Source organism: Sphingomonas sp. SORGH_AS_0438, from assembly GCF_031453475.1.
In the GTDB taxonomy this organism is placed as follows: Bacteria; Pseudomonadota; Alphaproteobacteria; order Sphingomonadales; family Sphingomonadaceae; genus Sphingomonas.
Genome location: NZ_JAVIZS010000001.1, coordinates 3,012,571 through 3,067,221 on the forward strand (window position 1 = coordinate 3,012,571; position 54,651 = coordinate 3,067,221).

Consider the following 54,651-nt stretch of genomic DNA (forward strand, 5'->3'; position numbering starts at 1 on the left):
CGGTGACGGAGGGCAGCTTCACCAACCTCTTCGTACCGCGGGACGGCGGGCTGCTGACGCCGCCGGCCGGCGGCCTGTTGCCGGGCGTGCTGCGCGAGGAACTGCTGGCGCGGGGCGAGGCGCGCGAAGCGGTGCTGACCCGCGCCGACCTGCCGCCCCAGATCCTGCTCGGCAATGCGCTTCGGGGTTTGATGCCGGCACGGTTCGTTGCGGTTGCGAAATCCCCCGCCCTGCCGCTATAGCGCCGCCGCCCTCTCATTAAGGCATCGGCTCCATGAACACCTCCGCCGCCCTCGATCGCATCAGCCCGTCTCCCACGCTCGGCGTCACCGCCCGCGTCAACGCGTTGAAGCGGGCCGGCGTGGACGTGATCGGCCTGGGCGCGGGCGAGCCGGATTTCGACACGCCTGATTTCGTCAAGGAGGCGGCGATCGAGGCGATCCGTCGCGGCCAGACCAAATACACCAATGTCGACGGCACCGCCGAGCTGAAGGAGGCGATCGTCGCCAAGTTCGCGCGCGACAACCACCTGACCTACACCCCCGATCAAATCAGCGTGAACGTCGGCGGCAAGCACACGCTGTTCAACGCGCTGGTCGCCACCGTGCAGGCGGGCGACGAGGTGGTGATCCCGGCCCCCTATTGGGTCAGCTATCCCGACATTGTCCAGTTCGCGGGCGGCACGCCGGTGATCGCGCCGGCCGGGCCCGAGCAGAACTACAAGCTGTCGCCGGAGGCGCTGGAGGCGGCGATCACCTCGCGCACCAAGTGGGTAATCCTCAACTCGCCCTCCAACCCGACCGGCGCCGCCTATTCGGCCGACGAGCTGAAGGCGCTGGGCGCGGTGCTGCTGCGCCACCCGCAGGTCTGGGTGCTGGCCGACGATATGTACGAGCATATCGTCTATGACGGCTTCCGCTTCGCGACGATCGCCGAGGTGGTGCCCGAGCTCTATGAGCGCACGCTGACCGTCAATGGCTGTTCCAAGGCCTATTCGATGACCGGCTGGCGGATCGGCTATGCCGGCGGCGCGCCCTGGCTGATCAAGGCGATGGCCAAGCTCCAGTCGCAGTCGACCAGCAACCCCTGCTCGGTCGCGCAGGCGGCGGCGGTGGCGGCGCTGACCGGCGACCAGTCGTTCCTGGCCGCGCGCAATGAGGCGTTCCGCGTCCGTCGCGACCTGGTGGTGTCGGCGCTGAACGCGATCCCCGGCATGTCCTGCCCGACGCCGGAGGGGGCCTTCTACGTCTATCCGTCCTTCGCGCCGCTGATCGGCAAGACCACGCCCAAGGGCGTCGTGATCGCCGATGACGAGGCGTTCGTCACCTATCTGCTCGACGAGGCGCGGGTCGCGGCGGTGCAAGGCGCGGCGTTCGGCCTGTCGCCGGCGATGCGGATCAGCTACGCCACCTCCGACGCGCTGCTGACCGAGGCGTGCGCGCGGATCGCGGAGGCCTGCGCCGCGCTGCGCTGACCCCGTACGGGCGGCCCGGACCGCCCGTTCCCTACGTCCAAGGCTAATGCAGGATGAACGGGCCACCCACGGCGCGTTCATCCTGCAACGCTATGTTTCCAGTCATCGTCTTGTTGTGTCAGGGCTGCGGCCCGATATCGCGGTCGATCCCTTCGCCACCAGGGTCCGGTGGCTCGTGCAGGGCATGATCCTATGTTGAAGTCGTTCAAATCCAGCTTCGTGTGGCAGTTCGCCGGTGGCTTCGTGCTCGGTGCGATCGGCCTGTTCGCGCTGCATCCGAGCGACACGCCCTCCGCCTTCCCGGCCCCCGCCCATGTCGCGGAGACGCGCTGAGGTGATTCGCGCCACCGCCGCCGCCGCCGGCCTGATCGGGATCGCCGCCCTGGTGACCACCGGCCGGGCGGATGCGGAACGCGCGGTGCCGCTGCCGACCGCCAGGGTCGATGTGCCTGCCGCCGCCGCGCCGCAGACCGCCGTGCTGGCGGGCGGCTGTTTCTGGGGCATGGAAGCGGTGTTCCAGCGCGTGAAGGGCGTCCGCTCCGTCACCGCCGGCTATGCGGGCGGCACGGCCGCCACCGCCAACTATCCCGCCGTCTCCAGCGAGCGCACCGGCCATGCCGAAGCGATCCGCATCAGCTACGACCCCAGCCGGGTCAGCTATGCGACGCTGCTGCGCGTCTATTTCTCGATCGCGCATGACCCGACGCAGGTCGATCGCCAGGGCCCGGACAGCGGCCCCAGCTATCGCTCGGCGATCTTCCCGCAGACGCCGCAGCAAGCGGCCGTGGCGCGCGCCTATGTCGCGCAGCTGACCGCGGCGCACAGCTTCCCGCGCCCGATCGTCACGAAATTGGAGCAAGGCCGCTTCTACCCGGCCGAGGCCTATCACCAGGATTTCTTCGACCGGAATCCTGGCCATCCCTATATCGTCACCTGGGACAAGCCCAAGGTCGCGGCCTTCCGCGCCGGCTTTCCGACGCTCGCCCGGTAGGTTCGCGAACCACGCCTCCCCCGTCGGGGCGGCGTGATCGGGCTCAGGCCGCGATCGGGAAGCGCAGCAACCGGTCGGCGACCGGCACCAGCGCCTCCGCCCGACCACCCACCGCCCGGCGGATTTCCGGATGATCGACATCCAGCCCGCCGGTCAGCGAGCCGAAGGCCGGCAGCACCAGCTTGGCGGCGCTGGCGACGAAGCAGCGGCGCGCCACCTGCTTGCCGCGCACCCGCACGCGCAGCTTGGGGTGGAAATGACCCGACAGTTCGGGCCGCGACTCGGCCGGATCGGCTTCGTGGCGCAGCACCAGGCCATCGACCAGCGCCTCTTCCACCACTTCGCCGCCGCAGCGATCGAGGATCGCGGGATCGTGATTGCCGGTGATCCAGGTCCAGCGCGTCGTACCGATCAGCGCCCGCAACCGGTCCTGTGCTGCCTGGGGCAGGCGGTCGCAGCCGCCGACATCGTGGAAACTGTCGCCCAGGCACCAGATCTCGGTCGCGCCGCACCGCTCGACCAGCGTCGTCAGCGCCTCCAGCGTCGCCAGCGAATCATAGGGCGGCAGCATCTGCCCGCGTCCGGCGAACCAGCTCGCCTTCTCCAGATGCAGGTCGGCGACGAGCAGCGCGCGCCGGGACGGCCAGAAGACCGCGCCTTCCGCCAGCGCCGCCAGCGCCTGTCCACCGAACGAAAAGGGAACCATTTCCGTGCCATGCCGTCTGGCAGCCGCCAGCGCAAGCGCCGGGTGGCAGGGAATCGCGGCCGGACCTGCCTCTTGGCCCGTTCCGGTGGAGCGCCTATGCCGGCCCCCTCACGAAAAGGACGTCTCTCCATGTCGCTCAAGCCGATCGCCGCCCTGCTGGCCTCCCTCGCCCTGGCACCGGCCGCACTGGCGCAGGCCCCGCTCAGCCCGGAGGCGGGCGATGCGCGCTGCGTCGTGGTCTTGGGCTTCATCGCCTCGCAGCCCAACCAGCCGGCGGACAAGCTGTCCGCGCTGCGCGCCGGCAGCATGTATTATGTCGGCAAGCTCAAGGGCCGCAACGCCGGCCTCGACATCCCCGCCACGCTCACCCGCGCGGCGCAGCAGGCACAGGCCGCCAAGATCAATGTCGGCACCGAGGCGGCACGCTGCGGTCGCGAGCTGACGGCGATCAGCCAGATCACCACCGCTCGCGCCAGGCCCGCCGCGCCGAAGAAGTAAGCCGGTCAGGCCGCCGCCGGCACCCCGCCCGCGAATCGCGCTTGGATCCACGGCAGCGCCTCGCGCCAGTCGTCGATCCGGGCATGGGCGAAGGGGGCCGGCGGCATCGCCACCGCCAGTTCGGCATCGGCGATCAGGTGCAGCCGGTGGACGCCCGGCGCATCGCGCGCGACCGATTCGTGATGGCCGGCGATGTCGTCGACGAACACCGCCACCGGCGGCCCGTCCGCGTCGCCATGTTCGGCCAGCAGCGCCGCGACGGCCGGGCCCTTGCCGCCCTGGTTGCAGACCACCCGATGCGCGATGCCGAAGGCGGCGAGCTGCTCGACGCGCGGCTGGCGGCAATCGTCGAGCAGATTGGTGAGGATGACGATATCGGCCTGGGTCGCGATCGCCTGCAGAGCCTCGGCCGCGTGCGGCACCAGCGTCTGCCGGCCCATCTCGGCCGGGAAGAAGCCGCCGAGCAGCGACCACATCTCCGCCTGGGGGATCACGCCGCCGCCGTCGCGGCGCGTCATGCTGGTGGCGAAATCGCCCGCGCCGATCGCGAAGTCGATATCGTGATGCTCGTCCAGCCAGGTGCGGAAATGCCGCACCATGTGCAGCAGCACCTCGTCGCAATCGGTGATGAGCAGCGGCTTCATGCGCCCTCTCCGTCCAGCCGGCGACGGGCGGCGACCAGTGCCTCGGGCCGCTCGTCCAGGTCGGTCGCACAGGCGATCAAGTCGGGCTCGTATCCTTCCAGGAAACCAAGTACGGCGGCCTGCGTTGCCCGTTCACTTGCCCCTGATTTCAAATCATTAGGGGTCAGGCCGGTCACATCGAGCAGCCGATGCGCCCGGTCGGGCGCCGCCAGGGTCCAGGCCAGGGCGCGCAAGGCGAGGATTTGCGCCGATGCTATTGCATCTGCGTCGTGATTTGTACTGGACCGCTGCATTGCCTATCGTCGCCTTCAGCTGAGAACAGGAACCCGCGTGACGAAAAAGGTCTTGGTTGTCGAGGATAACGAGCTGAACCTGAAGCTGTTCTGCGACCTGTTGCGGGCGCATGAATGGGCGGCGGAGCCGGTACGCGACGGCCGTGAGGCGGTGGCGCGCGCGCGCGAGGTGGAGCCGGACCTGATCGTGATGGACATCCAGATGCCGCACGTCACGGGGTACGAGCTGATCCTGGCGCTCAAGGCCGACCAGACGCTTCGCACCATCCCGATCATGGCGGTGACCGCCTATGCCGGGCGCGACGACGAGGATCGGATTCGCGGCGCCGGCGCCGATGCCTATGTCTCCAAGCCGATCAGCCTGGCGCGCTTCATGGAGGCGGTGAACGGGCTGGCATGAGGGTCCGCCCGGTCGCCCGGCTGCTCCCGCATTCCAGGCACGACGAAAAGGCCCTGGGCGTCACCACCCACGGCCTTGTCGCACATCCGATAACCGGACGGGGCGGCGACGCCGCCCGCGTGCCGCTTACTTGATCTTGGCTTCCTTGAACTCGACATGCTTGCGCACGACGGGATCATACTTCTTGAAGGTGAACTTCTCGGTCTTGGTGCGCGGGTTCTTCTTCGCGGTGTAGAAGAAACCGGTGTCCGCAGTGCTGACGAGCTTGATCTTGATGGTGGTCGGCTTGGCCATGAGCCCTATCCTGAAAAAGACAAGAGCGGCCGACCCATATGGTCACCGCTCGATCAGCCGTGGCGGATGCCGGAGGATCGCCGGAAAGTCAACCACTCGAGTCAGGGCCGATACGCGTTTACCCAGGGTTAACCACGAAGCATCCATGATGCTGCTCGAGAATCGCGTTGGGATTCCAGTAGGAGGACGGGCGGCATGGGCAAGGCGTTGCGGATCGGTCACGGCGAATCACGGCCCCATGATCTGACGCGACTCGACAGCGTCCGGGCCGACCTGACCGCGCGAATCGCCGCGCTCGATGTCCGCGCGCCCTATGCCCGCGCCCGTGACCTGGCCGTTGATGTCGATGCGATCCGCACCATCGCCCATCGCAACGGCCTCGACCCGGCGGTCACCGTCGCCCATTTCCTCGATTCGGCATTGGCGCGGGGCGAGCATGGCTCGCTGATCCATGGCTGGCTGGCGCTGCTCAGCGATGCGGTGCGATGCGAGCGGCGTGACCTGGCCGCCTGCGAATCCTTCGCCGCCGCCTGCTCGGTGCGGCTGGCCGGCTGACCGGGACGCCCGGCGCGGTTGAAAACGGCCTGGCGGGGAGCCATTCGGGCATCGGATCGTTACGCATCCGACCCGTTAGAACATCATGCCGGAGCTTATCATGGCCGATCTCGACCCCGCCCTCGCGACCCCCACCGATCTCAACCGCAACGACACCAAGACCGCCGGGGATGCGCTCAACATCGCGCTGGCGGATTGCTATGCGCTGTACCTGAAGACCAAGAATTTCCACTGGCACGTCTCGGGCCCGCACTTCCGCGACTATCACCTGATGCTCGACGACCAGGCGACGCAGATCCTGGGTGTGACCGACGCGATCGCCGAGCGCGTGCGCAAGACCGGCAACACCACGCTGCGCTCGATCGGCGACATCGCCCGCCGCCAGCAGATTTCCGACAACGACAAGGATTTCGTCTCCCCGCAGGAGATGCTCGCCGAGCTGCGCGCGGACAATCAGAAGCTGGTCGAGGCGCTGCGCGATGCGCGCGAGCGGGCCGAGGCGGCGAACGACACCGCCACCTCCAGCCTGGCCGACGACTGGATCGACCAGGCCGAGGAGCGCGCCTGGTTCCTGTTCGAGGCCAGCCGCCAGTCCTAAGTCCCTGCTGAAAAGGAGCCTGCCGCCATGCTGAAACTGGCCGTGATCTTCCTCATCGTCGGGCTGGTGCTCGGCGGCCTCGGCTTTGGCGGCATCGGCGGCGCCTTTGTCGGCATCGCGAAGATCCTGTTCTTCATCGCCGTCGCGCTATTCGTGATCTTCCTCGTGCTGGGGCTGATCGCGGGCAAGACGGTGAAGGACGCGGTCGACTGATCGCTCTGGCGGAGCGCGGCGTGCCTCCTGTGCGTTGAGCCGGGATGCACGCCTTCGCCGCCCTGCTCGATTCGCTGATTTACATGCGCGGTCGCAACGCCAAGCTGAAGCTGATCGCCGATTATCTCCGCGCCACGCCCGATCCCGATCGCGGCTGGGCGATGGCGGCGCTGACCGGCGATCTCGACCTGAAGGGCGTCAAGCCCGCCCTGATCCGCGCCCTGATCGAGGAGCGCGTCGATCCGGTGCTGTTCCGGATGAGCCGCGACTATGTCGGCGACACCGCCGAGACGGTGGCGCTGCTCTGGCCCGCCCCGGTCGTGCCGGCCGATCCCGAACCGCTGAGCGTCACCCAGGCGGTGGAGCGACTGCGCCACCTGTCGCGTTCGGATGCGCCGGCCGTGCTGGCGGCGATGCTCGACCGGCTCGACAGCGAGGAACGGTTCGCGCTGCTCAAGATGGCGACCGGCGGCCTGCGGATCGGCGTGTCCGCCCGCCTCGCCAAGACCGCGCTGGCCCAGGCCTTCGCGCTCGACGTCGATCGGGTCGAGGAACTGTGGCACGGCCTCCAGCCGCCCTATGACGCATTGTTCGACTGGATCGAGGGACGCGGGGCCGAGCCGACCGCTGCCGACACCCCCGTCTTCCGCCCCTTCATGCTCGCGCACGGGCTGGAGGATGCGCGCGTCGATTTGAAAGACTATGCCGCCGAGTGGAAATGGGACGGCATCCGCGTCCAGATCGTCCATGTCGCCGGCCAGACGCGACTCTACAGTCGCACCGGCGACGATGTGACCGGCAGCTTTCCCGATGTCGCCGCCGCCTTCGCCACGCCGGGCGTGGTCGATGGCGAACTGATGGTGAAGGGCGAGGTGCAGGGCGGCGAGGCGGCGAGTTTCAACGCGCTCCAGCAGCGGCTCGGCCGCAAGACGGTGTCGGCGCGGATGCTGGCGGACTATCCCGCCTTCGTGCGCCTCTACGACATCCTGTTCGACGGCGCCGAGGATGTGCGCGAGCGGCCCTGGACCGAGCGGCGCGCGCGGCTGGAGGCGTTCGTGCCGCGCCTCGACCCCGAACGCTTCGACCTGTCGCAACTGATCGAGGCCGAGGACTTCACCGCGCTGGAGGCGATCCGCGCCGGCGCGCGCGACGCGGCGATCGAGGGCGTGATGCTCAAGCGCCGCGATTCCACCTATCTGGGCGGCCGCCGCGCCGGGCTGTGGTACAAGTGGAAGCGCGATCCGCTGACCGCCGATTGCGTGATGATGTATGCGCAGCGCGGCAACGGCCGCCGCTCCTCCTACTACAGCGACTATACCTTCGGCTGCTGGACCGAGCAGGGCGAGCTGGCCCCGGTCGGCAAGGCCTATTCGGGCATCACCGACGAGGAATTGCGGATGCTCGACAGCTTCGTGCGCAAGCATACGGTGCATCGGTTCGGCCCGGTGCGCGAGGTGGAGAAGACGCTGGTGCTGGAGATCGCGTTCGATTCGATCCACGCCTCCAGCCGGCACAAGTCCGGCGTGGCGATGCGCTTCCCCCGCATCGCCCGCATCCGCCTCGACAAGCCGGCCGAGGAGGCGGACCGGCTGGCGACGCTCCAGACGCTGGTGACCTGACCGGTCCGGAACGGATCGATGATCGCGTCCCCGCCGGGCGGATTGGTGGAGATGGACGGCTTTGCGCGACGGCGCGCCCCGTCCAATATCCGCCTTGCCGATAATTTCCCGGGATTTGGCTCGCCATAGGCGGCTTGCGCCATCTAGAACGGACCTATGTCGATAGCCGAGCGAAATGAACCGGATAGTCTGCGGATCGAGAATGATCGGCTACGCGCGGAGCTTGAACGGTATCGCGAGCGGGATCGCGGCGAGCAAAGCTACCGTGCGCTGTTCGAGACCATGGACGAAGGCTTCTGCATCATCGAATTCGTCGACACGCCCAGGGGTGCGCTGACCGATTACGTCCACCTCGAAGCGAACGGCGCCTTCTCCAAGCATTGCGGCCTGCCGGATGCGGCCGGCCGAACCGCCCGCGACATGATCGGGGACGAAGCCGAGGCGTGGATCGCCACCTATCGTCAGGTGATCGACACCGGCGAGCCGATCCATTTCGAGCTGGAACTGACATCGATGGGCAAGCATCTTCAGGTCTCCGCCTGGCCGAACGGCCCGGCGGACGGCCTGCAGGTGGCGATCCTGTTCAAGGATCTCACCGAGCGGCGTCGCGCCGAAACGGCGCTGGCCGAACTCAATGCGACGCTGGAGGAGCAGATCGAGGAACGGTCGGCCGCGCTGCGCCTCTACCGCGACATCGTCCAGTCGGACGGATCGCCCGTCTTCGCCTTCGACATGGACATGCGGATCACCGCCTTCAACAAGGCGCATGAGGACGCCTATTTTCGCGTCTATGGCGTCCGACAGCAGATCGGCGACATCCTGCCCGATCAGGTCGTCCCCGAGCAGGGCGTGCTGTTGCGCGAACACATGGCGCGTGCGCTGGCCGGCGAAAGCTTCGTCATCCGCGATGCATTCGGACGCCCCGATCTCGAAATGCCCGTCTGGCAGATCGCCTTCAATCCGCTGCGGGACGAGAATGGCCGCATCATCGGCGGTTTCCACCATGCGCTCGACATCACCGCCGAAGTGCATGGCCGCGAAGAACTCGAGCGAACCCAGGATGCGCTGCGCCAAAGCCAGAAGATGGAGGCGATCGGCCAGCTTACCGGCGGCGTCGCGCATGATTTCAACAATCTGCTGACCGTCATCCGGGGATCGGTGGATCTGCTGCGCCGGGAAGGTCTCCCGGTGGAGAAGCGCCAGCGCTATCTCGATGCGATCGGCAGCACGGCGGAACGCGCCGCCAAGCTCACCGGCCAGCTTCTCGCCTTCGCCCGCCGGCAGACGCTGGAGCCGGAGGCGATCGAGGTGCGCGATCGCCTCGAGGCGATTTCCGACATGCTCGACAGCATCACCGGGGCCCGCGTGCGCGTCCGCTATGATGTGCCGGCCGAAACCTGTACGATTTTCGCCGATGTCAGCCAGTTCGAGACGGCGCTGGTCAATCTCGCGGTCAATGCCCGGGATGCGATGAATGGCGAGGGCACCATCACCATCCGGCTCCGCTGTGACGCGCCCATGCCGACCATCCGGAACCACGGCCCCGGCATGGGACGGTTCGTGGCGATCGCGCTGACCGATACCGGCACCGGGATCGATCCCGGCGATCTGGAACGCATCTTCGAGCCCTTCTTTCACCACCAAGGGCGTCGGCAAGGGTACGGGACTGGGGCTCAGCCAGGTGTTCGGCTTCGCCAAACAGTCCGGCGGGGACATCGACGTCCAGAGCATCGTCGGCGAAGGGTCGACCTTCACCCTCTACCTGCCACAGGCCAATGCCTTGGGCCGGGAGCGGAAGCCGGCCGTCCAATCCCAGGCCATGGGCGGAGAGGGTCGCTGCGTGCTGGTGGTGGAGGACAATATGGATGTCGGCCGCTTTGCGACCCAGCTTCTCGACGATCTCGGTTACCGTTCTACCTGGGTGACGAGCGCCGAGGAGGCGCTCGATCAGCTCGGCGATGATGGAGACGGTTTCGACATCGTCTTCTCCGACGTCGTCATGCCCGGCATGGGCGGGATCGAACTGGCCCGGCGGCTTGCCCGCGACATGCCGGCCCTGCCCGTCATCCTCGCCAGCGGGTACAGCCATGTGCTGGCGACGGAGGGGACCGAGGGCATGGAACTGCTCAAGAAGCCCTATTCGGCGAGCCAATTGTCGGGTGCGTTACAGCGGCAGCTCGAACGATAGGCGCGATGCGGTTTCCGGTTCGGGGATGATGGTCGCACTAAACAGGCCGCCCGACATGGCGAAGCACCGCAAATTGGAAGTGTTGGGGGGAAGGCTCGCCCCCCCTTCACCCCGGTTCGCACCCCCGCCCTTTGCCGGGCGGAAAAGCAACGATCCGCCGCGAACGCCTCGCCGACCTACCCCTTCACCAGCCCGCGCCAGGGCAGGTCCGGCCCGACCGGCACGATGCCGCAGGGATTCAGGTCGCGGTGGCTGGAATAATAATGGGTCTGGATATGGTCGAGATGCACCGTCTCGGCGATCGCCGGATCGCTCAGGATGCGTTCCAGATAGGCCTCCAGCGCCGGATAATCGACGATGCGGCGGATGTTGCACTTGAAGTGGCCGACATAGACCGGGTCGAACCGCACCAAGGTGGTGAACAGGCGGATATCCGCCTCGGTCATGCGCGTGCCGACCAGCCAGTCCTGCTTGGCCAGCAGCGCCTCCAGCCGGTCGAGCGTCTCGAACAGCGGCAGCACCGCCTCCTCATAGGCGCTTTGCGTGGTAGCGAAGCCGGCCTTGTAGACGCCGTTGTTCACCCGGTCGTAGACATCGGCGTTGATCGCATCGATCGCCGCGCGATGCTCGGCGGGATAGAAGTCGCCCGGCTTTGCCCCCAGCCCGTCCCAGGCCTGGGTCAGCATCCGGATGATCTCCGCGCTTTCGTTGCTGACGATCGTCTCGCGCTCGCGGTCCCACAGCACCGGCACCGTGACCTTGCCCGTATAGCCATCCCGCGCGCGGGCGTAGAGCTGCCACAGGAAATCCGCGCCATGGAGCGGATCGCCGGTGCCGCCCCGCTCCGTTTCGAATGTCCAGCCCTGCTCCAGCATCACCGGATCGACCACGGAGACGCCGATCATCTCCTCCAGCCCCTTGAGCGCGCGGACGATCAGCGTGCGATGCGCCCAGGGACAGGCATAGCTGACATAGAGGTGATACCGCCCCTTCGCCGCCGGCCAGCCCTGTTGCCCGTCCGGCCCCGGCCCGCCATCCGCCGTCACCCAGTCCCGAAAGCCGGCATCCTGCCGCTTGAACGCACCGTCGGCGCTGTCCTCCGTCACCTTGCCGGCGTGCCAGCGTCCGTCGATCATCCTGCCCATATGGCGCTCCTTCCGGTTCGGCGGGTCTACGCTTGGCCGCGGGTCAGGGTTTCAGCTTGATCTCGAACAGCTTCGGCCAGAGCTTGCCGGTGACGAACAGGCGGCGCGTCGCCGGGTCATAGGCGATGCCGTTGGCCACCCCCTCCGGATCGGACACCGACACCTGCGCCACCACGGGCCGCAGGTCGACGATCTGCGTGACCTTGCCCGAGCGTGGATCGATCCGGATCAGATAGGGGGTGTGCCAGACATTGGCGAGGATCGTGCCGTCCACCCATTCCAGCTCGTTGATCTGGTCGATCGGCCGGCCGTTCAGCGTCACCGCGATCCGCCGCTTCTCCTTCAGCGTCCTGGGATCGAGCACGTGCAGCGTCGCGGTCCCGTCCGACTGGATCAGCGACGTGCCGTCACTGGTCAGCCCCCAGCCCTCGCCGGTCGTGTAGCGGCCCTTGCCGAGCGGCTTGAGCGTCCGCGCATCCCAGCGATAGGCGACACCGTCATGCCAGGTCAGGCTGACCAGCGACTTGCCCCAGGCGGCGAGCCCCTCGCCGAACTGCGACGGGTCGATGCGCGCGCGCCGCTCGACCCGGCCGGTGGCGAGGTCGACCCGCCGCACCTCCGACTCGCCCTCGCGACCGACGCTTTCGTAGAGCGCGCCGTCATGCCAGATCAGCCCCTCGGTGAAGGCGGCGCGATCATGCGGGTAGCTGCGCACCACCTCCACCTGGACGAGCGGCGGGCGCGGCGTGGCGGGTGCGGCGGCCTCGGGCGCGGCGGCGATCAGGGCGAGCGGGGCGAGGAAGAATGCCATGCGATCCGTTCTAGGGGAGGATATAGTCGAGGGCCATCTCTAGAAGGGCGCCGGGACGCGGCGCATGATCCGCATGACGACAATCCTGCCGTTCTCCAATGCCATGTCGACGGTCCATTCTCCACCCGCGAACAGGGTAGCAAGCGCTCGAGGCGTCCCCCACGAATCCGTGCGTTCCGCCGGTTCGACCAAGCCCTGATAGCTCAGCGAATTTGGGTGGATATAGGCAATGGCATCCAGCGGCAGCTTGGCGAGCGCGACCCGGCCGCTGGAGATCACCGTCATCTCCTCCTTGCTTGGTCGCAAGTCCGGATCCGTGTTGATGCGCGCGAAATCCTGCGCCATCCGAGCGGATTGATCGTCGATCGATATCTGCACCGGAAGGGATCGATGGGAGCGCGCGCGGGCTTGAAGCGTGGCCAACTGGCGGATCAGCGCGAATGATGGGGACGCATCCGTTTCGCTGACGGAGAAATAGGGCTTTCGCACGGTGGCACATTCGCCCCTGTCTCGAGCATCGGCGCGCCAACTATAGGTGCGCTCAATCGTCAGGCTGAGCGGCGGGGAAATAGGCGCCGCCATCCCACGGAAGATCGATGGCGCCAGCAGGACATGTACAACCGACCGCTCGCAAAAGCCCGCCTCGGTGCTCACGTCACCCGCCATGACCAGGGTAACCGGCATCTGATAGGAGGCACCGGGCGGCGGCGGCGGCATTGGTGCGTGCCGCCCGACTTCGGCCGCCACGACCACCGGATGGCCGGGTGCCAGCATCGCGTCGGCCAATTGAGCCGGCGTCATCGCGCGGGCCTCGGCAAATGTGATGGCCGGGGGATCGGCGCGCAAGGCGATGGTGGCGGCCAGAACCAACACGAGCGACATGATCCCTCCTCGACGACGAAGTCTGCCCACCCGACCGCCAGCCGGTCAGCGGCGACATGGCCCCAAACGCACAACGGCCCGCCCGGTCGAAACCGGACGGGCCGTCGCGATGCTCCACCCTGGTCGGGTGGGGCGGATCAGCTGCCCTGCTGCAGGTTGACGGCGGCATACTTGCCGCGACGGTCCACCTCGAGCTCGAACTGCAGGCGGTCGCCCTCGTTCAGCGAGCTCATGCCCGCACGCTCGACCGCCGAGATGTGGACGAACGCGTCCGGCTGGCCGTCGTCGCGCTGGATGAAGCCGAAGCCCTTCATGGCGTTGAAGAACTTGACGGTGCCCGTCGCCTTCTCGCCAGTCAGCTGACGCTGCGGCGCGCCGCCGAAGCCGCCGCCACGATCATTGCCGCCCGCACGCGGTGCACGGTCGCCGAAGCCACCCTCGCGCGGCTCACGCGGAGCGCGCTCGGTCACGGCCATCGGCTCGCCGTCGATCTTCAGCTCGGTCGCCGAGATACGGCCACCGCGATCGACCAGCGTGAAGCCGAGCGGCTGGCCCTCGGCCAGGGCGCTCAGGCCGGCCTGCTCGACCGCCGAGATGTGAACGAACACGTCTTCGCCGCCGTCATCGCGGACCACGAAGCCGAAGCCCTTCTGCGCGTTGAAGAACTTGACCACGCCGGTGCCTTCGCCAACGACCTGGGGGGGCATGCCGCGACCGCCGCCGAAGCCGCCACCACCACCGCCGCCGCCACGGAAGCCGCCGCCACCGCCGCCGCCGAAGCCGCCACGGTCGCCGCCACCAAAGCCGCCGCCGCCGCTGCGACCGCCGCCGAAGCCGCCGCCACCGCCGCCGAACCGGTCACCGCCGCCGAAGCCGCCGCCACCGAAACCACCGCCGAAGTCGCCACCGCCAAAGCCGCCGCCGCCGAAATTGTCATCGCCGCCGAAGCCATCGCGCTTGTCGCGCCCACGCCCGCCACGATTGCCGCGGCCACCTTTATCGAAACCCATAAGCCCTGTTCGTCTTCCCGGTTCGCCCGTCACTGCATCCTCAAGAACCCGAGCGCCGGACGACGTGCCGAGGTCTTCAAGGCGCGAAATAGTTTGCGCCTACTCTTGGGCATAGCCGATTCGATCGAACTCCGCGAATGAAATTTTCACCACACCGCCCCGAACGCGGCGAAAAGATGCGTGGATGCGACGTTTCGCGCTGCCGCATGACCGCCGTCCGTGCTTGAGCGGGCGGGCGCCAGAGGCTACGGCCCTGAGGATGACCGTGCATTTCCATGAAGAGGACATCCCCGCCGGCCTGTTCGCCGGGGCGTCCAGCATTGCCGTCGACACCGAGACGATGGGCCTGATCACGCCGCGCGACCGGCTGTGCGTGGTGCAGCTGTCCGATGGCGGCGCGGACGAGCATCTCGTCCGATTCGCGCCCGACAGCGACTATGCCGCGCCCAACCTGAAGGCGCTGCTGGCCGATCGCTCGATCACCAAGCTCTATCATTACGGCCGCTTCGACATCGCCGCGATCCAGCACTATCTGGGCGTGGTCGCCGCCCCCGCCTGGGACACCAAGATCGCCTCGCGGCTGATCCGCACCTATACCGACCGGCACGGGCTGAAGGAGCTAGTGCGCGAGCTGCTGGGCCAGGACCTGTCCAAGGCGCAGCAATCCTCCGACTGGGGCGGGCCCGACCTGTCCGACGCGCAGAAGGAATATGCTGCGTCCGACGTGCGCTATCTCCATCGGCTGCGCGAGGAACTGGAACGGCGGCTGGCGCGCGAGGGCCGCACCGCCATCGCTCAGGCCTGTTTCGATTTCCTGCCGAGCCGCGCCGCGCTCGACCTGGCGGGCTGGCCCGAGCAGGACATCTTCGCCCATGCGTGAGGCCGCCTGATGTCGGAGGCGAGCCGCCGCGCGGGGGAGCGTAGCGCGCGCCAACGCTGGGCCGCGCCCGGATCGCGCCACGACCGGGTGGTGGCGGTGGCGCGAGTCGTGCTGCCGACCGCGATCGGCGTGCTGTCCGCCTTTCTGGTGATGGCCCCGCTGACCGCGAGCGGCGACGTGTCGTTCGTGCTCGACAAGAACAAGGTCGAGGTCGCGCGCGAGCGTCTCAAGATCCAGCGCGCGCAATATCGCGGCCAGGACGACAAGGGCCAGGCGTTCGAACTGACCGCCGGCTCGGCGATCCAGCGCAGCTCCAGCGAGCCGATCGTCCAGCTCCGCGCGCTGGAGGCCAGCCTGCAACTGCCCGAGGGGCCGGCGGAGATCGTCGGCCAGCGCGGCCACTATAATATGGACTCGCAGAAGGTCGCGATCGACGGGCCGATCGCCTTCACCGGGGCGGGCGGCTACAAGATGGACACCAGCGACGCCACCATCGACCTGACGACGCGGACGATGCGCAGCGCCGGGCCGGTCACCGGCACCGTGCCGCAGGGCCGGTTCAGCGCCGATCGCCTCAGCGCCGATCTGGACAGCCGCACGGTGACATTGAATGGCAACGCCCGCTTGCGGATCGTACCGCGAGGGGCGAAATAGCGCCGATGCGCAAACTTACGCCGCTGATGCCCGCTTTCGCGATTCTCGCCGCCCCGATGCTCGTGGCGGTGCCGCTCACGCCGGCGGTCGCGCAGCAGCGCCATAACAGCAACGCGCCGATCGATTTCGGCGCGGACCAGATCCAGTTGCAGGACAAGGCCAATCGCGCCGTCCTGTCGGGCAATGTCGTCGTCAAGCAGGCGGAGATGACGCTCACCGCCACACGGATGACCGTGACCTATACGGGCCAGGTGATCGGCGGCAATCCGCAGGTGTCGCGGCTCGACGCATCGGGCGGCGTCACCGTCCGCCGGCCGGATCAGGTCGCACGCAGCCAATATGCGATCTACGACCTCAACCGCCGCGTCATCACCATGATCGGCGCGGTGTCGCTGACCCAGGGCGGCGGCAACACGGTGAATGGCGGTCGGCTGACGATCAACCTGGACACCGGCCGGGCAGTGATCGACGGATCGTCGGTCGCGGGCGGCAGCGGCGGCGGCCAGGGTACGGGCGACGCCGGCGGCATCAGCCCGCGCGGCGGTCGCGTGACCGGCACCTTCTCGGTGCCCAAGCGCAATTAGGCGCCGGGGCTTTCCGTGCGCGGCAAAAGCGTGCAAGCGGAAGGCCCTGTCGGCCCCCTGTCGAAGTTCGTGAGGCATTAGCGCGATGGACTCCACCATCATCTCCCCTTCCGATACGGTCGCGCCGATCGCCGAGCCGCCGGTCGCGCGCGGCCTGCAGGTGGTGTCGATCGCCAAATCCTATGACAAGCGCACGGTGCTGACCGATGTGTCGGTGTCGGTCGGGCGCGGCGAAGTGATCGGCCTGCTGGGGCCGAACGGCGCGGGCAAGACGACCTGCTTCTATTCGGTGATGGGCCTGGTGAAGCCCGATTCGGGCCGCATCCTGCTCGACAATGAGGATATCACCGGCCTGCCCATGTATCGCCGCGCGATCCTGGGCCTGGGGTATTTGCCGCAGGAGACCTCGATCTTCCGCGGCCTGTCGATCGAGAAGAACATCCTGGCGGTGCTGGAACTATCCGAGCCGGACGCCGCGCAGCGCCAGGTCAAGCTCGACCGGCTGCTGGAGGAATTCGGCCTGACCCGGCTGCGCGCCTCGCCGGCCATGGCGCTGTCGGGCGGCGAGCGTCGCCGGGCGGAGATCGCGCGCGCGCTGGCGGCGGACCCGTCGATCATGCTGCTCGACGAACCGTTCGCCGGCATCGACCCGATCTCGATCGCTGACATCCGCGACCTGGTGAAGGACCTGAAACGCCGCGACATCGGCGTGCTGATCACCGACCATAATGTCCGCGAGACGCTCGATATCGTCGACCGCGCCTATATCATCTATGACGGGCGCGTGCTCTTCTCCGGCTCGCCCGCCGAGCTGGTCGCCGACGCCAATGTCCGCCGCCTGTATCTGGGCGAGGGCTTCTCGCTCTAGCACCATGGCCGCCCGCCTCTCCCGCTTGGACCAGGCCGGATGAGCCTCGCGCCGCGTCTCGATCTTCGCCAGTCGCAATCGCTGGTGATGACGCCGCAATTGCAGCAGGCGATCAAGCTGCTGGCGCTGTCCAACCTGGAGATCGAGACGTTCATCGCCGAGGAGGTGGAGAAGAACCCACTGCTCGACGCCACCGCGACCCAGGAGGTGGTGCGGCCCGAGCGGCCGGAAGCGGCCGAACCGGCGGGTGCCGACGCGCTGGTGACCGGTACGGCCGCCGCCGAGCCGCTCGACGTGGATTACGCGACCGAGAGCCATCATCAGGATTCGGCATCAGACGGCGGCGGCACGGCGGATGGCGGCCTGTCGATGACGGGCGGCACGGGCAGCGGCAGCGGCGGCCTGGGGTCGGAGGACGGCCCCGATCTCGACTCGCTGGCGGAGGGCGCCCCCAGCCTGGCCGACCATCTGCTCGCCCAGGCGACGCTGGCGGTGCCCGCCGCCGATGCCTTCATCGCCCAGCATCTGATCGACCAGATCGACGAGGCGGGCTATCTGACCGTGTCGCTGCTCGACCTCGCCAACCGGCTGGCGGTGCCGCTGGTCCGGGTCGAGCGGGTGCTGGCGATCGTCCAGACCTTCGATCCCACCGGCGTCGGTGCGCGCGACCTGGCGGAATGCCTGGCGCTCCAGGCGCGCGAGGCGGATCGCTACGACCCCTGCATGGCGCGGCTGATCGAGCATCTCGACCTGCTGGCGCGCGGCGAGCTGGCGCGGCTGAAGCGGATCTGCGGCGTCGATGACGAGGACATGGCCGATATGGTGCGCGAACTGCGCGCCTATGATCCCAAGCCCGGCTGCCGCTATGGCGGCGAACCCGCGCCGGCGGTGACGCCCGACCTGTTCGTGGTACCGGTGCGCGGCGGCTTCGGCATCGAGATCAACAGCGCCACCCTGCCCCGCGTGCTGGTCAACCGCCGCTATTACAGCGAGCTGTCGCGGACGGGGCAGGACAAGGCGTCCAAGGCCTGGCTGTCCGACTGCCTGGCCAGTGCCAACTGGCTGGTCAAGGCGCTGGATCAGCGGCAGCGCACGATCATGAAGGTCGCGCAGGAGATCGTGAAGCAGCAGGAGGGGTTTTTCCGCCACGGCGTCGCGCATCTGAAGCCGCTGACGCTAGCGCGCGTCGCCGAGGCGATCGGGATGCACGAATCGACCGTCAGCCGCGTCACCAGCAACAAATATCTGTCCTGCGCGCGCGGGCTGTTCGAGCTGAAATATTTCTTCACCTCGGCGATCCAGGCGGCGGACGGCGGCGATGCGGTATCGGCGGAGGCGGTGAAGAGCGCGCTCAAGGCGCTGATCGCGGGCGAAGGCAACACGATCCTGTCCGACGACACTCTGGTCGAACGCCTGCAGGCCAAGGGTTTCGACATCGCGCGGCGCACCGTCGCCAAATATCGCGAGGCGATGGGCATCGGCAGTTCGGTGCAGCGCCGCCGCGCCCGCGCTTTGGGCGGCTGAACGGCCGCTTCCATCCTCCCTTGACGAAGCGCCGATAGAGGCCGGGGTGGAGCCAAGGGAAGGACAAGCCGGTGTTCAACGTGACTGTATATCTGGAACGCGGCTGCAACCGTCATTGCGAGCGCAGCGAAGCAATCCGGGGCGTCACGCGCGCGGCTGTGGATTGCTTCGCTGCGCTCGCAATGACGATCTCAAGTCCGAATCATGTCATCGGGTTTTGAAGACCGAGATTTTCGGATTCTGGACCTTGGATACCGTGGCCGATTTGAGTCGCGACGCGGCGGAGGACGCGGCGGCGGCGGCCTGACCGGACCGATGGCGCGTTACGCCGCTCCGTCTTGATCCTGGCGCAGCCGGTCCGCCAGCGCTTGGATCGCATCGCCCGAGAAACATTGCACCGCCGCATCGCTGTCATCGATCTGGACCGGATGATCGGTCGTCAGCACGGCCTGCGCCCGGTGTTCGGCATCCATCTCCCCCCAGGCACGCACCGCGCCGGCCAGGCTGGTCACCTCGGCCACGTCATGGCCGCCGCGCGGCACATTCTCCAGCGCCGCGCTCATTCGCCAGTCAATCGTCACAGGTCGTTCTCGCTGATCACCACCATCGCCTGATCGGGATCGCGTGCCAGCGCCTTCACCCCCGCCTCGGCGACTTGATCGGCGACGCGGGTCAGCGTCGCGACCGGCTCGGTGATCGGATCGATGCCGGTCAGCGCCCGCAGGCCGTCATAGGGCATAGCGAAGGCGTGGCGATCCTCGCCGATATCGGCGGCGAATTCGACGCGGCGTTCGTCGACATTGTCGAAGATCGTGGCGGTATCGATGTTCAGCCGGGCTGCGGCCATCCTGATTCTCCTTGGACAGGTCCATTGAACCGCACGGGCCGCGGCGCAGTTCCGCGTCAGTCGTCCTCATCCTCGAAGCCGACGAGCGCCAGCGCGCGGGCGCGGATCTGGCGGGTCATGCACCAATGGACCAGCGCGTCCTCGCGGCCATGCGTCACCCACACCTCCTTGGGCGCGATCTCGGTCAGCGTCTGGGTCAGTTCGTCCCAATCGGCATGGTCCGACAGGATCAGCGGCAGTTCGATATTCTTCTGCCGTGCGCGCTGGCGGACCCGCATCCAGCCGCTGGCCATCGCGGTGATCGGATCGGGCAGCCGCCGCGACCAGCGGTCGTTGAGCGCGCCGGGCGGGCACATCACGACATGGCCCGCCATTGCCGCCTTGGCGACGCCCGCGACCGGGATCAGCTCGCCGAGATGGACGCCATGTTCGGCATAGAGGTCGCACAACCGCGCCAGCGCGCCATGGATATAGATCGGTGCCGCATGGCCGCGCGCGCGCAACTCCGCGATCACCCGCTGCGCCTTGCCCAACGCATAGGCGCCGACCAGCACGCAGCGATCGGGATTGGCGTGGAGCCGCGCCAGCAGCTTGTCGATCTCGTCGCCCGTATCGGGATGCCGGAAGACCGGCAGCGCGAAAGTCGCCTCGGTCACGAACACATCGCAGGGTACTGGTTCGAAGGGCGTGCAGGTCGGGTCCGCCCGGCGCTTATAGTCGCCCGACACCACGATCCGTTCGCCGCGATAATCGAGCACGATCTGCGCAGACCCCAGCACATGGCCGGCGGGTACGAAGCCGATCTCGACCTCGCCCAGCCTGATCGTCTCGCCATAGGCGACGGGCGCGCCATTTTGGGGACCGTAGCGCGCCGCCATGATCGCCAGCGTCTCGGGCGTCGCCCAGACGCGACCATGGCCGCCGCGCGCATGATCGGCATGACCATGGGTGACCAGCGCCTGCGGCGTGGGTTCGGACGGGTCGATCCACGCATCGGCCGGCTTCACATGGATGCCATGGGGGTGGGGTTCGATCCAGTCGCCGAGCTTGACCATCACGCCTCAACGTCCGGGATCGCAGGAATGTCCGGTTTCGGCCCCGCCCCGGAAAGGGGGGAAACGGGACGGAGCCGAGCTTGGGAACGGGCGGGCAGGCGGATCGGTTCCGCCGCCCGCCGGCCATTACATCGCCTGGAGTTCGGTCAGATGCGTCTGCACCACCGGTGCGATCTGCCCGGCGACCATCTTCAGCGGCGCGGACGTGCCGTTGGCGGCATAGCCCTGGTGCAGCGTCAGCGCACGCTGGTGCGCCGCCTTCTGCTGCGTCACGTAGAGCGAGTCGCGTGCCGTGCCCTTGGCCGTCCGGAGCGCCGCGACGTCGCGGGCGCCCATCGCGTCGAGCTTGGGCGCCGGCACGGTGACGCCGGCCTTGGCGGCGGCGGCCTTCACATCGGCGGTGCTCTTGGTATGGTCGCGGACCATCATCTGCGCGAACTGCCGCAACTTGGCGTTCTTGCTCGTCGCCAGCACCAGCTGGCTCGACGTCTTCTCATAGAGGTCGCCCGCACCCGCCTTGGTGACGAAGGTGGTCGGCGACACCGCCTGCGCCGACACGGCGGCGGGGGTCAGCGCGACGATGGCGGCAAGCGTGATGGATCGGATCATGGTGGCTCTCCTATTGGCCTAGCTGCTCGCCCAAGCGCCCCAAATCACGCGGCGTTCCCGGCAGGAGAGAGGATTTGACCAGAGATTAGAGCAACTTGATTGCGATCAATCGGATTTTGGAGGGATTGAATCCGTCCGCTTCCACCAATTCTCAGAAGAGGGTCGATCTATAGATCGTCACATCATCCGATAAAGGAGTGAACCTGATCAAGGAGTCGACGGTCCACTCCCCTCCACTTTGCCGGAGGCCGGAGGGATAAGAGGTTCCGGGTCGAACCCCCCGGTCGTGTCTTGGCCCGGTCGGGCCGCCCTTTTAGCGGCCCACCCAATCGGCGATCTGCGCCGCCACCTGGTTCGCCGCCTGGTTCAGCGCCGGACCGGCCGACTCGGCATCGATCGCCGCGACGGGCACCTGTGCCTCGAACCGGCGCGTCTCGGTGCCGCTCTGCCCGGCGCGCGACAGGGTGGCGTCATAGGCGACCACCGCCTGGCGCCCGGTCGCGTCCAGGCCGAAGCGGCGCAGTGTACCGCCCAGCTGGTCATTGGCCTCGCCCACCGCCTGCACGGGCGTGATGACGACCCGGCCGGTGCGCGCCGCCAGCGTATCCGACACCAGCCGCGCGAACAGCCGCGCCGGCGGTTCGGACCATTGCGCGTCCTTCACATAGGCGAGCGTGGTCGGCGTCACCTCCACCGGCACGCGGGCGGTGGCCAGCGCCGCCGCGCTGCCCGGCACGTCGACCACGATGGTGCGGGCGGTGGCCGAGTCGCGCACCTGCCCGACCGGCACCATCGCACTGCTGGTCAGGACCAGCAGCGACTTGGGCGGCTTGGCCCCGAAGCTGACGCAGCCGGCCAGCGGCAGCGTCGCGGCGCAGATCAGGAGAGCGGCTCTGTTCATGGCGATCCTCACTTGCCCTTATAGTCCGGCAGCTTCTGCGCGCCGATCAGCGAGCTGGCCCCCTGCTGGTCGACCTTTTCCGCCACGGCGGACAGGGCGGTGGCGGTGGTGCGCAGGTCGCGGATCAGGCGGTTCGCTTCCGGCATGGTCTGCTTCGAAAAGGCCTGGAGGCCCGGCCGCGCATCGTCGATCGCGGCGTTCAGCGTCTCCGCCGATTGCCGGGCGGACGCGATCGCGCCGTTCAGATTCTGGATGGTCGGCGCGATGTCGTTGGCCAGTACCCCGTTGGTGGTCTGCGCCAGGTCGCCGATCTGCTTCGACGCCTCGCCTGCCTGCTGGATGGCGATCCGCGTCTGCGCCAGCGTCGCCGCGATCTCCGGCCCGCGATCGGCCAGCGCGTCGGTCAGGCGGTTGGTATTGTCCAGGATGCCGGCGATCGACGCCTGGTTGCGGTCGGTCAGCAACCCGGTCAGCCGCTCGGTCAGCGTCGACAGCCGCTCCAGCAACTGCGGCGCGCTGTTCAGGATCGCGCCGATGCCGCCCTGCTTGGTCGGGATGACCGGCACGCCGTAAGGGCAGACATTGGGGTTGGGCGGCTCCGGACAGGTGATCGGATGGGCCCCCTTGCGCGCGCCGTCCAGCGACACGGTGCTGGTGCCGGTGAAGCTGCCGACCACGGTCGCGGTGGTGCCGTCCAGCACCGGCGTGTCGTCGTTCACGCTGATCCGGACGCGGACATATTGCGGATCGTTCTTCCACAGGGCGATCGACTTCACCTGGCCCGACGGCACGCCGGAATAGGTAACCTGCGACCCTTGCGCGAGGCCGTCGACGGACTGGCGGAAGAAGATGTCATATTCCTTCTTCCCGGTGCCGCCCAGCCGGGCGATCCACACCGTGAACAGCGCCAGCATCGCCAGCAGGATCAGCACGACGGCGCCGACCAGGACGTGGTTCGAACGGGTTTCCATCAGCCTGTCCTTGTTCCGGCGGGATCGCTGTCCCGCGCCGCATTGTCGCTGTCGCCGCCTTGCGACGTCTGGTGGGTGGTCCGGGCCGTCACCTCGGTCGGGTGGCGATCCGTGTCCGCGTCGAAGTCGAGTCGCTCCTGGCCCGTCGCGGCGGCGCGGCCGCGTGGCCCCTCGAAATATTCGTGGATCCAGGGATGGTCGGTCGCCTTCAGCTCGTCGATCGTGCCGACCGCGATCACCCGCTTGTCGGCCAGCACCGCCACCCGGTCGCAGATCGCATAGAGCGTATCCAGGTCATGGGTGATCAGGAACACGGTCAGTCCCAGCGTGCGCTGGAGCGACTGGATCAGCGAGTCGAACGCCGCCGCGCCGATCGGGTCCAGCCCGGCGGTCGGTTCATCGAGGAACAGCAATTCGGGGTCGAGCGCCAGCGCGCGGGCCAGTCCGGCGCGCTTCTTCATGCCGCCCGACAGTTCGGCCGGATATTTCGGCCCGGCCTCGGGCGGCAGGCCGGTCATCACGACCTTGTAGGCGGCGATCTCGTCGAGCAGCGATTGCGGCAGCTCGCGATAGAATTCGCGCAGCGGCACCTGCACGTTTTCCGCGACCGTCAGCGTGGAGAACAGCGCCCCGCCCTGGAACAGCACGCCCCAGCGCTTGCGGATCGCCACCGCCTCGGTTTCCTCGCGGCCGATGGTCGGCTCGCCGAACACGGTGATCGTGCCCGCATCGGGGGTCTGGAGGCCGATGATCGAGCGCATCAGCACCGATTTGCCGGTGCCCGACCCGCCGACCACGCCCAGGATCTCGCCACGCCGGACCTGGAGGTCGAGCTTGTCGTGGATCACCGACTCGCCGAAGCTGTTGCGCAGCCCCTTCACGTCGACCAGGATCTCGTCCTTGCGCGTCGGCATCAGTCCCAGCCCAGCCAGGTGAAGAACACCGCGAAAAAGGCGTCGAGCACGATCACCAGGAAGATGCCCTGCACCACCGCCGACGTCGTGCGCAGGCCGACCTGCTCGGCGTCCGCCTCGACCTGCATCCCCTGGAAACACCCCGCCAGCGCGATGATCGCGCCGAACACGGGCGCCTTGATCAGGCCGACATAGAGGTCGGTGATCGGCACGACCTCGCGGATGCGGGCGATGAAGGTGATGGGCGGGATCCCCAGCGACACCGCCGCCAGCAACCCGCCGCCGATCATCGCGATCAATGAGGCATAGAAGCCGAGCAGCGGCATCAGTACGATCGCCGCCAGCGTGCGCGGCACCACCAGCGCCTCCATCGGCGACACGCCGATCGTACGCATGGCGTCGATCTCCTCGGTCAGCTTCATCGTGCCGATCTGCGCGGCGAAGGCGGAGCCGGAGCGGCCCGCGACCATGATCGCGGTCATCAGCACGCCCAGTTCGCGCAAGGTTAGCCGTCCGACCAGGTTGATCGTGAACACCTCCGCGCCGAACTGGCGAAGCTGTACCGCACCCTGTTGCGCGATGACGATGCCGATCAGGAAGCTCATCAGCCCGACGATCGCCAGCGCGGCGACGCCGACTGTCTCGAATTCGTGCACCACCGCGTTGAAGCGGAAGCGGCGCGGGTGGCGGATCACGCTGGCAAAGGCGAGCGTGGTCGAGCCGAGGAAACCGAGCAGCCCGAGCAGCGTGCGTCCCGACTGGACCACCGCGTCGCCCACCTCGCCCAGCACGCGCTGGATGCCGCTGCCCTGCGACGGACGCGGCACCAGCGGCTTGTCGGCCTCCACCACCTGGTCGAACAGGTGCCGGCCGTCCTCGCTCAGGCCCTCGACCCGCGCGTCATGCTTGGCGGCGAAGCGGTGGACGACCCAGGCACCGACCGTGTCGATCCGCTCGACGCCGCTCAAGTCGACCGTGGTGACCCGATCGACCTGTTCGAGTCGCTCGGTCAGGCCGGCAATGCGGGCGAGCGACAGATCTCCGGTGAACCGGACCGTGCCGTTATCGTCCTGGAACTGCGCGGCATCGTTCATCGAACGCACCCTTGATCGAAATGATGCGTCGCGGCAAGCCGTCCCGACATCACGACGAACGGTGACGGGGCGCTCACAGCATCACGTCCACGGCATGAATGCACAAGCCAACCAGCCCGCCGACCAGCGTGCCGTTCACCCGGATATATTGCAGGTCGCGTCCCACCGCATTCTCCAGGCGGCCGGTGATGGTGGCCCGCGTCCCAGCTTCGCACCGTCTCCGATACCAGCCGAACGATGCCGTCGCCATAATCATGCGCCACGCCCACCGCGGCGCGGCGGACGAAACGGTTGATGCGCAGCGCGAGGCCCCGATCCTGGCGCAGCGTGTCGCCGATCTGGCGCAGGATCTCGCCCAACTGCCCGGTCATCGCCGCCTCCGGATCGCGGGCGATGCGCAGCAGCGAGGCGCGCGCCTGCTCCCACAGGCCGTCGAGCCAGCGCGCCATCGCCGGATTGGCGAGCAGTTCCTCCTTCGCCGCCTCGATCCGTGCGCGGGTGGCGGGATCGTGCTGCAAGTCCCAGGCGAACCGGTCCAAGCCATCCTCCACCTTCTGCCGCATCGGATGGTCGGGGTCCTCGGCGACGTCGTGGAGCAACTTGTCCAGCCCGGCGATCAGCTTGTCGGCCAGCGTCTCGTCCAGCCCGGTCCAGCGCAACACCGCACCGGCGCGCTCGCGCACCATCTGGCGGATCAGCGCGTCGTTCGACTGCAACAGGCCCGAGGCCCAGCGCGCACCCGAATCGAGCAACGGCCGGTGCCGCCCCTGCGCCATCATCGCGGTGAGCAACTGGCCCAGGATCGGCGCCACCTCCATCTCGCGGATGCGGGTGGCGACCGCCGCCTTCATCATGCCGCCGAGCTTGGCGGGATCCATCGCCTCCAGCACCTGCGCCACCATGCGCGAGGCACCCCGGCGGAAACGGCCGCCCGCCCCCTCGGGCGGATCGGTCAGCCAGCGGGCGGCGGCGGCGGCGACATCGACCCGGCGCATCCGCCGCGCCACCACGCGCGGCACCAGGAAGTTGGACCGCAGGAAATGGGCGAGCTGGTCGCCGATCCGGTCCTTGTTGCGCGGCACGATCGCGGTATGCGGGATCGGCAGGCCGAGCGGGTGGCGGAACAGCGCGGTCACCGCGAACCAGTCCGCCAGCCCGCCGACCATCGCCGCCTCGGCAAAGGCGCGGACGAAGCCCCAGGCTGGGTGTGCGCCGACCATCAGCCGGCTGACCAAAAACAGCCCAGCCATCGCCACCAGCAGCGCGGTCGCGACCAATCGCATCCGCACGAGCCCGGCCGGCACTTGGTCGAGGGACGTGCGTGCGAGTTTCACAAGCGTAACAATACCTGAAACGCGTGTTGGTTCACGCCTATTCGGCCCAGCGCCCCTCGCCTACTCGGCCGGATGCGGTCCCTCCTGATAGCCGATCCGGCCCCCCGTATGGCCGAGTTGCGGCCCCGATGGGCCGGCGATGCCGACCACGTCGCTGCCATCGTCGCCGGGGCGATAGGTGAGCAGGCGGCGGCTGAGCCGCGGCCCGGCCCAGCGCTCGACCCCCACCGCCAGGCTGAAGATCGCGGGTACGATCAGCAGCGTCAGCACCGTCGACACCACCAGCCCGCCGATCACCACCGTGCCCATCGGCGCGCGCGACGAGCTGTCGCCCGACAGCGACAGGGCCGTCGGCACCATGCCCGCCACCATCGCCACCGTGGTCATCACGATCGGCTGGGCGCGCTTGTGCCCGGCATCGATGATCGCGCTCAGCGTATCGACGCCCTTGGCCATCTCCTCCAGCGCGAAGTCGATCAGCAGGATCGAGTTCTTGGCAACGATGCCGAGCAGCATGAGCAGGCCGATATAGACCGGCATCGAGATCGGCTGGCCCGTCACCCACAGCGCCAGCAGCCCGCCGAGCGGGGCCAGCATCAGCGAGCCGAGATTGACGAAGGGCGGCAGCACGCGGCGATAGAGCAGCACCAGCACCGCGAAGACCAGGAACACGCCCGCGATCACCGCGACGATGAAGTTCTGGATCATCTCCGCCTGCCATTTCGACTGGCCGAGCTGCAACTCGCTGACGCCGATCGGCAGGTTCTTCATCGTCGGCAGCGCATGGATCTCCTTCATCGCCACCGAACTGACGACGCCGGGAGCCAGATCGGCGCCCAGGGTGATCTGGCGCTGCTGGTTGACGCGGTCGATCTTGGTCGGGCCGGAGCCCAGGCCGATATCGGCGACCAGGCTGAGCGGCACCGATCCGCCATTCTGGGTCGCCACCGGCAGGTTCTGGATCGTCGACAGGTTCGCGCGCGCCGACTGGTCGAGCGCGACGCGGATCGGGATCTGCCGGTCCGACAGCGAGAAGCGCGCCGAATTCTGGTCGATATCGCCCAGCGTCGCGATGCGGATCGCGCTCGACAGCGCCTGCGTCGTCACGCCCAGATTGGCGGCCAGGTCCATGCGCGGACGGATCACGATCTCCGGCCGCTGCATCTGGCCCGACACGCGCGGCGCGGTGACCGTCTTCAGCCGCGCCATCTCCGCGACGATGCGGTTGGCGGTCTCGCCCAGCTTCACCGGATCGTCGCCGCCCAGCACGATCGTCAGGTCGCGGCCGCTGGAGCCCCAGCCGAACTGCGACCGGAACGAGACGCGCGCATCCGGGATCTTCGCCAGTTCCGGCGCCAGCTTGCGCTCGAACTCGGTCGAGGTGACCGTGCGGTCCTTGGACAGGATCGCGGTCACGTTGCCGCTGCCGACGCGGGTACGGGCATAGACGGAGGTCACCTCCGGCTGGCGGCGCAGGAAGTCGGCGACCTGGCTGACCACCGCATCGGTCTGCGCCAGCGTCGTGCCGGGCACCATCTCGACCTGCGCGCTCGAATCATCCTCGTCGCGCGTCGGCTGGAAGGTGGAGGGCAGGATGCCGAACATCGCCAGCGTCATCGCGAAGGAGGCGACACCGATCAGCGTCACCCAGACGCGGTGGTCCAGGAAACGGCCCAGCCAGCGCTTCGCCCCGCCCTGCGCCCGCCAGGCGGTGCTGCGACCGCGATCCAGCGTCCAGCGCAGCGTCGCCATGTACCAGTCCATCAACCGCCCCTCGCCATGGCTGGCATGGCCGAAGGACTTGAGGAAATAGGCCGCGATCATCGGCGTGAGCAGCCGCGCGACCGCCAGGCTCATCAGCACCGCCGCGACCACGGTCAGGCCGAAATTCTTGAAGAACTGCCCGGCGATGCCCGGCATCAACCCGACCGGCAGGAACACCGCGACGATCGCCATCGTCGTCGCCAGCACGGCGAGGCCGATCTCGTCGGCCGCGTCGATCGATGCCTGATAGGCGTTCTTGCCCATCCGCATGTGGCGGACGATGTTCTCGATCTCGACGATCGCGTCGTCGACCAGCACGCCCGCCACCAGGCTGAGCGCGAGCAGCGTCATGCTGTTCAGGTCGAAGCCGAGCAGATCCATGACCCAGAAGGTCGGGATCGCCGATAGCGGGATGGCCAAGGCCGAGATGAAGGTGGCGCGCCAGTCGCGCAGGAACAGGAAGACGACGACGACCGCCAGGATCGCGCCCTCGATCATCGCGTGGATCGCGCTCTTATACTGTTCCTCGGTATAGTCGGTGCTGGTCCAGCGCTGGACGAACTTCACCTTGGGATTGCGCTTCTCCAGCGTCTCCAGCTTCTTGACCGCCTCGTGATAGACGGTGACGTCGGACGCGCCCTTGGCGCGCTGGAAGTCGAAGCTGACTGCCTGGCGGCCGTTCACCGCCGCGCGGCTGCGCTGTTCGGCATAGAGGTCGCGGACCTGGGCGATGTCGCCCAGACGCACGGTGCGGCCGCCGCCGACCGCGATCTGCGTGTCGGCCAGGTCGTTGGCGTCGTGCGCATTGCCCAGCACGCGGATCGACTGTTCCGACCCGGCGATCTGCGCGCGGCCGCCCGCCGCGTTCAGATTGACCTGGCGCAGCTGCTGGTTGACCTGGCTGGCGGTCAGCCCCTGGCTCTGCAGCTTGACGGGGTCCAGGATGACGCGGATCTCGCGGCTGACGCCGCCATTGCGGTTGACCGTCGCCATGCCGGGCACCGACAGCAGCTCCTTGGCCACCGTATTGTCGATATACCAGGACAGTTGCTCGACCGTCATGTCGCTGGTGATCGCGGCGAAGCTGGCGATGTCGTTGCCGCTGGTATTGGCGCGGAACACCTGCGGCTCCAGGATACCCTCGGGAAGGTCGCCGCGGATCTGCGCGATCGCGTCGCGCACGTCGTTGACCGCGCGGTCGATCGGCGTGCCGATCGCGAGCTGGATCACCGTCTGCGACTGGCCCTCGGTCACCGTCGAATTGATCTCGTCGATGCCCTGGAGGGCGCGCACCGCCGCCTCCACCCGCTGCGTCACCTGAGTTTCCAGCTCGGTCGGCGCGGCGCCCGGCTGGGCGATGACGACGATCGCGACCGGGAAGTCGATGTCCGGATCGTTGTTCACGTCCATCCGCATGAAGCTGACGATGCCCGCCAACGTCAGCGCCAGGAACAGGACGATCGGCGGCACCGGATTGCGGATCGCCCAGGCCGAGATGTTGCGGAAGCTCATCGGGATCGCCCCTTATGCCTTTTGGAGGACGGGTTTGATCTTCTGCCCGGGCGCCAGGAAGCCGCCTGCCGAGCGCACCACCCGTTCGGTGCCGTTCAGCCCGCCGGTGATCGCGACGCCCGCGTCGGACACCTGGCCCAGCTTCACGTCGCGGCGCTGCACCTTGTCCTGCGCATCGACGATATAGACATACGCCCCCCGATCGTCGCTCTGCAGCGCCGAATCGGGCAGCAGCGGCTGGTAGCTGACGCCGCTGACGATCTGCGCCGACGCGAAGCCGCCTGGCCGCAGCGCGGGGTCATAATGCAGCAGCACGCGGGCGACGCCCTGGCGCGTCTGCGGATCGATCACCGGCGACACCTGCCACACCTCGCCATTAAACCGCTGCGACGAGCCGACCGGCGTCACGATCGCGCGCGCGCCGGGCGACAGGCCGATCAGGTCCGCCTCGCTCAACTGCGCGCGCATCTCCATCTGCCCGCCCTGCGCCATGCGGAACAGCACCCCCGAGCCGGCGCCGACGATCTGGCCCGGTTCCGCCTGGCGGGTCAGCACCAGGCCATCGGCGGGCGCACGGATATCGAGCCGGCCGTTGCGCGCGCGCGATTCGGCATAGCTGGCGCTCGCCACCTTGACCCGCGCCGCCGCCGCGTCGCGAGTCGCGGTACGGCGTTGCAGATCGGCCTTGGAGATGAAGCCGCGATCGACCAGCGCCTTGGCCCGGTCCAGTTCCGCCTGCGCCAGCACCAGATCGGCCTGGGCGACATTGACCTGCGCGCCGAGCGCGGCGGCGGTCTGGGTCTGCACCGAACGGTCGACGGTGGCGAGCACCTGCCCCGCCTTCACCCAGGCGCCCGGCTCGACCAGCACGCGCGTGATCATGCCGCCCTCGCCCGCCACGCCCACCGGCATCTCGCGCCGCGCGGCCAGCGTGCCCGTCGCCTGGATCAGCCGGTCGACGGTCGAGCGGCCGGGCGCGATGACGGAGACGGTGGGCAGCTGCTCGACCGGCTTGGCCGTCGCCGCCTTGTGCCCGCGTCCGAACACCGCCCAGGCGGCGACCGCGACCAGCAGCACCACGACGATCGCGATCACCCAGCGCCGCCGCTTGCGTCCCTGGGTCACGTCCGGGCCGGCCAGCCGTTCCTGCGCGATCGTGCCGGTCTCGTAGTTCATTCTGTCGCCATCCCCGTCCCGCCGCGCAATGTCGCGCTGCCCGTCCCGCGCTGTATTATCCGAATATATCACCCGGCTCAAGTCCCTGTGACTGGCCGAAGTAAAGCCAGTCTGGATGTAATGGGCGCATCGACATACCGGTTTATCGCGGATCGTTCAGCCCCGGTTTGGGCAAGGCAGATCAAAGACGCCGTTATATTCCTGGGGAGATTTTCCGATGCGCCACCTCGTTCTGCTTGCCGCCGCCGCGCTGCCGGCCGCCGCCCTGCCCACCGCCGCGCAGGCACAGCAGGAGACCAGCGTGCTGCCGATGGTGCCTGCCAGCGGCACGTTGCTCGACGTGACGGCGGAGGGCCGCACCACGCGCGTGCCCGACCTGGCGACGATTCGCGCCGGCGTCGTGAACCAGGGCGCGGATGCGGCCGGTGCGCTCGCCGCCAATGCGACGGCGATGACGCGGGTGCTGGCCGGGCTGAAGGCGGCGGGCATCGCCCAGCGCGACATCGCCACCGCCAATGTCCAGCTTTCGCCGCAATATCGCTATCAGGAGAATCAGCCGCCGGTCATCACCGGCTATCAGGCGACTAACAGCGTCACGATCCGCTTCCGCGACATCGCCCGCGCCGGCAAGGTGCTGGATACGCTGGTCGCGCAGGGGGCCAACCAGATCGAGGGGCCGAACCTGTCGGTCGGCGAACCCGATGCCGCGCTGGACGAGGCCCGGACCGATGCGGTGAAGCGGGCCCGTGCGCGCGCCGACCTCTATGCCCGCGCCGCCGGCCTGCGCGTGCTGCGCATCGTCTCGATCACCGAGGCGGGGCAGGATGCCGGCGGGCCCGGCCAGCCGCCGATGCTGATGGCGCGCGCCATGGCGATGAAGGCGGACACGCCGATCGTCGCGGGCGAGAAGGACATCACCGCGACCCTGCAGGTCCGCTTCCTGCTCGGATGACCCTTGCGCGGCGGCGCCCGTCCGAAAAAACGGACAGGCCCGCCATCGGCCGCGATGTTTACGATCTATAAGAAAAGGGCCGCCCGGTGATCCCGGACGGCCCTTTTTTAACCCAAGCGTTTCGGGCGATCAGCGCACGCTGCCGCGACGCACCAGATTGACGATCGCCAGCAGGATGACCGCACCCAGCAGCGACACCAGGAACGACGTGATGGTCAGCGGGGCATTGTTGATCGAACCGCCCGAGATGACCAGGCCGCCGATGAAGGCGCCGACGATCCCAACGACGATGTTCAGGAAGATGCCCTGCTGCGCATCAGTGCGCATGATGATGCTCGCCAGCCAGCCGATGACGCCGCCGATAACCAGCCACAGAATGATGCCCATTTTAATTCCCTCCGTTACAAGCCCTTGCGACGGGGCGCTGACGGAAAGACTCCCAAGAGGCTATTCTTGTTCCGGCTCCGGTCCGATCAATATTTCTGCTGCTGCCGCTCATAGAGGGAACGATAATGCTGGATGCGGGTCACCCGCAGCCCCGGCATGCCCGAACGGTCGATCGCCCGCTGCCAGCCGGCGAACTCCTCGACCGTCAGGCCGTATCGCTCGCACACCTCGTCGACCGTCAGCAGGCCGCCATTCACCGCGGCGACCACTTCAGCCTTGCGGCGCACCACCCAGCGCGTGGTCGAGGGCGGCGGGAGGCTATCGACCGTCAGCGGCTCCCCAAGCGGGCCAATGACCTTAGCGGGGCGGATTTTTTCGTTCTGGATCATAATTTTACCTCAACCGGGGAAGCCCGGCCCCCTTTCTGAACGCGTGTCACGCTATACTGGCGGGACTTGAAGATCGGCTGAAACGCCGCGGTAAACGGCATCTTCACTCCTCCTTCCACAGGGTGATCGCCTCGGCGACGGCACGGTTGAACGTGCCGTCGACCGGTGCGAACGGACCGGCATCGAGCCGCGCCTGGACCTCGGCCGTCTCGCTTTCCATCTGCCGTGCAGCCACGCCCACCATCAGCACGGCCCAATCGCCGCGCCAGGTGACCAGGTCCGCCGACCGATCGAAACGGGGAAAACTAAGGTCCAAGAATCGCCTCTGTCGCCAATCGTTCGACCGGCTTAGCCCCGAGGGCATGAAAACCCGGTAAAGCTGTTGGAAAGAGTTCGTGAACCTGTCTTAACCCCGGAACGGTTCGACCCGTTAACCAAGGGCTCGGCGTACGGTCGCGGGCATGGCCGGACGGGCCGCAAGCGACTATAAGGCGGGGATGACCGACGTGGATTTTCAGCTGGGACCGGACATTGCGCGCCGGCGGATCGTCGTCGCCATGTCGGGCGGCGTCGACTCCTCGGTGGTGGCGGCCCTGGCCAAGGCCACGGGGGCGGAGACGATCGGCGTCACGCTACAGCTCTACGATCATGGCGAGGCGACCAAGCGCGCCGGGGCCTGTTGCGCCGGCCGCGACATCCGCGACGCGCGCGCGGTCTGCGACCGGCTGGGCATCCCGCATTATGTGCTGGACCATGAGGATGCGTTCCGCGCCAACGTGGTCGACCGTTTCGCCGACGAATATCTGGCGGGGCGGACGCCGATCCCCTGCGTCCAGTGCAATATGGGGCCGAAATTCACCGACCTGCTGGCGATGGCCCGCGACCTGGGCGCGGATTGCCTGGCGACCGGCCATTATGTGCAGCGGATCACGGGGCCGGCGGGCGCGGAGATGCATCGCGGGGCCGATCCGGCGCGCGACCAGAGCTATTTCCTGTTCGCCACTACGCAGGACCAGCTCGATTACTGCCGCTTCCCGCTCGGCGCGCTGCCCAAGGCGCGGGTGCGGGAAATCGCCGCCGAACTGGGGCTGGGCGTCGCCACCAAGCCCGACAGCCAGGACATCTGCTTCGTCCCCGATGGCGACTATGCCGGGCTGGTGCGCAAGCTGCGCCCCGAGGCGGAGACGGCGGGCGAGATCGTCGACCTGGCCGGCCGGGTGCTGGGCCGGCATCGCGGGCTGATCCACTTCACGGTCGGGCAGCGGCGCGGGCTGGAGATCGGCGGCGCGCCCGAGCCGCTCTATGTCGTCCGGCTGGACCCGGAGAGCCGCCGCGTCGTGGTCGGCCCGCGCCGGGCGCTGGCGGTGTCGGCGGCGCGGCTGGAGGGGGTCAACTGGATCGGCGGCGATCATCAGGGGCCGCTGACCGCCAAGGTGCGATCGATGGCCAAGCCGGTACCGGCACGGTTCGACGGTGCGCGGCTGATGTTCGATTCGCCCGAATATGGCGTCGCGCCGGGCCAGGCCGCCGTCCTCTATGCCGGCGAGCGGGTGCTGGGCGGGGGCTGGATCGCCGCGACCGAGGCGGCGGATCAGGCGTTGGAGGACATGGCGGCGGCCTGATCCTGCTGCGGCCGCCGGGGCTTACACCTTGGCGGCGTAGATCATCCGGCCCTGGCCCAGGCGCGCGAACACCTGGTCGAGGTCGTTCTCGCCGACCGCGAAACAGCCCTGGCTGCGGCCGAGCATCCCATGGGTGCGCAGCATGTCCTCATTGGCATACCAGGCCGAATGGATGACGATCGCCCGGTCGAGCGCATTGTTGTTGGTCGGGTCCAGCCCGATCAGCCGCTGCGAGCGGCCATGCCGGCCGACATAATAATCGTCGGTCAGGAAGGCCCCCTCGGACGAGGCGTTCGAGCCGAAATCGTTGGAGAAGCGCTTGAGATAGCCGGTATGGGCCGGGTCCGATCCGCTGCCATGCGCGACGCGCAGCGACTGGCTGCGCCCGCTGGCCAGATCGACGAAGTGGAAGCGCGGCTGGTTCGATCCGGCGGTGAAATCGACGATCGCCATGCGGTCGCGATTGGGAATGCGGCTGCCATGGCGTTGCAGCGCGGCATAGGCTTGGCGGAACAGCTCGGGTCGCACGACCCGGGCGGAAAAGGCCGGCTCGGTCAGGGTCGTCGCCGGCGCATCGGGTGCGCTGAGCGGCTTCAGATCGCGCTGGGTCAGGCGGCGTGGCGTGGACATGGCCGCGCTGGGCACCGCCATGGTGGCCGCCAGTACCAGAGTGTTCTTAATCAGCGCGCGCCGTCCGCGCGCGACCTCTTGATCGTGCATCGACTTCCCGGATCATTGTGAACCCCGCGCTGCATCCTATAGCATCGAAAACCTTGCATTTCTGTAGCCCCGGCCGCCGCTCGTTCCCGTTTTCCCGTCGCTCCGCCGCATCCCTCCCACCATTCGGCGCGAGTCGCGCATGGCACCGTTCGTCGCATCGCGCGTTAACGAATCCGGAAAGGGGATAGACAAGGGGACGAACGCAATGAAGAAGATGTCGGTTACTCTGTTCGCCATGACGAGCGCGCTGCTGGTCGCGCAACCGACTTTCGCCCGGTCCGAAGCCGCGATGATCGATGCGGCCGCCGCCGAACTGGCCCCCAATGATTATGTCTGGACCGACACCGCGCCGCCGCCGACCGCCCCGGGCCAGCCGAGCCCCGTCGCGGTGGCGCAGCCCGTGACCCTGGTGGTCAGCCTGCCCCTGCAACGGGCCTATCTCTATCGTGGCGACGTGCTGGTCGCCGCCTCCACCGTGTCGACCGGCCGCGACGGCAACGACACGCCGACCGGCATCTATCCGATCCTGCAGAAGAACAAGGATCACCGCTCCAACATCTATGACGGCGCGCCGATGCCCTATATGCAGCGCCTGACCTGGGACGGTATCGCCCTCCATGCCGGCAACAATCCCGGCTTTCCCGATTCGCACGGCTGCGTCCGCCTGCCGGCCGGGTTCGCCAAGAAGCTGTTCGGGGTGACGACGCTGGGCACCACCGTGGTCATCACCGACGAAGCGGTCGTCGGCGACCGGCTGGACCGCAGCCTGCTCCAGAGCGATTCGGCCCGCGCCAACGCCACCCAGATCGCCGCGCTGGACCGTTGAGCCGCTGTGTCTAGGCGGGAAGCCCCAGCGCGCGCAGCCGCGCGATGCAATCCTCGGCCCCGACGAACAGGATCGATCGCAGTCCCATCGCCTCCGCGCCCGCGACATTGGCGGCATTGTCGTCGATGAACACCGCCTCTTCGGGCCGGAGGCCGAACCGGTCGAGCGCCAGCCGGTAGAGCGCCGGATCGGGCTTCACCAGCTTCTCCTCGCCCGACACCACGATGTCGCGGAACCGGTCGAACAGCGCCGCCTCCTGTGCGCGGAAGGGCGGAAAGAATTCATGGCTGAAATTGGTGATCGCGAACAGCGGCACACCAGCGGCGTCGAGTCGCTCGACCAGCGCGTGCATATGCTCGACCGGCCCCGGGATGCTCTCCCCGAATCGCGGCCCCCAGGCGGCGATCAGCGCCGCATGCTGGGGATGGCGCGCGATCAGCTCCGCCGAGGTGTCGGCGAAATCGCGCCCCTCGTCGTGCTGGTAATGCCAGTCGTGCGTCACGACCTTGCGCAGGAACGCGTCGAGCGCCTCACCCTCGGGGATGAGGCGCTCGTAGAGGAACCTGGGGTCCCAATGGTACAGGACGCGACCGATATCGAAGATAACGGCCTTGGGCGTCATGTTCAGCCCTGGCGGGCCTTGAACCGGCGGTTGGTTTTGTTGATGACATAGGTGCGACCGCGACGGCGGATCACGCGGTTGTCGCGATGACGGTCCTTCAGCGACTTCAGGCTGTTGCGAATTTTCATGGCGCACTTCTGTTGGGATGGTGTCGGAAAGTCCCGCCGCCTAGGGAAGGATGGGGCTTGAGTCAAGCAACGCAGGCCGCCATCGGTGCGTTACGCTATCGCAACCGTTCCAAGAGGCCACTGCCCATGCTCCTCCGCCGCCTGTCCTTCCTCCCGGCCCTGCTGCCGATCGCGGCGCTGTCCGCCTGCGCCACCACCACGTCGCTGCCGCCGACCGAGGTGCTGCGCTATCACCTGGGCGAGCCGATCGACCGGGGCACCATCTCCGTCCAGCCGCTGGGCGCGGAGAATGCCCCCGCCAGCCTGGAGTTCAAGACCTATGCCGCCGCCGTCGAGACGCAACTGCTGCGCAACGGCTATGCGCTCGCCAAGCCGGGCACCAAGCCGCAGCTGATCGCCACGGTCGGCTTCACCCGCGCCGATGTCGAGGGGCCGGCGCGACGCTCGCCCGTCTCGATCGGGCTGGGCGGCGGATCGTTCGGCGGCGGGCGCGGCGGTGGCGTCGGCTTGGGCGGCGGCGTCAACTTCCCGATCGGTGGCGGCGGTCCGCGCACGATGATCGCCACCGAACTGGCGGTCACGATCAAGCGCAGCGTTGATCAGAGCCCTGTCTGGGAGGGTCGCGCCCATTCGGTCAGCGATCCGCGCAAGGCCGCCAGCGATGTCGGCGCCGAGGCGAACACGCTCGCCGCCGCGCTGTTCACGGGCTTTCCGGGCGAGTCCGGCCGGACTATCCAGGTCAAATGAGCATCATCATCAACGCCGCCTTCGATGGCGGCAACATCCGCGTGGTCACCATCGAGGGTGACCGGGTCGACCTGGAGATCGTCCAGGACAAGGATTCGGACTTCTACCAATGGTTCTCCTTCCGCGTCGCCGGGGCGGCCGGGCGGACGCTGACCTTCCGCATCCTGAACGCGGGCGGATCGGCCTATCCGTTCGGCTGGCCGGGCTACAAGGTCCGCGCCTCGACCGACCGGCTGGCGTGGCGACAGACCGAGACGCGCTATGCCGACGGCGTGCTGGAATGGCAGTGGACGGGCGACGCGCCGCTCGTCTGGTTCGCCTATTTCGCGCCCTATACGATGGAGATGCACGAGGCGCTGGTGGCGCGCATCGCCCAGGCGCCCGGCATCGAGCATCGCGAACTCGGCCAGAGCCTGGACGGACAGGCGATCGACTATTTCCGGATCGGCACCGGCCCCAAGCAGGTCTGGCTCTATGGCCGCCAGCATCCGGGCGAATCGATGACCGAATGGTGGATGGAAGGCGCGCTGGAGCGGCTGATCGACGCGGCCGATCCCGTCACCGCCGACCTGCTGGCCCGCGCGACCGTCCATGTCGTGCCCAACATGAATCCGGACGGCACGCGGCGCGGCCATCTGCGCACCAATGCGGTCGGCGTGAACCTCAACCGCGAATGGCACGCCCCCACGCCGGAGCGCAGCCCGGAGGTGTTGTGCGTCCGCAACCGGATGGACGAGACCGGCGTCGATGTGGCGATCGACGTGCACGGCGACGAGGCGATCCCCGCCAACTTCCTCGCGGGCTATGAGGGGATACCGAGCTGGACCGAGGAGCATGGCGCCAAATTCTACGAGTTCGGCCGCCGTCTCGCCGCGCATACGCCGGAGTTCCAGACCGAGCAGGGCTATGAGAAATCCTCGGCCGGCAACGCCAATCTCTCCATGTCGACCAACCAGCTGGCGGAGCGGTTCGGCGCGGTGTCGATGACGCTGGAGATGCCGTTCAAGGATCACGACCCCAATGCCGATCCGGAGTTCGGCTGGAGCCCCGACCGCTCCAAGCAGCTCGCCCATGCGATGCTGGAGACGCTGCACGCGATGCTGGATCAGTTCTGACACCCTGGGGGAGTGGAATGCTCCCCCAGGCATCACCCCGGCAGGCGCGGGACGTCTAAAGCAGTCCGCGCCGCCATGGGGATGACGCTCAGCCCAGCACCTCCGCCAGGAAATCCGTCGCCGCGCGCCAGCTGCGCCGGTCGGCGGGTTCGTCATGGCCGAAGCCGCCATCGGTCTTCGCCACCGCCCGGTCGGTGAAGGCGTGGCCGGCATGGCCATAGGCATGGATCTGCCAGTCCGCGCCCGCCGCCGTCAGCTCCTGCCCCAGCCCGACCAGCGCCTCCGGCGGCGCCAGCGGATCGTCCCAGCCGTGACAGACCAGCAGCTTCGCCGCGATCCGGTCTGGCGTCGTGTAATCCGGCCGGTCGTAGAGCCCGTGGAAGGATACCACGCCGCGCACGCCCAGGCCGGCGCGCGCCATGTCGATCACCGCCTTGCCGCCGAAGCAATAGCCGATCGCCGCGCAGCGACCGCCGTCCACGCCGGACAGCCCCTTCAGCGCCGCCAGCGACGCGTCCAGCCGGTCGCGCAGCAGCGCGCGGTCGGCGTTGAGCGGGTCCATGTAGCGCGACACGTCCGGCTCGCCGCGCCGGGCGCGCTTGCCCTGCCCGTACACGTCCGCGACCAGTGCGACATAACCCAGCGTTGCCAGCCGCTCCGCCACCTCGGTGTCGCTCTCCTTCGCCCCCAGGATGTTGGGCACGACCAGTACGCCCGGCCGCGTCGCGCCCGCAGCCGCGTCGCGCACCGCCACGCCCTCGAAGGGGCCGCCCGGCCCGTCATAGACCAGTGTCTGTCGTTCGATCGTCATCGCCATCCTCACTCCTGCGATTGGCCCGGCTCGCGCAAGCCGCTAGGGGAACGCCTCATCTTGCTGCAAGGAGCCGCCATGCCCACGCTCGTTCTCATCCGCCACGGCCAGTCGACCTGGAATCTGGAGAACCGCTTCACCGGCTGGTGGGATGTCGACGTGACCGAACAGGGTGTGGCCGAGGCGCGCGCGGCGGGCGCGCTGATGGCGGCGAAGGGCCTGGATTTCGACCTGACCTTCACCTCGCTCCAGACGCGCGCGATCAAGACGCTGAACCTGGCGCTGGAGGCGATGGGCCGGCTGTGGCTGCCGACCGAAAAGCATTGGCGGCTGAACGAGCGTCATTATGGCGGCCTGACCGGGCTGGACAAGGCGGAGACGGCGGCCAAGCATGGCGAGGAGCAGGTGAAGATCTGGCGTCGCAGCTTCGACGTGCCCCCGCCCCCGCAAGAGGCCGGCTCCGCTTTTGACCTCGCGGCCGACCGGCGCTATGCCGGGATCGACATCCCCAACACCGAAAGCCTGAAGGACACGATCGCCCGCGTCCTGCCCTATTGGGACGAGCGGATCGCGCCGGCGCTGCGCGACGGCAACCGGGTGCTGATCTCCGCCCATGGCAATTCGCTGCGCGCCCTGGTCAAGCATCTGTCGAACATCCCGGACGACGAGATCACCGGGCTGGAAATCCCGACCGGGCAGCCGATCGTCTACGAACTGGACAATGACCTGAACGCGCTCGACCGTTACTATCTGTCGGAGCGCTGATATCGGCGCGCATATCGGGCATCGGACGTGACCCGCATCAACCCGGACGATCATCTGGAAACGGATGCCGGTCGCGTCTGGACGCCGGAACGCAATGCCGAGGCCTGGCGGCGTTCCTTCCAGCAGCTCGAACGGGCGATCGCCGATGCCGGGCCGTCGGCCCGGGTCGTCCTGGTCTGCGGGCTTCAGGGGGCGGGCAAGACATGCTGGATCGGAAACCAGCCGAAGAGCGTCGGCACCATCTATTTCGATGCCGCCCTGCCCCGCGCCCGTTACCGGGCCCCCGTCATCGATATCGCGCGCCGATCGGGCGTCGATATCGAGGCGGTGTGGATCGATACGCCGCTCGCCATGGCGCTGGTCCGCAATGCCCGGCGTCCCAAGGATCAGATCGTGCCGGACACGGCCATCCGGTCGGTCGCCGACCAGTTCGAACCGCCCCGGACGGCGGAAGGCTTCGCGCGGGTCCGGATCGTTCGGCCTGAGGATTGATCAGGACCGCTCCCAGGCTTGCACCGGCCCGACGCTCCATGCCATCACCGTCAGCACCCCCGCCGCCGCGACGGCGCCCCATAGCGCGTACAACCCATGGAGCGGATAGAGCGCCGCCCCCGTCACCGCGCCCGCGACCAGTCCCGCCCAGAGCAGCAGATAGGGCAGCCAGCGCCAGCGCGGGCCGCCGGCACTCGCCATGGCGAGGTTCTGGCCCAATTTCACCAGCGTGCCCGTCATATAGGTGACGCCGACGCTCACCTCGCCACCGCGCTGGAAGACGTTGTTCTCCGCCCCCATCGCCAGCGCCAGCAGGAACAGGGCAGCCATCGGTGCGGCCGTCATCGTCCCCACCAACGTGGCGAGCGCGAGCAGCAGCGTCACCAGCGCCAGCACCGCCGGCTTGCGCCGCCGGCCCGCCGCCAGGGCGACCCGCGCGCCCAGCACCACACCCAGCACGAAGCAGGCGAGCAGCCCCGCCGCCACCGCCACGCCGCCGGCGTGGCCGGCGATCGCCACCCCCAATTGCGTCGAATTGCCGCTCATGAACGACACGAATAGCCCGCCCAGCCGCAGGAAGCCGATCGCATCGACATAGCCGGCCAGCATCGCCAGCCCGGCGGCCAGGACCCAGAGAGGCTTGCGCTGGCGGATCATGCCGCCGCGCATAGCGCAGCGTGCGAGGCCCCGGAAGCATTCGTCCCTTTTCGGCCATGACATTCGCCATCCCGGTCGCTAGTCAGCGCCTTCGCCTTGCCAGGAGAGCCTGTCCGTGTCCGTACCAATTGTCGGCATCATCATGGGATCGACATCCGATTGGGAGACGATGCGCCACGCCGCCGAGACGCTGGATGCGCTCGGCGTGGCCTATGAAACGCGCGTGGTATCCGCGCATCGCACGCCACAACGCCTTTATGACTATGCGACCGGCGCGGCGGAGCGCGGGCTGAAGGTCGTGATCGCGGGTGCGGGCGGCGCGGCGCACCTGCCCGGCATGGCGGCGGCGATGACGCATCTGCCGGTGTTGGGCGTGCCGGTCGAATCCAAGGCGTTGAAGGGCATGGATAGCCTGTTGTCGATCGTTCAGATGCCGGGCGGCATCCCGGTCGGCACGCTGGCGATCGGCAAGGCGGGGGCGATCAATGCCGGCCTGCTCGCCGCCGCCATCCTGGCGACCAGCGACGCCGACCTGACCGAGCGGTTGAAGGCGTGGCGGGCGGCGCAGACCGATTCGGTCGCGCTCGATCCCGCCGCCGGAGCCGCGGCATGAGCGCGCCCCAGTCTCGGCCGGCGTCGCCACCGGTGCCGCTGCCGCCGGGTTCGACGATCGGCATCCTGGGCGGCGGCCAGCTCGGCCGGATGCTGGCGGTCGCCGCCGCGCAGCTCGGCTATCGCACCCATGTCCTCGCCCCCGATCGCGAGAGCGTCGCCGCGCAGACCGCGTCCAGCCTGACCCGCGCCGATTACCACAACCGCGTCGTGCTGGAGGATTTCGCCGCCGCCTGCGACGTCGTCACCTATGAATTCGAGAATATCGCGCTCGCCCCGGTCGAATGGCTGGCGGAGCGGGTGCCCGTGCATCCCCATCCTCATGCCCTCGCCGTGGCGCAGGAGCGGATCGCCGAGAAGCGCTTCGTCGAGAGCGTCGGCGGCACGCCCGCCCGCTGGGCCCCGGTCGACAGCCGCGCGTCACTCGACGCCGCGATCGCCCAGGTCGGCACCCCCGCCGTGCTCAAGACCACGCGCTTCGGCTATGACGGCAAGGGCCAAATGCGGCTGCGGACGCCGGCCGATGCGGACGCCGCCTGGGAGGCGATCGGCGGGCCGGCGGTGCTCGAATCCTTCGTCACGTTCGACCATGAATTCTCGGTGCTGATCGCGCGCGGGCAGGACGGCGCGACCGTCCGCTACGACACGCCGCTCAACGTGCATGAGGATGCGATCCTGCGCACCTCCACCGTCCCCGCCCCGCTGGAGGTCCGTACCCAGGCGATCGAGGCCGCCGACCTGGCGGTGCGCATCGCCGAGCAGCTCGGCTATGTCGGCGTCCTCGCCTGCGAGTTCTTCGCGACCGCGAACGGCCCGGTGTTCAACGAGATGGCGCCGCGCGTCCACAATAGCGGCCATTGGACGATCGAGGGTGCGGACTGTTCGCAGTTCGAGAATCATATCCGCGCGATCTGCGGCCTGCCGCTCGGCCGGACCGACCTGACGGCCGCGCGGGTGACGATGCGCAACCTGATCGGCGACGACGCCTATGCGGCGGCACTGACCGAACCGGGCGCGCATCTGCACCTCTATGGCAAGAACAGCGTCCGCCCCGGTCGCAAGATGGGGCATGTCACGCGCGTCGAACGCTGAACGCCTCGTTCGCCGGCTCTATGCCTGGGTAATCGCGACATAGGGTTTGACGTGCCCCCCCCTCCAGCTCCGTGAGCGGCCCCGCCTCCACCGCTGGCCGCTTGAGCAGATTCGGCGGCGGCTGGAGGACTCTACCCTCCACCGCCATGCCCCTGGGAATACCGGTGCTGAATGGCGCCTCCCTGATTTGCGCCGCGCCCCCGCCAACACCTCGAACGCCGTCTGAAACGCTTGCTCCTCCTTGGCGCATGCGCGATTCTTCCGCTCCAATTCCAGCCGCTGCTGCTGAAGCTTCGCCGCTCGCCTCTCCGTGCGCCGCTCGCAGAAGGTCATCAGCCATTGGAGGCCTTTCGCCTCCTGTGTCCTTTACTGCGATGTTCTCGAATTGCGCGCGACGCCCTCGGCCGTACCGCAACGACAGGCGGGCAACATGGGGCTTCGCGGGATGGCCCTTCCAATATTCATTCCGCACGCATCGAGCTGGGGCTCGTGGCGCAACGGCCGAAACGGAATGGATCAGCCTACGTCCCGGCAGGGACGCCTCGTCACGCCATAGGCGCTGTCGAGCTCTTGGATCAGGCGGTAGCGGTTGTCCTGGTGAATAGTTCGTCGGAGCGAAGCATGGCGTGCATAATGACCGCGAGCTTGCGGGCAACAGCGACGGCGGCACGCTTGAAGACGATCTTTTCGCAAAGCTTCATGCCTCAGCTACGTAGGTCGCTATCGGCGTGGCTACGGGTCAGGATCACGACGGCCGCCTCATACAGGAGCGAGCGGACGTAGCAGTCACCGCGCCGGGAGATGTGACCGTCATAGTCGACCTCGCCCGACTGGTATCACCTAGTGGTTAGCCCAAGCCAAGCGCCGACCGAGCGGGATCGACTGAAGTTGGCGGGGTCCTCCACCGCCGTCAGATAAGCGGTAGCGGTAATCGCGCCGACCCTGGGGATCGACATCGGCAGCTGACATTGCTGGCTCCTGCGTGCCTCGGCGAGGAGTTGGCGCCCCAGTTCAGTCGCCTGGATACGCAGACCCCGCCACGCGTCGAGGAGAGGCAGGATGATCCGGGCGAGTTCGGCATTGTCGACAAGCAGGGAACGAACGTTCGTCTCAAACTTGCCGCCGATGCCACGCGGTACGAGGAGTCCGAACGTCTTCATCAGCCCGCGAATCTGCCCTGCTATGTCCAGCGTCGCACGGACGAGCTTCGTGCGCGCCGCAATCAGCGTGTGCGAGAGCATACTGTCGAATCCTTCTACCCGCACCTCGCGATAGAACCCCACCTCAGCAAGGTGAGCCAGGCCGTCGGCGTCGTTGGCGTCCGTCTTGTTCGCCGCCATGTCGAGTTCCGCCTTGGCATGGCGCGCATCAATGCAGATCGCTGGCAGCCCCTCCGCCGTGAGCGCGTGGTAGAACCACACCGACAGTTACCCTGCCTCGAACACCACCCGCTCCACCCCAGGGGCGTGCTTGCGGATCAGAGCTGCAATGACCTGCGGGTCTGACAAACACTTGCCGCGCCAAACACGCTTGCCGCCGCACCGGATCGAAACGGCTGTCTTTTTCAACGATACGTCGAGCCCGATATACTCACCCCATGGCTGTTCTCCGTCCGATGTATGGGCCCGGCTGCTAGTCGTGAGCTCGCACCTTCATCTATCGGGGAACAGCCACCTTCCTCTACATCGTCGCTGATCGAGGTAGCTCGCTCCCGCGATTACCCCATGTTCATTACCGCGGATTTTTGTACGGCTACGGGCGTACCGGTCCGCAAGAAGTGCATTCACGAGGTGACCAACACCTCGACGTCGTCATATTCAATTACTCACTGGAGCATGTTGACGACCCCATCGCCTCGCTGACTGAGGCACGGCTTGTGTTGCGGCCGGGCGGGCGCGTGATCGTATGCATCCCGACCGTATCCTCCGAGGCGTGGGACCAGTATGGGACCGACTGGGTTCAGCGCGATGCACCGCGTCACTTCTTGCTGCTGTCGCGCGACGGCGTGCTGCGCACGGCCTCCGCGGCGGGCCTACGTCTGACAAGGACCATCGACGCCTCCGGCGAGGTCCAGTTCACCGGTAGCGAACTTTACCGTCAGGATATCCCCTTGTCCGATCCGCAGCGTAACATGACCTTCGGCAGGATGGCGATCCTCGAATACCGGATGAAGGCCCGCGCGCTCAATCGCCAGCATTGTGGCAACTAGGCGGCATTCATCCTGGAAGCGTGACGCGTCTCCCGATCTTGCAACATCGCTTTGTCGGTGAACTAGACGCTTGATACCCTGCGATAAGTCGTAATTAAAAAGGATGCCCTATGGGGCGGTTCCACATGGGGATCGCCCATATGACAGGCACGCTCCCCAGGCCTTCGCCGGGGGAGGATGGCCTTCCCGCCTAGTTGAGAACGCCTGAGTGCCTTACCAACTCCGCATGCGCTCAGCCTTCGGCGGCCTCACCCCCGAATGGGCCGAGCAAACAGCCTATACCGACTAGAGCGGTTTCCGATCAGGTTGAACCACTGTCATCACCCTGCGGGCGACCGCTTCGCGGCGGGGCGCTTTCGATCCGGGGCGGCGTTGCTTGTCGGTCACGATGCTTCGGCATCGCTCCCTTCGCGCGCCTTGCCCCGAACCGAAATCACCGCCGTGCCGATGATCCAACCTGATCGGAAACCGCTCTAATTCAACGTGTTCGCCGAGCCCAGGAAGACCAGTTCAGGATTGTACGGCTTCGACAATCCTCCGCCCAGTTTCTCCGGTGTTGCTTCGACGGCGTATTTCGACCTTATTGATATGGCCCGACACAGGATAGTGCCGATCGAGCCAGGCCGATAGCAAGGGTGTACGAACCGCAATCGACTTGCCATCCATCGCATCGCTCCAGCTACCGTCATGACCTATGATCAGAAGCGGACGAGTGCGTTCCAAGTCGGCGATGATCCGTGTTTCTTCGTCACCTCTGGCGACATAGATCGGGTACATCGACGAGGTGCATGGCGGCAGGCCCGCCGCTTCATAATAGACCCCGGTGTTGTTCATCACATAGGTACAATGCTGCCCGGTCGAACGCAGCATGGCGCCGATGAGGCGAGCCGTGTTCCCCTCCAGCGCCTCATCGTTCGGCAAGGGCCGAGTTACCAGGGCAAGGTTGCTGCCAGAGCCATGTGCGACAAGGCTATTGGGACGGCGTACTGCGTGAATGGCCAGGACCAGCAATATCATGGCACCGACGGCAGCCAGTGCAGCCGAGTACCATCGCGTGGACAGTTGCAGCGGCCAGGCAAGGGTAGCGACGAATGTGACCACCAGCAGATAAGCAAATTCCACGGCCCACATCTGGTGGCTGAGGTCCGATCGGTTGATCGACTGGTAGTAAATGGCCGCCATCGGGATCATCAGAAGCAGCAAGGTCGCCGCCTCGCCACGGCGTGCGGCAAGATGAAGTTGGAATGATCGCAGCGCCCCGACGGCAATCAAGCCGACATAGACGACGCCGAACATCATATCGTGTACAGGGAAGGGACGAGTCCAGATTTCGCGATGCTGCCCCCAATATCGAATATTGGCAATATGCTGACCGAACATTGCCGGATCGTGCAGGTACATTCCCGCCAGGGTCGCCAAGAATGCGATCGGCGCGACGAGGATCGTCTTCGGCGATCGACCTGTATACCAGGCAAGCACCAGCCCGCTCGCCAAAATGACGATCCCAACCAATCCGCGGCTATAGGCCCAGAACAAGCCAATGGCCGCCGCGATGCCGGCAACAGCGAACAACAATCCCAGCAGATAAGGCCGGCCACATTTTAGAACGCCCAGCAGCGCGGCCAGTTCGCAAAGCAACAGGAGGTCGCGCACCGATGGCGCGCCCTGGTGCAGGCCGACGGAATCTATCCGTGTACCGTTAAACAGCAACAGCAGCATTCCGGCGGTCAATCCGGCGAGCCAGGCCGTCTGACGGGACCGCATCAATCCTGCGGCCGACAGCGCCCATATCGCCGAAGCAGTGGCGGCCAGCCACATATTGGCGGCCCGGGTACAGATCACGACATGATCCGATCCACAAAGGGCGACAGCCCATCGTGCGGGTGCATAGTTCAACATGCCGTGAATCAGCACCGGCAATCCGTTGGAAATACCGAGAAAGTACAGTTGCGGCGAAAGATATTCGCCTTCATGGAATGGATCGACCAGCGGTGTGGCCAGCGGCACGGACAATGCGCTGAAGAGGGCAAAAGCGATCAGCAGCATCGCCAAGCCGGCACCGAGTGGCCTGCGTCCGGTAGGTGTCCCGTTCATCCGTCCTGTCCCGTCGATGGATTGAATGCCCCACGCGCCGCACGAAACGTCTGCTTGAGCATCTGCAGCTTAGCGCTGGTGCCGGTTACCTTGGTCGGGATCGGCTCACCGACCGGATAGCTGCGACGGACTGGAACTTCGCCGACCTTGAGCCCCAGCTGACTGGCTCGGACCGTCAGGTAGAACAGCAACTCGTAGCGGGCGAACACATCCCGGAAGGGCTGAACGCGCGGATCGAGCAGATAGCGTGGCGAATAGGCGCGAAAGCCATTGGTCGTGTCGGTGAACCAGTGCCGCGCGGCGATGCTAAGCATTGGAGCATGGATCATGCGGTTACCGATCGTCCGCTCGAGCGGTGTGTTTTCAGCCGCGCCGCCCTTCAGATAGCGAGATCCCTGAACATAGTCGTAGCCCGCATTCAATTGGTCCACGAACAACGAGACGGCTTCGACATTGTCCTTGCCATTGCCGTCGATGGTGACGATGCCGTCATAGCCCGCGTCGAGACACCAAGCATAGGCCATGCGCAACTGCGCACTCAATTTCCCCGGCCCTGTCTTCGTCAACAGAGCGCGCACCCCGGTGGCACGCAGGAAATCGGCATCGAGCGATCCATCGGTCGATCCTCCATCGGCGACGATCACGTCGACCGGCAGATAGGCTGCCGCAATCCGCTCGAGTTGGGCGCGTATCCGTTGCCCTTCATTGATGACGGGAATCACCAGGGCATGGGCATGACGCTTGGCGTCGAAACAATCCTCGCGACCGGCCGGCACCTGCCATTGAGATCGCAACGCGTTATTCATGCTAGGAAACTTTCTGAAGATGAGCGTATTCGTGACAGAATGTTCAACGCTCGCCCCTGATGAAGACAAACCGCTTGCTCAGGCTATAATTTACGAGGAACGATACGGCTACGGCCAGTAGCAATGGCAGCGCGCGTTGTTGCGGGGCTGGGAAAACGGCAGCTTCCAGAATGGCGACCACGACGACCCGGATACCCAGCGTCACGATCAGGACCGCAAGATAAATGCCGCCACGGGCGGCCGAAAGGCGCGCCTCGGTTTGGAACGTCCAGCGTTCGTGAATGACATAGTTCACGATCGCGGCGACGACGAACCCAGCCGCAGCGGCACCCGGCAAGGGCAGCCCCCCGGATGCCAACAACCATGCCGTGCCGAGATCGATCGCAAGCCCCAGTAACGCGACGATCCCGAAACGCACGATCGGATGGGCGAACAGTTTCGTCACGCAGATCCCATGATGGTGCGTGGATAGACCAAGCGATCAGTACCGCCTGCCCATTCCGGTTCGCTCAACCGCATGATTTCGAAAAGATCATAAATATTGTCGATCTTTCCTCCCATAACAGACACTATTCTCGAATCTTGCGGACGTCTTTGAAAAAGGATCGGGCGGCCATCATCATTTTCGTTCTTGATGAGCACCGTCTTGACATCATATAGGGATCGTTCCCAGCGTGCCTGGGCCAAAGCGGGCACGTAGCGCTGGCTGTCGAGCAACATGTGGCGATGACGCGATTCCGGAGTCATCGCATCGAATACGGCATAGGCCGATCGCCCGGCGGATTGATCGGTCCAACTGGCTTGTGGCGTGTAACGAACGTGCGTCAGCGAATGCAGTCCGGCTGCCGGATAAGGCATGCACGACAGGAAAGGTCCGTCCATGATGGTGATACCATAGCCGTTCAGTTCATCGGGAACCTGAACCAGAGCAATTTCCGCAAGTTCGTGTTTCACCGCCGCGTTGGGCAGGCCCGCCATGTCCAACACATTGTTGATCTGTGCATAGGTGACGTTGAAGACATAGCGCGCTTCGACTTCCTGCCCAGAGGATAGGGCGCACACGACGCCACCTGGCCGCTGGATCAGTCCCGTGACCGCCGTTTCAAGACGAACGTCGACATCCAATACCGCCAAGCGGTTGGCCATGAAACGCTGCAGAATGGAATAGTCAAAGGCGTATTCGGTACAAGAAAAGACCTGTTCAATGCGATCGGCGTCGAACAAGGCCGACTGTGATGCCGTTGCGGGCATGATCGGCGCGCGCATGTCTTCGAACATGCGGTGAAATCGCTTGGCCGAAACCTTGGAACCGCGACGCGCGATCGCGTACAGCATCTGGAAATCGTCGACTACCGCTTCGGGAAAATCCTCTGCGAAGCGACGGTGCAGTACCATCGACTTTACTGCGGTCAGCGCACTGCGCGGATAATGAAATCCGGTATGCACCCGAGCCTGATTGACGCGCGATGCGCGGCCCAGCAATTCCCCGCCAGCCTCGACCAGCATGACCCGGGGGGACAAGGACCGCAGGAAAAGGGCAAGGGCGCAGCCATAGAACCCTCCGCCGATCACCAGATAATCGACTTGCGTCGTGCATCTGGTCACGGATGCGCTGGCCCCGGCCCGGCCAGATTCATGTTACGGCTGAACTCGACTTCGACATTCAGCTCTTCGATCACCTTGCCGAACAAATCGATCGAACTGGCCTCGCCCACCACATCGTCGTCAGTGGCGATCGACACCGCTTCCAACAGCTTCTGCAGCCCGATCGAGAGGCCCAGAAAGGCGATGCCCAGGAACAATGCCGTCATGCTCAGCGCAAGCGAGGTAGTGAGCCAGCCCGGTTCGACTTTGTCGAACGTCGCCCAGACGATGATGACGTAAATCGTGAATATGCAAGCGACCCCCGCAGCCAGCAACCCACCCAGCGCCACGACCGTCAACACGGCGGGTGCCGAGCTGATTAGAAGACGATGCAATAGCTTGAGACGGTGCAGACGTCCTTCCCGCGGGCGTGGGATCAAGCTTTCCGGGGGGTGCTCACGGACGGGAATACTCGCATCGATCGGAGCAAAGCGCAGGGCCAGCCGGTGATCGGGATGGGCCAGAAGCCGGTTCAATAAAGTGCGGGGATAGGCAGCGGTTCGCATGTCGCGCGTACTGACCCGGAAGCCGGCCCCCCTGCCCAGCGCGGACAGGGCAGGATCGAGCATCCTCGCTTGCCCGCGACGTCCGACGATGATCGACGACGACGCTATGGCATCGTCGATCATGTGGAGGATGTCGAACAGCGCGAGTTCCGTCGGCGTCGTCAGCACCACGATATCGCCGATCGCCTCCATCGCCACCGCAGCGCGACGGCGATAGAAGGAGATACCGGTGCGCAGCGTCAATATGCGCAAATTGGCCCCGAGGCCGCGCAGCATCGCCGCATCACCCTGTTCCGCATCGATCGCGACCAGCACTTCGAAGTAACGGAAACGTTGCCCCAGCCCGATCATCAACGCCTCAAGCCGGCCCAGCGCATCAACATCGGCCGGAGCTTCGGTCAGGCAGACCGATACCAGTATGTCTTCGCGTGGCCTAGGCGGCGACATTGGTCGCCTCCTGTACGGCTTGTTCCAAAATGTCGAGCGAGCGGCGTAGCGCGTCCAGCGAGTCCGGCATGGCGGCCTTCATCTCGATACTATACCAACCCTGATAGCCGGCATCCCGCAAAACGCGCAACGCATGCGCCGCCTGGCTGACGTCGGCCGGTGCGGGAGCCAATTGCGGTTCGCTGATATGGACATGGCCGATGCGATCGATCGTATCCGCCGCAATCCGTTCGATCCGCGCGAAATCTCCCTCCATGTGCAGGGCCCCGATATCGAAGTTCAATACGATGGCAGGATGGTCGACACGGCGGACAAAGGCATCAGCTTCCTCCATCCGGTTCAGGAAGTTGGTGCCATAGGCCGCCGGATTGGGTTCCATGGCGATCCGGGTGCCGCAGGAGGCCGCCCGATCGCCCAGCGTTCGGAACAGGTCGATCGCGATCGCGGCGGCCTGCTCCTCATCCAGTGTGGCGGGAATCTGTCGTTGACGCGGCGAGCCGAATACCAGTGTCGGAATGGCCAGACGCCCGGCAAGGTCGATCGCTCTGTGCATGGCGGCGACCAGCGTTTCGCGGGCATCCGCTCCCTCAAACAAGGCCGCATCGGCGACGCCGAACAGCAGGGACTGCATCGATACCAGTTCCAGACCTGCGTCCCTGACCGCATCGATCGCAGTGCCAACTTCATCCGACGACGGGCGGAACGGATCGGCGGCATGGGCGAAGAACAAGCCCGGTGCGATCTCCAATCCGGTGACCCCATGATCGCGGAGTATCGCATAGGCCTCTGTCAGGCGATCGACGGGCCAGGCGATGTTGGACACGGCGAATTTCACGCGACAGCCCGCTGCGCGGCGATAAAATCGGCCAGTTCGTTCAACGACGTGTCGGGGGTCGCCATATAGGCGCCCTCCTGATCCCATAAGGCGGCATAAGCCGTTCGCATGTCCTCTGCATGCAGGCGGGCATTATGACGCGGCATGGATGTGCCGTTCACCGCAGCATAGACCGATGCGGCCTTCAATGGAGGAGGAGCGATATGCAAGACTGAAAGATTCCCTGCCAGTCCTCGCTCAATATCACCCCATAGACGTGCCATGTTGTAGAATTGAAACACGCTGTCGGGATTGGTGAATCCGCTTGCCGCGAAGCCCGCCGCCTCGACCGCAGCATCAAGCGCCGAACGTCGCCCCGACGCCTGCAACCCCGCGCGGTCCAGCACCATCATGTCCAACGACGCGCTGTACTGGTAAAAATGCCCGACCAGCTCGGCATCCTCCGTTCCCAGTGTCGCGGTCAGGGCCGCCAGTCGCGTCGATGGCAGCATCGATGGCATGGGATTAAGAATATCGAACAGGAAATTCTTCTTCAGCCCGGGCCCGAAAAGGGCAGGTAGGCGAACAATCAGCGTTTCAGAAAAATGATCGGCCATCGCGACTTCGAGCGCGCGCCGATTTCGACCATAGGCAAGCTCGGTTTCGTATCGTGCTTCCTGCTCACTGTTCGCGCTGAATTTTTCCAAAACGGCGATGGTCGAGATCAATACGAAACGCTTGGCGCTGATCCGGCTCAGTTGACCGGCTAGAGACCGGATATGCAGTTCGTCACGTTCGGGATCACGATTGGCTTCGAACATCGATCCCGGCGCGGCGGCACAGACCACGGTGTCGAATGACGCGCCTGCCAGCGCATCAATATTGCTACGGTTTACATATTGATCGAAACTACGTTGTTCGCGCAGGCAGCCGCCAACAAAACCAGTATAACCGATCAATGCGTCCACGATTGTCCCTCTTGCCAACGATCGCGGCCGCACAATCATCGCGACCGTTCCACCCTCAACGTCCCATGACAACGGGGCGGATAGCAGCCTATGCGGGCGATGTCATCCGACCTGACCTCTACACAGCATGGATTTGAAGGGTTGCCGGAACCCGACGCCGTTCCCCTGCGACTTCTACCGTCCCCGTGGCCGTCCTACCGCCTTAGAACGCGTTACGGTGCGTCAGCACTCGGAAGGTCTGCAGGACAAGCATGATGTCGCGCCAGATCGACCAATTTTCCAAATAGGCCAGATCCGCCTGCACACGGTTCAGCAGATCGTCACTCGTCTCTGTATTGCCGCGAAAACCTTGCACCTGTGCAAGTCCGGTCAAACCGGGCTTGACCGCATGTCGGCTCCAATAGTGCGAGGTCACCTCCCAATAGAGAACCTTACCCGCCAGGGCGCCGGTCGCATGAGGTCGGGGACCCACGATACTCATGTCGCCCCGAAGCACGTTCAGCATCTGCGGCAGTTCGTCCAGGCTGGTTTTGCGAATGAACCGACCGACCTGAGTGACGCGAGCATCGTTGCGGGTGGTGAGTTTGCTGGCCGTATGATCAAGCAGATCGTTGCGCATGCTGCGGAATTTGAACATCCGGAACATGCGATTACCTTTGCCGATGCGATCCTGCACGAACAGCACCGGCCCCGGCGAATCCAGCTTGATGAGGATCGCCAGCCCCAGAAACAAAGGAGACAGTAGAATCAGCGTCGACAAGGCCACCGTCAGGTCAAACAACCGTTTGATCACCCGATCGACGGCATTGAGCGGGCCCGTGGCGATCAGTGTCGTCGCGATATCGTGATAACGAGTCGTACTGATCGCTCCGATCGCGTCCAGTTCGGGAGTCAGAACCTCGACATTGACGCCGACACCCTTGAGCGCGGCGGCCCATACGCCGCGACGTCCGGGCCGGCAGGCAAGGATCACCCTATCGGTATCGTGGAGCAACCGGCCGATCCGGTCGAGCATGGCCGGATCGTTGATATTGGGCACGATATTCAACGTCTTGAGATCGATTTTGTAAGACGTGCAGCCGATCGGCGGATCGAAATCCTCGATCAGTACGACTTCGCTTTCCGGGCTGCCATCCAGCACGGCATAGGCGAGCCTCGCAAAATAATATCGTCCTATGATCAACAGCACGCAACTGCCAAGCGTACCACCCAGCGCGAGACCGCGAGACAGCGAGTCCGACGATTTCAGCACGAAGGTGATGCTGATGACGATCAGCATTGCGGTCAGCAGCGAGAGGCAGGCCCGCCGCATACTGGGGGACGGATGGATGACGATCGCAAGACGATAGGCCTGTTGCCGGATCGCGGTGAGATAATAGACCGGCAGGAGGAGCGGGAGCAACGTCAGCAAGCGCTCATGACCGATACTGCCCAGATACGACCAGGACGCCGCCATCATGCCGGTGCATAGCGTCACGAGATCGAGCAATACGAGATAGGTGAGCAGACGAGCCCTCAGGCTTCGCTTGGAGGTCACGCCATCGTGATTGCCCGTTTCCGACAGGGGGAGCGTCTGCGGACCGGTTTCGATCGTGGGTGCCAAGGCACCGTTCGGCATCCTAATCACAGCAAGCAACTCGTGTTTTAACGTCGCCCGAAGGCTTCGCTCAATGCCAAATTATGGCCAAACCGCTAGGTATGGTCAGGCTGACGACCCCTGATACAGCACGCATTGGCGAGTTCAAGTGGTCATGGTCATAGGCAACGGCATCGCCAACAGCACGTTCCGCGACGGTCATGACCGCGCATCCGGCAGGCGGACTACGGGTCTGCGCTATACACGGCGTAATATGCAAGCGACGAGGAATCTAAAGCTTCACGGTATACCCGGTCACATGACGACGAGCGTCCCTGATACCACGCAATATCATACTAGCGGAACGCAAACGGTGTTTTTCAAACAGCATCGCCTTCACCGTTTCCGCAATCGTCGCGCGTAACAGGCTACGATACAGACCGGGAAACATCCTGCTCATTTTCAGAATATAGATAGAATTGCGGGCAATATAGTATCGCCTTTTTGGCGTGTAGTGCGACACCGTACAAATCGTTCGGCCTAGGACGACGACCTTCTTCCGCTTCGCCGGAGCATGATACAAGGTTACCTGACTGCACTGCAGCAATGCGTAACCAAGCTGTCGCGCCCGCGTGCTATAGT

61 protein-coding genes and 3 pseudogenes (2 of these 64 cut by a window edge) are annotated in these 54,651 nt (G+C 66.5%); 27 read left to right on the plus strand and 37 right to left on the minus strand.

All coding sequences use genetic code 11. The features are described 5' to 3' along the window. The 4 genes from pabB to msrA all read left to right on the plus strand — a co-directional run. On the plus strand, positions 1–242 hold the end of the coding sequence (pabB, locus tag QE452_RS14075) for an aminodeoxychorismate synthase component I (protein ID WP_309659602.1). The gene continues 1,573 nt to the left of window position 1, outside the view; 242 of the gene's 1,815 nt are visible here — the last part of the coding sequence; its start codon lies beyond the left edge, outside the window; its stop codon occupies positions 240–242. A 32-nt stretch (positions 243–274) separates the two neighbouring features. Next, positions 275–1,474: a pyridoxal phosphate-dependent aminotransferase gene (locus tag QE452_RS14080; RefSeq protein WP_309659601.1), complete on the plus strand. Its 1,200-nt coding sequence runs from the start codon at positions 275–277 to the stop codon at positions 1,472–1,474. Between the two features lie 192 nt (positions 1,475–1,666). Beyond that, complete coding sequence (locus QE452_RS14085; protein ID WP_309659600.1) at positions 1,667–1,807, plus strand: hypothetical protein; 141 nt, start codon at positions 1,667–1,669, stop codon at positions 1,805–1,807. Next, positions 1,788–2,465: a peptide-methionine (S)-S-oxide reductase MsrA gene (gene msrA, locus QE452_RS14090; protein WP_309659599.1), complete on the plus strand. Its 678-nt coding sequence runs from the start codon at positions 1,788–1,790 to the stop codon at positions 2,463–2,465. The genes QE452_RS14085 and msrA overlap by 20 nt, the downstream gene beginning before the upstream one ends. A 43-nt stretch (positions 2,466–2,508) precedes the next feature. On the opposite strand, the gene pdeM is transcribed toward msrA, so the two are convergent. Continuing rightward, positions 2,509–3,171, minus strand: coding sequence for a ligase-associated DNA damage response endonuclease PdeM (gene pdeM / locus QE452_RS14095; RefSeq protein WP_309730293.1), 663 nt, complete (start codon positions 3,169–3,171; stop codon positions 2,509–2,511). Positions 3,172–3,300: 129 nt separating this feature from the next. Between pdeM and QE452_RS14100 the strand changes: the two genes are divergently transcribed. Continuing rightward, the gene (locus QE452_RS14100) at positions 3,301–3,669 is read left to right on the plus strand and encodes a hypothetical protein (RefSeq protein WP_125993637.1); all 369 of its coding nucleotides are present in this window, start codon (positions 3,301–3,303) and stop codon (positions 3,667–3,669) included. A gap of 5 nt (positions 3,670–3,674) precedes the next feature. Here the strand turns inward: QE452_RS14100 and QE452_RS14105 are convergent, their stop codons facing one another. Together QE452_RS14105 and QE452_RS14110 are read right to left on the minus strand one after the other, a co-directional pair. Beyond that, the gene (locus QE452_RS14105) at positions 3,675–4,313 is read right to left on the minus strand and encodes an HAD family hydrolase (RefSeq protein WP_309659597.1); all 639 of its coding nucleotides are present in this window, start codon (positions 4,311–4,313) and stop codon (positions 3,675–3,677) included. After that, the gene (locus QE452_RS14110) at positions 4,310–4,606 is read right to left on the minus strand and encodes a DUF3572 family protein (RefSeq protein ID WP_309659596.1); all 297 of its coding nucleotides are present in this window, start codon (positions 4,604–4,606) and stop codon (positions 4,310–4,312) included. The genes QE452_RS14105 and QE452_RS14110 overlap by 4 nt, the downstream gene beginning before the upstream one ends. 37 nt (positions 4,607–4,643) lie before the next feature. Here QE452_RS14110 and QE452_RS14115 point away from each other — a divergent pair, with 37 nt between their 5' ends. Then, complete coding sequence (locus QE452_RS14115) at positions 4,644–5,006, plus strand: response regulator (RefSeq protein WP_125993640.1); 363 nt, start codon at positions 4,644–4,646, stop codon at positions 5,004–5,006. Positions 5,007–5,132: 126 nt separating this feature from the next. Here QE452_RS14115 and rpmG read toward each other — a convergent pair whose 3' ends face one another. Next, complete coding sequence (rpmG, locus tag QE452_RS14120; protein WP_125993641.1) at positions 5,133–5,300, minus strand: 50S ribosomal protein L33; 168 nt, start codon at positions 5,298–5,300, stop codon at positions 5,133–5,135. Positions 5,301–5,495: 195 nt separating this feature from the next. On the opposite strand from rpmG, the gene QE452_RS14125 reads away from it, so the two are divergent. The 6 genes and pseudogenes from QE452_RS14125 (at position 5,496) to QE452_RS19115 (ending at position 10,473) form a co-directional block, all read left to right on the plus strand. After that, entirely contained in the window at positions 5,496–5,855 is a 360-nt protein-coding gene (locus QE452_RS14125; RefSeq protein WP_309659595.1) for a hypothetical protein, read from the plus strand. Positions 5,856–5,955: 100 nt separating this feature from the next. Beyond that, positions 5,956–6,453, plus strand: a complete 498-nt coding sequence (locus QE452_RS14130; protein ID WP_309659594.1) for a DNA starvation/stationary phase protection protein — start codon at positions 5,956–5,958, stop codon at positions 6,451–6,453. Positions 6,454–6,480: 27 nt separating this feature from the next. Then, a complete protein-coding gene (locus tag QE452_RS14135) occupies positions 6,481–6,666 on the plus strand; it encodes a DUF1328 family protein (RefSeq protein ID WP_184114315.1) in 186 nt (61 codons plus the stop codon). Between the two features lie 44 nt (positions 6,667–6,710). Beyond that, complete coding sequence (locus QE452_RS14140; RefSeq protein ID WP_309659593.1) at positions 6,711–8,285, plus strand: cisplatin damage response ATP-dependent DNA ligase; 1,575 nt, start codon at positions 6,711–6,713, stop codon at positions 8,283–8,285. A gap of 513 nt (positions 8,286–8,798) precedes the next feature. Further along, positions 8,799–9,854: pseudogene (locus QE452_RS19110) on the plus strand (nitrogen regulation protein NR(II)); the annotation flags it as partial. A gap of 112 nt (positions 9,855–9,966) precedes the next feature. Continuing rightward, complete coding sequence (locus QE452_RS19115) at positions 9,967–10,473, plus strand: response regulator (protein ID WP_405052771.1); 507 nt, start codon at positions 9,967–9,969, stop codon at positions 10,471–10,473. Positions 10,474–10,649: 176 nt separating this feature from the next. Here the strand turns inward: QE452_RS19115 and QE452_RS14155 are convergent, their stop codons facing one another. The 4 genes from QE452_RS14155 to QE452_RS14170 form a co-directional block, all read right to left on the minus strand. Further along, positions 10,650–11,618 (minus strand): glutathione S-transferase family protein, encoded by a 969-nt coding sequence (locus QE452_RS14155; RefSeq protein ID WP_309659591.1) that lies wholly within the window; start codon positions 11,616–11,618, stop codon positions 10,650–10,652. Positions 11,619–11,661: 43 nt separating this feature from the next. After that, positions 11,662–12,429, minus strand: a complete 768-nt coding sequence (locus QE452_RS14160; protein WP_309659590.1) for a glutaminyl-peptide cyclotransferase — start codon at positions 12,427–12,429, stop codon at positions 11,662–11,664. A 39-nt stretch (positions 12,430–12,468) separates the two neighbouring features. Continuing rightward, on the minus strand, positions 12,469–13,311 hold the full coding sequence (locus QE452_RS14165) for a hypothetical protein (protein ID WP_309659589.1): 843 nt from the start codon (positions 13,309–13,311) through the stop codon (positions 12,469–12,471). 137 nt (positions 13,312–13,448) lie between these two features. Next, positions 13,449–14,321, minus strand: coding sequence for a cold-shock protein (locus tag QE452_RS14170; protein ID WP_309659588.1), 873 nt, complete (start codon positions 14,319–14,321; stop codon positions 13,449–13,451). Between the two features lie 259 nt (positions 14,322–14,580). Between QE452_RS14170 and QE452_RS14175 the strand changes: the two genes are divergently transcribed. The 5 genes from QE452_RS14175 to rpoN all read left to right on the plus strand — a co-directional run bounded on the left by QE452_RS14175 (position 14,581) and on the right by rpoN (position 18,831). Then, entirely contained in the window at positions 14,581–15,201 is a 621-nt protein-coding gene (locus tag QE452_RS14175; protein WP_125993649.1) for a ribonuclease D, read from the plus strand. A 9-nt stretch (positions 15,202–15,210) separates the two neighbouring features. Then, positions 15,211–15,855: an LPS export ABC transporter periplasmic protein LptC gene (lptC, locus tag QE452_RS14180; RefSeq protein ID WP_309659587.1), complete on the plus strand. Its 645-nt coding sequence runs from the start codon at positions 15,211–15,213 to the stop codon at positions 15,853–15,855. A 5-nt stretch (positions 15,856–15,860) separates the two neighbouring features. Then, positions 15,861–16,439 (plus strand): LptA/OstA family protein, encoded by a 579-nt coding sequence (locus tag QE452_RS14185; RefSeq protein WP_309659586.1) that lies wholly within the window; start codon positions 15,861–15,863, stop codon positions 16,437–16,439. A gap of 85 nt (positions 16,440–16,524) precedes the next feature. Beyond that, positions 16,525–17,307, plus strand: a complete 783-nt coding sequence (lptB, locus tag QE452_RS14190; RefSeq protein WP_206433102.1) for an LPS export ABC transporter ATP-binding protein — start codon at positions 16,525–16,527, stop codon at positions 17,305–17,307. 39 nt (positions 17,308–17,346) lie between these two features. Further along, positions 17,347–18,831 (plus strand): RNA polymerase factor sigma-54, encoded by a 1,485-nt coding sequence (rpoN, locus tag QE452_RS14195; protein WP_309659585.1) that lies wholly within the window; start codon positions 17,347–17,349, stop codon positions 18,829–18,831. 323 nt (positions 18,832–19,154) lie between these two features. Here rpoN and QE452_RS14200 read toward each other — a convergent pair whose 3' ends face one another. The 11 genes and pseudogenes from QE452_RS14200 to QE452_RS14250 all read right to left on the minus strand — a co-directional run bounded on the left by QE452_RS14200 (position 19,155) and on the right by QE452_RS14250 (position 31,008). Then, positions 19,155–19,394, minus strand: coding sequence for a hypothetical protein (locus tag QE452_RS14200; RefSeq protein WP_309659584.1), 240 nt, complete (start codon positions 19,392–19,394; stop codon positions 19,155–19,157). 14 nt (positions 19,395–19,408) lie between these two features. Further along, the gene (locus QE452_RS14205) at positions 19,409–19,678 is read right to left on the minus strand and encodes a hypothetical protein (protein WP_309659583.1); all 270 of its coding nucleotides are present in this window, start codon (positions 19,676–19,678) and stop codon (positions 19,409–19,411) included. A gap of 56 nt (positions 19,679–19,734) precedes the next feature. Next, entirely contained in the window at positions 19,735–20,733 is a 999-nt protein-coding gene (locus tag QE452_RS14210; protein WP_309659698.1) for a ligase-associated DNA damage response exonuclease, read from the minus strand. A 126-nt stretch (positions 20,734–20,859) separates the two neighbouring features. Next, positions 20,860–21,342 carry a DUF4142 domain-containing protein gene (locus QE452_RS14215; protein WP_309659582.1) on the minus strand — a complete coding sequence of 161 codons (483 nt, stop codon included), beginning with the start codon at positions 21,340–21,342 and terminating at the stop codon, positions 20,860–20,862. A gap of 313 nt (positions 21,343–21,655) precedes the next feature. Beyond that, positions 21,656–22,243 carry an ABC-type transport auxiliary lipoprotein family protein gene (locus QE452_RS14220; protein ID WP_309730303.1) on the minus strand — a complete coding sequence of 196 codons (588 nt, stop codon included), beginning with the start codon at positions 22,241–22,243 and terminating at the stop codon, positions 21,656–21,658. An 8-nt stretch (positions 22,244–22,251) separates the two neighbouring features. Then, positions 22,252–23,214 (minus strand): MlaD family protein, encoded by a 963-nt coding sequence (locus QE452_RS14225; protein ID WP_309659580.1) that lies wholly within the window; start codon positions 23,212–23,214, stop codon positions 22,252–22,254. Then, a complete protein-coding gene (locus QE452_RS14230) occupies positions 23,214–24,128 on the minus strand; it encodes an ABC transporter ATP-binding protein (protein WP_309659579.1) in 915 nt (304 codons plus the stop codon). Before QE452_RS14230 ends, QE452_RS14225 begins: the two co-directional genes overlap by 1 nt. Next, entirely contained in the window at positions 24,128–25,222 is a 1,095-nt protein-coding gene (locus tag QE452_RS14235; protein ID WP_309659578.1) for an ABC transporter permease, read from the minus strand. The genes QE452_RS14230 and QE452_RS14235 overlap by 1 nt, the downstream gene beginning before the upstream one ends. A gap of 73 nt (positions 25,223–25,295) precedes the next feature. After that, a pseudogene (locus QE452_RS14240) lies at positions 25,296–26,505 on the minus strand (DUF445 domain-containing protein). Positions 26,506–26,616: 111 nt separating this feature from the next. Then, positions 26,617–29,832 carry an efflux RND transporter permease subunit gene (locus tag QE452_RS14245; protein ID WP_309659577.1) on the minus strand — a complete coding sequence of 1,072 codons (3,216 nt, stop codon included), beginning with the start codon at positions 29,830–29,832 and terminating at the stop codon, positions 26,617–26,619. Positions 29,833–29,844: 12 nt separating this feature from the next. Beyond that, complete coding sequence (locus tag QE452_RS14250; protein WP_309659576.1) at positions 29,845–31,008, minus strand: efflux RND transporter periplasmic adaptor subunit; 1,164 nt, start codon at positions 31,006–31,008, stop codon at positions 29,845–29,847. 217 nt (positions 31,009–31,225) lie between these two features. Here QE452_RS14250 and QE452_RS14255 point away from each other — a divergent pair, with 217 nt between their 5' ends. Continuing rightward, positions 31,226–31,960: an SIMPL domain-containing protein gene (locus QE452_RS14255; protein WP_309659575.1), complete on the plus strand. Its 735-nt coding sequence runs from the start codon at positions 31,226–31,228 to the stop codon at positions 31,958–31,960. A gap of 129 nt (positions 31,961–32,089) precedes the next feature. Here the strand turns inward: QE452_RS14255 and QE452_RS14260 are convergent, their stop codons facing one another. From QE452_RS14260 to QE452_RS14270, 3 genes are all read right to left on the minus strand, one after another. Then, positions 32,090–32,347: a GlsB/YeaQ/YmgE family stress response membrane protein gene (locus tag QE452_RS14260; protein ID WP_125993663.1), complete on the minus strand. Its 258-nt coding sequence runs from the start codon at positions 32,345–32,347 to the stop codon at positions 32,090–32,092. An 86-nt stretch (positions 32,348–32,433) separates the two neighbouring features. Next, complete coding sequence (locus tag QE452_RS14265; RefSeq protein ID WP_125993664.1) at positions 32,434–32,736, minus strand: DUF1153 domain-containing protein; 303 nt, start codon at positions 32,734–32,736, stop codon at positions 32,434–32,436. A gap of 103 nt (positions 32,737–32,839) precedes the next feature. After that, entirely contained in the window at positions 32,840–33,052 is a 213-nt protein-coding gene (locus QE452_RS14270; protein WP_125993665.1) for a hypothetical protein, read from the minus strand. Between the two features lie 181 nt (positions 33,053–33,233). On the opposite strand from QE452_RS14270, the gene mnmA reads away from it, so the two are divergent. Next, positions 33,234–34,358 carry a tRNA 2-thiouridine(34) synthase MnmA gene (mnmA, locus tag QE452_RS14275; protein ID WP_309659696.1) on the plus strand — a complete coding sequence of 375 codons (1,125 nt, stop codon included), beginning with the start codon at positions 33,234–33,236 and terminating at the stop codon, positions 34,356–34,358. A 21-nt stretch (positions 34,359–34,379) separates the two neighbouring features. On the opposite strand, the gene QE452_RS14280 is transcribed toward mnmA, so the two are convergent. Continuing rightward, positions 34,380–35,078 (minus strand): murein L,D-transpeptidase catalytic domain family protein, encoded by a 699-nt coding sequence (locus tag QE452_RS14280; RefSeq protein WP_125993667.1) that lies wholly within the window; start codon positions 35,076–35,078, stop codon positions 34,380–34,382. A 205-nt stretch (positions 35,079–35,283) separates the two neighbouring features. Between QE452_RS14280 and QE452_RS14285 the strand changes: the two genes are divergently transcribed. Further along, positions 35,284–35,904 carry a L,D-transpeptidase family protein gene (locus QE452_RS14285; protein ID WP_309659574.1) on the plus strand — a complete coding sequence of 207 codons (621 nt, stop codon included), beginning with the start codon at positions 35,284–35,286 and terminating at the stop codon, positions 35,902–35,904. 10 nt (positions 35,905–35,914) lie between these two features. Here the strand turns inward: QE452_RS14285 and QE452_RS14290 are convergent, their stop codons facing one another. Both QE452_RS14290 and ykgO read right to left on the minus strand, forming a co-directional pair. Beyond that, the gene (locus QE452_RS14290) at positions 35,915–36,526 is read right to left on the minus strand and encodes an HAD family phosphatase (protein WP_309730306.1); all 612 of its coding nucleotides are present in this window, start codon (positions 36,524–36,526) and stop codon (positions 35,915–35,917) included. 2 nt (positions 36,527–36,528) lie between these two features. After that, on the minus strand, positions 36,529–36,654 hold the full coding sequence (gene ykgO / locus QE452_RS14295) for a type B 50S ribosomal protein L36 (RefSeq protein WP_003046794.1): 126 nt from the start codon (positions 36,652–36,654) through the stop codon (positions 36,529–36,531). Between the two features lie 126 nt (positions 36,655–36,780). Between ykgO and QE452_RS14300 the strand changes: the two genes are divergently transcribed. Both QE452_RS14300 and QE452_RS14305 read left to right on the plus strand, forming a co-directional pair. Continuing rightward, the gene (locus QE452_RS14300) at positions 36,781–37,401 is read left to right on the plus strand and encodes a DUF4136 domain-containing protein (RefSeq protein WP_309659572.1); all 621 of its coding nucleotides are present in this window, start codon (positions 36,781–36,783) and stop codon (positions 37,399–37,401) included. Further along, a complete protein-coding gene (locus QE452_RS14305; RefSeq protein WP_309730307.1) occupies positions 37,398–38,516 on the plus strand; it encodes a M14-type cytosolic carboxypeptidase in 1,119 nt (372 codons plus the stop codon). Before QE452_RS14300 ends, QE452_RS14305 begins: the two co-directional genes overlap by 4 nt. 88 nt (positions 38,517–38,604) lie before the next feature. Here QE452_RS14305 and QE452_RS14310 read toward each other — a convergent pair whose 3' ends face one another. Then, positions 38,605–39,327: a dienelactone hydrolase family protein gene (locus tag QE452_RS14310; protein WP_309659570.1), complete on the minus strand. Its 723-nt coding sequence runs from the start codon at positions 39,325–39,327 to the stop codon at positions 38,605–38,607. Between the two features lie 78 nt (positions 39,328–39,405). Here QE452_RS14310 and gpmA point away from each other — a divergent pair, with 78 nt between their 5' ends. After that, positions 39,406–40,092 carry a 2,3-diphosphoglycerate-dependent phosphoglycerate mutase gene (gene gpmA, locus QE452_RS14315; protein WP_309659569.1) on the plus strand — a complete coding sequence of 229 codons (687 nt, stop codon included), beginning with the start codon at positions 39,406–39,408 and terminating at the stop codon, positions 40,090–40,092. 27 nt (positions 40,093–40,119) lie between these two features. After that, positions 40,120–40,584, plus strand: a complete 465-nt coding sequence (locus QE452_RS14320; protein WP_309659568.1) for an AAA family ATPase — start codon at positions 40,120–40,122, stop codon at positions 40,582–40,584. Here QE452_RS14320 and QE452_RS14325 read toward each other — a convergent pair whose 3' ends face one another. Continuing rightward, complete coding sequence (locus QE452_RS14325; protein WP_309659567.1) at positions 40,585–41,241, minus strand: YoaK family protein; 657 nt, start codon at positions 41,239–41,241, stop codon at positions 40,585–40,587. Between the two features lie 142 nt (positions 41,242–41,383). On the opposite strand from QE452_RS14325, the gene purE reads away from it, so the two are divergent. After that, positions 41,384–41,854 carry a 5-(carboxyamino)imidazole ribonucleotide mutase gene (purE, locus tag QE452_RS14330; RefSeq protein WP_309659695.1) on the plus strand — a complete coding sequence of 157 codons (471 nt, stop codon included), beginning with the start codon at positions 41,384–41,386 and terminating at the stop codon, positions 41,852–41,854. Continuing rightward, a complete protein-coding gene (locus QE452_RS14335; protein WP_309659566.1) occupies positions 41,851–42,945 on the plus strand; it encodes a 5-(carboxyamino)imidazole ribonucleotide synthase in 1,095 nt (364 codons plus the stop codon). Before purE ends, QE452_RS14335 begins: the two co-directional genes overlap by 4 nt. A gap of 575 nt (positions 42,946–43,520) precedes the next feature. Here QE452_RS14335 and QE452_RS14340 read toward each other — a convergent pair. Continuing rightward, positions 43,521–44,531, minus strand: a pseudogene (locus QE452_RS14340) (IS110 family transposase). Positions 44,532–44,689: 158 nt separating this feature from the next. On the opposite strand from QE452_RS14340, the gene QE452_RS14345 reads away from it, so the two are divergent. Continuing rightward, positions 44,690–45,154: a methyltransferase domain-containing protein gene (locus tag QE452_RS14345; protein WP_309659565.1), complete on the plus strand. Its 465-nt coding sequence runs from the start codon at positions 44,690–44,692 to the stop codon at positions 45,152–45,154. 510 nt (positions 45,155–45,664) lie between these two features. Here the strand turns inward: QE452_RS14345 and QE452_RS14350 are convergent. The 9 genes from QE452_RS14350 to QE452_RS14390 all read right to left on the minus strand — a co-directional run. Beyond that, complete coding sequence (locus QE452_RS14350; protein ID WP_309730309.1) at positions 45,665–47,200, minus strand: hypothetical protein; 1,536 nt, start codon at positions 47,198–47,200, stop codon at positions 45,665–45,667. Positions 47,201–47,244: 44 nt separating this feature from the next. Further along, complete coding sequence (locus QE452_RS14355) at positions 47,245–48,054, minus strand: glycosyltransferase family 2 protein (RefSeq protein WP_309659563.1); 810 nt, start codon at positions 48,052–48,054, stop codon at positions 47,245–47,247. Positions 48,055–48,097: 43 nt separating this feature from the next. Continuing rightward, a complete protein-coding gene (locus QE452_RS14360; RefSeq protein ID WP_309659562.1) occupies positions 48,098–48,499 on the minus strand; it encodes a GtrA family protein in 402 nt (133 codons plus the stop codon). Continuing rightward, entirely contained in the window at positions 48,496–49,659 is a 1,164-nt protein-coding gene (locus QE452_RS14365) for an FAD-binding oxidoreductase (RefSeq protein WP_309659561.1), read from the minus strand. Before QE452_RS14365 ends, QE452_RS14360 begins: the two co-directional genes overlap by 4 nt. Then, a complete protein-coding gene (locus QE452_RS14370) occupies positions 49,656–50,651 on the minus strand; it encodes a hypothetical protein (RefSeq protein ID WP_309659560.1) in 996 nt (331 codons plus the stop codon). Before QE452_RS14370 ends, QE452_RS14365 begins: the two co-directional genes overlap by 4 nt. Beyond that, positions 50,638–51,486 (minus strand): sugar phosphate isomerase/epimerase family protein, encoded by an 849-nt coding sequence (locus tag QE452_RS14375; protein ID WP_309659559.1) that lies wholly within the window; start codon positions 51,484–51,486, stop codon positions 50,638–50,640. The genes QE452_RS14370 and QE452_RS14375 overlap by 14 nt, the downstream gene beginning before the upstream one ends. Further along, a complete protein-coding gene (locus QE452_RS14380; protein WP_309659558.1) occupies positions 51,483–52,433 on the minus strand; it encodes a hypothetical protein in 951 nt (316 codons plus the stop codon). Before QE452_RS14380 ends, QE452_RS14375 begins: the two co-directional genes overlap by 4 nt. Before the next feature lie 202 nt (positions 52,434–52,635). Next, complete coding sequence (locus QE452_RS14385; RefSeq protein WP_309659557.1) at positions 52,636–54,036, minus strand: sugar transferase; 1,401 nt, start codon at positions 54,034–54,036, stop codon at positions 52,636–52,638. A 265-nt stretch (positions 54,037–54,301) separates the two neighbouring features. Next, positions 54,302–54,651, minus strand: partial view of a glycosyltransferase family 2 protein gene (locus tag QE452_RS14390; RefSeq protein WP_309659556.1) — the 3' end only. 511 nt of this gene lie beyond the right edge of the window; the window shows 350 of its 861 coding nt (coding positions 512–861); its start codon lies beyond the right edge, outside the window — the gene reads right to left on this strand; its stop codon occupies positions 54,302–54,304.

Excerpts from the sequence above, each read along its gene's own strand:
- QE452_RS14100 (WP_125993637.1), top strand. The coding sequence starts at position 3,301 with ATGTCGCTCAAGCCGATCGCCGCCCTGCTGGCCTCCCTCGCCCTGGCA.
- QE452_RS14170 (WP_309659588.1), bottom strand. The coding sequence starts at position 14,321 with ATGGGTTTCGATAAAGGTGGCCGCGGCAATCGTGGCGGGCGTGGGCGC.
- QE452_RS14310 (WP_309659570.1), bottom strand. The coding sequence starts at position 39,327 with ATGACGATCGAACGACAGACACTGGTCTATGACGGGCCGGGCGGCCCC.
- QE452_RS14335 (WP_309659566.1), top strand. The coding sequence starts at position 41,851 with ATGAGCGCGCCCCAGTCTCGGCCGGCGTCGCCACCGGTGCCGCTGCCG.
- QE452_RS14105 (WP_309659597.1), bottom strand. The coding sequence starts at position 4,313 with ATGAAGCCGCTGCTCATCACCGATTGCGACGAGGTGCTGCTGCACATG.
- QE452_RS14285 (WP_309659574.1), top strand. The coding sequence starts at position 35,284 with ATGAAGAAGATGTCGGTTACTCTGTTCGCCATGACGAGCGCGCTGCTG.
- QE452_RS14220 (WP_309730303.1), bottom strand. The coding sequence starts at position 22,243 with ATGAACAGAGCCGCTCTCCTGATCTGCGCCGCGACGCTGCCGCTGGCC.
- QE452_RS14235 (WP_309659578.1), bottom strand. The coding sequence starts at position 25,222 with ATGAACGATGCCGCGCAGTTCCAGGACGATAACGGCACGGTCCGGTTC.
- QE452_RS14350 (WP_309730309.1), bottom strand. The coding sequence starts at position 47,200 with ATGCTGCTGATCGCTTTTGCCCTCTTCAGCGCATTGTCCGTGCCGCTG.
- msrA (WP_309659599.1), top strand. The coding sequence starts at position 1,788 with ATGTCGCGGAGACGCGCTGAGGTGATTCGCGCCACCGCCGCCGCCGCC.
- QE452_RS14290 (WP_309730306.1), bottom strand. The coding sequence starts at position 36,526 with ATGACGCCCAAGGCCGTTATCTTCGATATCGGTCGCGTCCTGTACCAT.
- QE452_RS14250 (WP_309659576.1), bottom strand. The coding sequence starts at position 31,008 with ATGAACTACGAGACCGGCACGATCGCGCAGGAACGGCTGGCCGGCCCG.
- QE452_RS14230 (WP_309659579.1), bottom strand. The coding sequence starts at position 24,128 with ATGCCGACGCGCAAGGACGAGATCCTGGTCGACGTGAAGGGGCTGCGC.
- gpmA (WP_309659569.1), top strand. The coding sequence starts at position 39,406 with ATGCCCACGCTCGTTCTCATCCGCCACGGCCAGTCGACCTGGAATCTG.
- QE452_RS14080 (WP_309659601.1), top strand. The coding sequence starts at position 275 with ATGAACACCTCCGCCGCCCTCGATCGCATCAGCCCGTCTCCCACGCTC.
- mnmA (WP_309659696.1), top strand. The coding sequence starts at position 33,234 with ATGACCGACGTGGATTTTCAGCTGGGACCGGACATTGCGCGCCGGCGG.
- QE452_RS14165 (WP_309659589.1), bottom strand. The coding sequence starts at position 13,311 with ATGTCGCTCGTGTTGGTTCTGGCCGCCACCATCGCCTTGCGCGCCGAT.
- QE452_RS14210 (WP_309659698.1), bottom strand. The coding sequence starts at position 20,733 with ATGGTCAAGCTCGGCGACTGGATCGAACCCCACCCCCATGGCATCCAT.
- QE452_RS14135 (WP_184114315.1), top strand. The coding sequence starts at position 6,481 with ATGCTGAAACTGGCCGTGATCTTCCTCATCGTCGGGCTGGTGCTCGGC.
- QE452_RS14370 (WP_309659560.1), bottom strand. The coding sequence starts at position 50,651 with ATGTCGCCGCCTAGGCCACGCGAAGACATACTGGTATCGGTCTGCCTG.
- pdeM (WP_309730293.1), bottom strand. The coding sequence starts at position 3,171 with ATGGTTCCCTTTTCGTTCGGTGGACAGGCGCTGGCGGCGCTGGCGGAA.
- QE452_RS14140 (WP_309659593.1), top strand. The coding sequence starts at position 6,711 with ATGCACGCCTTCGCCGCCCTGCTCGATTCGCTGATTTACATGCGCGGT.
- QE452_RS14215 (WP_309659582.1), bottom strand. The coding sequence starts at position 21,342 with ATGATCCGATCCATCACGCTTGCCGCCATCGTCGCGCTGACCCCCGCC.
- QE452_RS14205 (WP_309659583.1), bottom strand. The coding sequence starts at position 19,678 with ATGGCCGCAGCCCGGCTGAACATCGATACCGCCACGATCTTCGACAAT.
- QE452_RS14255 (WP_309659575.1), top strand. The coding sequence starts at position 31,226 with ATGCGCCACCTCGTTCTGCTTGCCGCCGCCGCGCTGCCGGCCGCCGCC.
- QE452_RS14280 (WP_125993667.1), bottom strand. The coding sequence starts at position 35,078 with ATGCACGATCAAGAGGTCGCGCGCGGACGGCGCGCGCTGATTAAGAAC.
- lptC (WP_309659587.1), top strand. The coding sequence starts at position 15,211 with ATGTCGGAGGCGAGCCGCCGCGCGGGGGAGCGTAGCGCGCGCCAACGC.
- QE452_RS14265 (WP_125993664.1), bottom strand. The coding sequence starts at position 32,736 with ATGATCCAGAACGAAAAAATCCGCCCCGCTAAGGTCATTGGCCCGCTT.
- QE452_RS14085 (WP_309659600.1), top strand. The coding sequence starts at position 1,667 with ATGTTGAAGTCGTTCAAATCCAGCTTCGTGTGGCAGTTCGCCGGTGGC.
- QE452_RS14160 (WP_309659590.1), bottom strand. The coding sequence starts at position 12,429 with ATGGCATTCTTCCTCGCCCCGCTCGCCCTGATCGCCGCCGCGCCCGAG.
- ykgO (WP_003046794.1), bottom strand. The coding sequence starts at position 36,654 with ATGAAAATTCGCAACAGCCTGAAGTCGCTGAAGGACCGTCATCGCGAC.
- rpoN (WP_309659585.1), top strand. The coding sequence starts at position 17,347 with ATGAGCCTCGCGCCGCGTCTCGATCTTCGCCAGTCGCAATCGCTGGTG.
- QE452_RS14325 (WP_309659567.1), bottom strand. The coding sequence starts at position 41,241 with ATGATCCGCCAGCGCAAGCCTCTCTGGGTCCTGGCCGCCGGGCTGGCG.
- QE452_RS14300 (WP_309659572.1), top strand. The coding sequence starts at position 36,781 with ATGCTCCTCCGCCGCCTGTCCTTCCTCCCGGCCCTGCTGCCGATCGCG.
- QE452_RS14155 (WP_309659591.1), bottom strand. The coding sequence starts at position 11,618 with ATGGGCAGGATGATCGACGGACGCTGGCACGCCGGCAAGGTGACGGAG.
- QE452_RS14260 (WP_125993663.1), bottom strand. The coding sequence starts at position 32,347 with ATGGGCATCATTCTGTGGCTGGTTATCGGCGGCGTCATCGGCTGGCTG.
- rpmG (WP_125993641.1), bottom strand. The coding sequence starts at position 5,300 with ATGGCCAAGCCGACCACCATCAAGATCAAGCTCGTCAGCACTGCGGAC.
- QE452_RS14305 (WP_309730307.1), top strand. The coding sequence starts at position 37,398 with ATGAGCATCATCATCAACGCCGCCTTCGATGGCGGCAACATCCGCGTG.
- lptB (WP_206433102.1), top strand. The coding sequence starts at position 16,525 with ATGGACTCCACCATCATCTCCCCTTCCGATACGGTCGCGCCGATCGCC.
- QE452_RS14185 (WP_309659586.1), top strand. The coding sequence starts at position 15,861 with ATGCGCAAACTTACGCCGCTGATGCCCGCTTTCGCGATTCTCGCCGCC.
- QE452_RS14225 (WP_309659580.1), bottom strand. The coding sequence starts at position 23,214 with ATGGAAACCCGTTCGAACCACGTCCTGGTCGGCGCCGTCGTGCTGATC.
- QE452_RS14110 (WP_309659596.1), bottom strand. The coding sequence starts at position 4,606 with ATGCAGCGGTCCAGTACAAATCACGACGCAGATGCAATAGCATCGGCG.
- QE452_RS14355 (WP_309659563.1), bottom strand. The coding sequence starts at position 48,054 with ATGAATAACGCGTTGCGATCTCAATGGCAGGTGCCGGCCGGTCGCGAG.
- QE452_RS14130 (WP_309659594.1), top strand. The coding sequence starts at position 5,956 with ATGGCCGATCTCGACCCCGCCCTCGCGACCCCCACCGATCTCAACCGC.
- QE452_RS14125 (WP_309659595.1), top strand. The coding sequence starts at position 5,496 with ATGGGCAAGGCGTTGCGGATCGGTCACGGCGAATCACGGCCCCATGAT.
- purE (WP_309659695.1), top strand. The coding sequence starts at position 41,384 with ATGGGATCGACATCCGATTGGGAGACGATGCGCCACGCCGCCGAGACG.
- QE452_RS14245 (WP_309659577.1), bottom strand. The coding sequence starts at position 29,832 with ATGAGCTTCCGCAACATCTCGGCCTGGGCGATCCGCAATCCGGTGCCG.
- QE452_RS14175 (WP_125993649.1), top strand. The coding sequence starts at position 14,581 with ATGACCGTGCATTTCCATGAAGAGGACATCCCCGCCGGCCTGTTCGCC.
- QE452_RS14200 (WP_309659584.1), bottom strand. The coding sequence starts at position 19,394 with ATGAGCGCGGCGCTGGAGAATGTGCCGCGCGGCGGCCATGACGTGGCC.